45 protein-coding genes and 2 pseudogenes are annotated in these 49,937 nt (G+C 67.0%); 21 read left to right on the top strand and 26 right to left on the bottom strand.

Features of this window, described 5'->3' with window-relative positions; all coding sequences use genetic code 11:
* From ABY44_RS29435 to ABY44_RS29445, 3 genes are all read right to left on the bottom strand, one after another.
* Positions 1-965 (bottom strand): glycosyltransferase (locus ABY44_RS29435; protein WP_431642918.1); only part of this gene is annotated, 965 nt, incomplete at its 3' end.
* Positions 966-982: 17 nt separating this feature from the next.
* A complete protein-coding gene (locus tag ABY44_RS29440; protein WP_027789745.1) occupies positions 983-1,552 on the bottom strand; it encodes a methyltransferase family protein in 570 nt (189 codons plus the stop codon).
* Between the two features lie 67 nt (positions 1,553-1,619).
* Positions 1,620-2,522 carry an alpha/beta fold hydrolase gene (locus ABY44_RS29445; RefSeq protein ID WP_027789746.1) on the bottom strand — a complete coding sequence of 301 codons (903 nt, stop codon included), beginning with the start codon at positions 2,520-2,522 and terminating at the stop codon, positions 1,620-1,622.
* Between the two features lie 719 nt (positions 2,523-3,241).
* On the opposite strand from ABY44_RS29445, the gene betI reads away from it, so the two are divergent.
* From betI to betA, 3 genes are read left to right on the top strand one after another with little or no spacing between them, the layout of a single operon-like run.
* Positions 3,242-3,826, top strand: a complete 585-nt coding sequence (gene betI / locus ABY44_RS29450) for a transcriptional regulator BetI (RefSeq protein WP_027789747.1) — start codon at positions 3,242-3,244, stop codon at positions 3,824-3,826.
* Between the two features lie 32 nt (positions 3,827-3,858).
* Positions 3,859-5,328 (top strand): betaine-aldehyde dehydrogenase, encoded by a 1,470-nt coding sequence (gene betB, locus ABY44_RS29455; RefSeq protein WP_431642920.1) that lies wholly within the window; start codon positions 3,859-3,861, stop codon positions 5,326-5,328.
* A gap of 25 nt (positions 5,329-5,353) precedes the next feature.
* Complete coding sequence (betA, locus tag ABY44_RS29460) at positions 5,354-7,054, top strand: choline dehydrogenase (protein ID WP_060173710.1); 1,701 nt, start codon at positions 5,354-5,356, stop codon at positions 7,052-7,054.
* 79 nt (positions 7,055-7,133) lie between these two features.
* Here betA and ABY44_RS29465 read toward each other — a convergent pair whose 3' ends face one another.
* The 10 genes and pseudogenes from ABY44_RS29465 to ABY44_RS29510 form a co-directional block, all read right to left on the bottom strand.
* The gene (locus tag ABY44_RS29465) at positions 7,134-7,724 is read right to left on the bottom strand and encodes a dual specificity protein phosphatase family protein (RefSeq protein WP_060173711.1); all 591 of its coding nucleotides are present in this window, start codon (positions 7,722-7,724) and stop codon (positions 7,134-7,136) included.
* Between the two features lie 13 nt (positions 7,725-7,737).
* Positions 7,738-8,232, bottom strand: coding sequence for a hypothetical protein (locus tag ABY44_RS29470; RefSeq protein WP_059525169.1), 495 nt, complete (start codon positions 8,230-8,232; stop codon positions 7,738-7,740).
* Positions 8,229-9,371: an MGDG synthase family glycosyltransferase gene (locus ABY44_RS29475; protein ID WP_060173712.1), complete on the bottom strand. Its 1,143-nt coding sequence runs from the start codon at positions 9,369-9,371 to the stop codon at positions 8,229-8,231. The genes ABY44_RS29470 and ABY44_RS29475 overlap by 4 nt, the downstream gene beginning before the upstream one ends.
* 426 nt (positions 9,372-9,797) lie before the next feature.
* Positions 9,798-10,889, bottom strand: coding sequence for a hypothetical protein (locus ABY44_RS29480; protein WP_060173713.1), 1,092 nt, complete (start codon positions 10,887-10,889; stop codon positions 9,798-9,800).
* Between the two features lie 234 nt (positions 10,890-11,123).
* Positions 11,124-11,631 (bottom strand): annotated as a pseudogene (locus ABY44_RS29485) (activator protein).
* A gap of 180 nt (positions 11,632-11,811) precedes the next feature.
* Positions 11,812-12,315 (bottom strand): hypothetical protein, encoded by a 504-nt coding sequence (locus ABY44_RS29490; RefSeq protein ID WP_021160324.1) that lies wholly within the window; start codon positions 12,313-12,315, stop codon positions 11,812-11,814.
* Positions 12,316-12,436: 121 nt separating this feature from the next.
* Positions 12,437-13,261, bottom strand: a complete 825-nt coding sequence (locus tag ABY44_RS29495; protein ID WP_027789759.1) for an OmpW/AlkL family protein — start codon at positions 13,259-13,261, stop codon at positions 12,437-12,439.
* A 74-nt stretch (positions 13,262-13,335) separates the two neighbouring features.
* On the bottom strand, positions 13,336-14,589 hold the full coding sequence (locus tag ABY44_RS29500; RefSeq protein ID WP_060173714.1) for a DUF2957 domain-containing protein: 1,254 nt from the start codon (positions 14,587-14,589) through the stop codon (positions 13,336-13,338).
* A gap of 71 nt (positions 14,590-14,660) precedes the next feature.
* The gene (locus ABY44_RS29505; RefSeq protein WP_059589851.1) at positions 14,661-16,256 is read right to left on the bottom strand and encodes a DUF2957 domain-containing protein; all 1,596 of its coding nucleotides are present in this window, start codon (positions 16,254-16,256) and stop codon (positions 14,661-14,663) included.
* Positions 16,257-16,873: 617 nt separating this feature from the next.
* Positions 16,874-17,170, bottom strand: coding sequence for a cupin domain-containing protein (locus tag ABY44_RS29510; protein ID WP_059698475.1), 297 nt, complete (start codon positions 17,168-17,170; stop codon positions 16,874-16,876).
* A gap of 442 nt (positions 17,171-17,612) precedes the next feature.
* Here ABY44_RS29510 and ABY44_RS29515 point away from each other — a divergent pair, with 442 nt between their 5' ends.
* The 4 genes from ABY44_RS29515 to ABY44_RS29530 all read left to right on the top strand — a co-directional run bounded on the left by ABY44_RS29515 (position 17,613) and on the right by ABY44_RS29530 (position 21,810).
* A complete protein-coding gene (locus tag ABY44_RS29515) occupies positions 17,613-18,560 on the top strand; it encodes an ABC transporter ATP-binding protein (protein WP_027789763.1) in 948 nt (315 codons plus the stop codon).
* Between the two features lie 3 nt (positions 18,561-18,563).
* Positions 18,564-19,325: an ABC transporter permease gene (locus ABY44_RS29520; protein WP_021160316.1), complete on the top strand. Its 762-nt coding sequence runs from the start codon at positions 18,564-18,566 to the stop codon at positions 19,323-19,325.
* A 160-nt stretch (positions 19,326-19,485) separates the two neighbouring features.
* Complete coding sequence (locus ABY44_RS29525; RefSeq protein ID WP_059698476.1) at positions 19,486-20,907, top strand: MFS transporter; 1,422 nt, start codon at positions 19,486-19,488, stop codon at positions 20,905-20,907.
* A 201-nt stretch (positions 20,908-21,108) separates the two neighbouring features.
* Positions 21,109-21,810, top strand: a complete 702-nt coding sequence (locus ABY44_RS29530) for an MBL fold metallo-hydrolase (RefSeq protein WP_059698478.1) — start codon at positions 21,109-21,111, stop codon at positions 21,808-21,810.
* A gap of 46 nt (positions 21,811-21,856) precedes the next feature.
* Here ABY44_RS29530 and ABY44_RS29535 read toward each other — a convergent pair whose 3' ends face one another.
* Positions 21,857-22,087 (bottom strand): hypothetical protein, encoded by a 231-nt coding sequence (locus ABY44_RS29535; protein WP_027790668.1) that lies wholly within the window; start codon positions 22,085-22,087, stop codon positions 21,857-21,859.
* A 209-nt stretch (positions 22,088-22,296) separates the two neighbouring features.
* On the opposite strand from ABY44_RS29535, the gene ABY44_RS29540 reads away from it, so the two are divergent.
* From ABY44_RS29540 to ABY44_RS29560, 5 genes and pseudogenes are all read left to right on the top strand, one after another.
* A complete protein-coding gene (locus ABY44_RS29540; protein ID WP_060173715.1) occupies positions 22,297-22,728 on the top strand; it encodes a YciI family protein in 432 nt (143 codons plus the stop codon).
* 140 nt (positions 22,729-22,868) lie between these two features.
* On the top strand, positions 22,869-23,675 hold the full coding sequence (locus ABY44_RS29545) for a DinB family protein (RefSeq protein ID WP_059698482.1): 807 nt from the start codon (positions 22,869-22,871) through the stop codon (positions 23,673-23,675).
* Positions 23,672-24,466: an alpha/beta fold hydrolase gene (locus ABY44_RS29550; RefSeq protein ID WP_081072860.1), complete on the top strand. Its 795-nt coding sequence runs from the start codon at positions 23,672-23,674 to the stop codon at positions 24,464-24,466. Before ABY44_RS29545 ends, ABY44_RS29550 begins: the two co-directional genes overlap by 4 nt.
* Before the next feature lie 79 nt (positions 24,467-24,545).
* The gene (locus ABY44_RS29555; RefSeq protein WP_059552768.1) at positions 24,546-25,424 is read left to right on the top strand and encodes an alpha/beta hydrolase; all 879 of its coding nucleotides are present in this window, start codon (positions 24,546-24,548) and stop codon (positions 25,422-25,424) included.
* Positions 25,425-25,434: 10 nt separating this feature from the next.
* Positions 25,435-25,683: pseudogene (locus ABY44_RS29560) on the top strand (aldo/keto reductase); the annotation flags it as partial.
* Between the two features lie 94 nt (positions 25,684-25,777).
* On the opposite strand, the gene ABY44_RS29565 reads toward ABY44_RS29560, so the two are convergent.
* Positions 25,778-26,011, bottom strand: a complete 234-nt coding sequence (locus tag ABY44_RS29565; protein WP_021160304.1) for a hypothetical protein — start codon at positions 26,009-26,011, stop codon at positions 25,778-25,780.
* Between the two features lie 207 nt (positions 26,012-26,218).
* Positions 26,219-27,118, bottom strand: coding sequence for a hypothetical protein (locus ABY44_RS29570; RefSeq protein WP_060173716.1), 900 nt, complete (start codon positions 27,116-27,118; stop codon positions 26,219-26,221).
* Between the two features lie 78 nt (positions 27,119-27,196).
* Here ABY44_RS29570 and ABY44_RS29575 point away from each other — a divergent pair, with 78 nt between their 5' ends.
* From ABY44_RS29575 to ABY44_RS29585, 3 genes are all read left to right on the top strand, one after another.
* Positions 27,197-27,535, top strand: a complete 339-nt coding sequence (locus ABY44_RS29575; RefSeq protein WP_021160302.1) for a helix-turn-helix domain-containing protein — start codon at positions 27,197-27,199, stop codon at positions 27,533-27,535.
* 24 nt (positions 27,536-27,559) lie between these two features.
* The gene (locus ABY44_RS29580; protein ID WP_155637964.1) at positions 27,560-28,051 is read left to right on the top strand and encodes a hypothetical protein; all 492 of its coding nucleotides are present in this window, start codon (positions 27,560-27,562) and stop codon (positions 28,049-28,051) included.
* Between the two features lie 521 nt (positions 28,052-28,572).
* A complete protein-coding gene (locus ABY44_RS29585) occupies positions 28,573-30,501 on the top strand; it encodes a S53 family peptidase (RefSeq protein WP_431642927.1) in 1,929 nt (642 codons plus the stop codon).
* Positions 30,502-30,570: 69 nt separating this feature from the next.
* On the opposite strand, the gene ABY44_RS29590 is transcribed toward ABY44_RS29585, so the two are convergent.
* From ABY44_RS29590 to ABY44_RS29630, 9 genes are all read right to left on the bottom strand, one after another.
* Positions 30,571-30,993, bottom strand: a complete 423-nt coding sequence (locus ABY44_RS29590) for an ExbD/TolR family protein (protein ID WP_060173717.1) — start codon at positions 30,991-30,993, stop codon at positions 30,571-30,573.
* Positions 30,990-31,733, bottom strand: a complete 744-nt coding sequence (locus tag ABY44_RS29595; protein ID WP_060173718.1) for a MotA/TolQ/ExbB proton channel family protein — start codon at positions 31,731-31,733, stop codon at positions 30,990-30,992. The genes ABY44_RS29590 and ABY44_RS29595 overlap by 4 nt, the downstream gene beginning before the upstream one ends.
* Before the next feature lie 14 nt (positions 31,734-31,747).
* Positions 31,748-32,701: an energy transducer TonB gene (locus ABY44_RS29600; protein WP_081072861.1), complete on the bottom strand. Its 954-nt coding sequence runs from the start codon at positions 32,699-32,701 to the stop codon at positions 31,748-31,750.
* A complete protein-coding gene (gene pqqE / locus ABY44_RS29605) occupies positions 32,677-33,816 on the bottom strand; it encodes a pyrroloquinoline quinone biosynthesis protein PqqE (RefSeq protein ID WP_059698500.1) in 1,140 nt (379 codons plus the stop codon). The genes ABY44_RS29600 and pqqE overlap by 25 nt, the downstream gene beginning before the upstream one ends.
* Position 33,817: 1 nt before the next feature.
* Complete coding sequence (pqqD, locus tag ABY44_RS29610; protein ID WP_021160296.1) at positions 33,818-34,099, bottom strand: pyrroloquinoline quinone biosynthesis peptide chaperone PqqD; 282 nt, start codon at positions 34,097-34,099, stop codon at positions 33,818-33,820.
* Complete coding sequence (gene pqqC / locus ABY44_RS29615) at positions 34,096-34,815, bottom strand: pyrroloquinoline-quinone synthase PqqC (RefSeq protein ID WP_060173720.1); 720 nt, start codon at positions 34,813-34,815, stop codon at positions 34,096-34,098. The genes pqqD and pqqC overlap by 4 nt, the downstream gene beginning before the upstream one ends.
* A gap of 2 nt (positions 34,816-34,817) precedes the next feature.
* A complete protein-coding gene (gene pqqB, locus ABY44_RS29620) occupies positions 34,818-35,741 on the bottom strand; it encodes a pyrroloquinoline quinone biosynthesis protein PqqB (RefSeq protein WP_060173721.1) in 924 nt (307 codons plus the stop codon).
* Positions 35,742-35,802: 61 nt separating this feature from the next.
* Positions 35,803-35,877 (bottom strand): pyrroloquinoline quinone precursor peptide PqqA, encoded by a 75-nt coding sequence (pqqA, locus tag ABY44_RS29625; RefSeq protein WP_006485436.1) that lies wholly within the window; start codon positions 35,875-35,877, stop codon positions 35,803-35,805.
* A 320-nt stretch (positions 35,878-36,197) separates the two neighbouring features.
* Positions 36,198-38,216 (bottom strand): sigma-54-dependent Fis family transcriptional regulator, encoded by a 2,019-nt coding sequence (locus ABY44_RS29630; RefSeq protein ID WP_027790657.1) that lies wholly within the window; start codon positions 38,214-38,216, stop codon positions 36,198-36,200.
* A gap of 315 nt (positions 38,217-38,531) precedes the next feature.
* On the opposite strand from ABY44_RS29630, the gene ABY44_RS29635 reads away from it, so the two are divergent.
* Positions 38,532-39,572 (top strand): alpha/beta fold hydrolase, encoded by a 1,041-nt coding sequence (locus tag ABY44_RS29635; protein ID WP_060173722.1) that lies wholly within the window; start codon positions 38,532-38,534, stop codon positions 39,570-39,572.
* A gap of 46 nt (positions 39,573-39,618) precedes the next feature.
* Here ABY44_RS29635 and ABY44_RS29640 read toward each other — a convergent pair whose 3' ends face one another.
* Positions 39,619-42,027 carry a TonB-dependent receptor gene (locus ABY44_RS29640; protein WP_060173723.1) on the bottom strand — a complete coding sequence of 803 codons (2,409 nt, stop codon included), beginning with the start codon at positions 42,025-42,027 and terminating at the stop codon, positions 39,619-39,621.
* A gap of 347 nt (positions 42,028-42,374) precedes the next feature.
* On the opposite strand from ABY44_RS29640, the gene ABY44_RS29645 reads away from it, so the two are divergent.
* The 5 genes from ABY44_RS29645 to acs all read left to right on the top strand — a co-directional run.
* On the top strand, positions 42,375-44,096 hold the full coding sequence (locus tag ABY44_RS29645) for a methanol/ethanol family PQQ-dependent dehydrogenase (RefSeq protein ID WP_027790654.1): 1,722 nt from the start codon (positions 42,375-42,377) through the stop codon (positions 44,094-44,096).
* 71 nt (positions 44,097-44,167) lie between these two features.
* On the top strand, positions 44,168-45,409 hold the full coding sequence (locus ABY44_RS29650) for a c-type cytochrome (protein ID WP_060173724.1): 1,242 nt from the start codon (positions 44,168-44,170) through the stop codon (positions 45,407-45,409).
* Positions 45,410-45,495: 86 nt separating this feature from the next.
* On the top strand, positions 45,496-45,810 hold the full coding sequence (locus ABY44_RS29655) for a high-potential iron-sulfur protein (RefSeq protein ID WP_027790652.1): 315 nt from the start codon (positions 45,496-45,498) through the stop codon (positions 45,808-45,810).
* Positions 45,794-47,701, top strand: a complete 1,908-nt coding sequence (locus tag ABY44_RS29660) for a sigma-70 family RNA polymerase sigma factor (RefSeq protein WP_060173725.1) — start codon at positions 45,794-45,796, stop codon at positions 47,699-47,701. Before ABY44_RS29655 ends, ABY44_RS29660 begins: the two co-directional genes overlap by 17 nt.
* 275 nt (positions 47,702-47,976) lie before the next feature.
* A partial coding sequence (gene acs, locus ABY44_RS29665) for an acetate--CoA ligase (protein WP_431642936.1) occupies positions 47,977-49,937 on the top strand: 1,961 nt, incomplete at its 3' end.

Here is a 49,937-nt window from a genome sequence, read left to right on the forward strand (position 1 = left end):
CCGATCCCGCCGTGATGCACGAGCGCGCGGCAGCGCGGCAGCAGCGTGCGCATCGGCACGAAGCGGCGCACGAGCAAACGGTCGCCGTCCGGCGCCGCATCGTGCGGCGTCAGCAGGATCCCGCGCGCGCCGGTCGCGCGCAGCGCGTCCGCCACCGCGCGCGCGTAGGCCGCGTGATCGACGCGTGTCGAACCGGCCGTGAACACGACCGGGGGCTCGCCGGCCGCGAGAAACGCATCGAGTGCCACATCGTCGTCGGGAGTCGCAATATCGTTGAACAACGGAAAACCGCTTTGCAGATGATTCGACGGCCAGTCCGGCTGCGGCAGAGCGAACCAGCCGGGAAACAGGCACAGCACGCCGTCGGTGGAATGCAGCCAGCGGCCCAGCACGCGCCGCGCGGGCGCGAGCCCGAGATCGCGGCGCACCGCGTTGAGCGCGGGGCCGCATGTGCGATCGAGCACCTGACGCTCGATCAGCGTCATCAGCGCCGCCTTCACGGGCAGCGGCCAACGCGCGGGAATCGTCAGGCGCGGGTGGGTCGGCGGCGCATGCGCGGACAGCAGCGTCGACGGCGACACCTGCACCGACACGTACGGCGTGCCGTGCAGCTCCTGCATGAAGCGCGCGGAGAACGCCCACAGCGTGCCGACGAGCACCGTGTCGCCGTCGGCCAGCGCACGCAGCGCGTCGTAGTGCGGGCGCAGCGTCGGTGCGATCACCTGCCACAGCGTGCGAAACGACGTGCGCGAATCCCACAGCGCGGGGTTCGCCATCGCGGCCTCATATTCGGCCGCGGTGCCGATCGGCACGAATTCGAACCCGCAATGGCGCACGGCCGCCTCGAACGGCGCGTGCGTGCAGAACACGACGTCGTGACCGCGCGCCGCGAGCGTGCGCGCGACGCCGAGCAGCGGATGCACGTCGCCCGCCGAGCCGATCGCGGTCACGATCATCTTCGCCATCGCGCGCCTCGCGGGGATCAGTAGAAGCCGGGAATCAGCGCCGCGACCTCGCGGCGGTACTGCGTGTATGCCGGCCCGAAATACCCGGTCAGCCAGCTTTCCTCGACGCGCACCTTGTACGCGAGCGACGCGAACACGAGCAGCACGCCGATCGCGCCGCGCCATTCGCCGCCGATCAGCGCGGCGCCGACGAGCGCGATCAGGCAGCCCGTATAGATCGGGTGACGCACGAGCGCGTACGGCCCGGTGCGCACGAGTTCATGGTCTTCCTTCAGCGTGACCGACACGCTCCAGTTCGTGCCGAGATGCAGCCGCGCCCACACCGAGAACAGCAGGCCCGCGACCAGCACCGCGAGCCCGCACTGCGCCTGCAGGCCGAAACGCTGCCAGTCGGGCACGAGTGCCTGCCACGACGGATCGGGCAGGATGATCAGCGCGCCGCCGACGATCAGCGGAATCGACTGCAGCGTGCGCGAGCGCGACGCTTCCTTGCGCACGGTCGCCTTCACGCCTTGCGAAGTGGCGATCCAGTAGGCGAGCCACGCGGCCCACGGAACGACGATGGCGATGGTCTGAACGATATTCACGGCTGGCCTGCCTCGTTGGGATGGGAATTCGGATGCGCGCTGCGTACCGGACGCACGGCGCGCGGCGTCACGACGACAGCGCGTGCATCGGCGCGGGCACGCACGCCTGCGCGGCGGCGAGCGCGATGCCGGCGGCGAGCGACGACTCGCCGCAGAAAAAGTCGAGCAGCGCCGCACGCGTGTATTCGCGCTGCGCGCGGCCTTCGATATCGAGGAAGTGGCCGGCGTCCGGCACCGTCGCGAACCGCGCGCGCGGCACGTGCGCGCCGAGCTGGCGCACGTCGGCGGGCGTCGTGTATTCGTCACGCTCGCCGTTCAGGAACAGCAGCTCGCAGCCGATGTTCGAGAACTCGCTGAGGTAGCGCTCGGGCTGCAGCGACAGGATCTGGTCGACGTGGAACGCGACCTGGTCCTGCTCGTCGCGCGGCAGGCGCGTGAGATAGCGGTAGTTGTACAGCTTCATGATGCGCGGCAGGTAGCGGCCGACGGTGTCGTTCAGCAACTGCGCGGCCTTCAGGTTCTCGCCGGCCGCGATGTGGTCGCGGGCGCGCGTCACGTAGTCGACCATCGCGTCGTTCAGGAACGGCGAGAACGAGCAGATCGCCGCGCGCCGCACGCTCGGGCAGCCGCGTGCGAGCGCGAACAGCGACGCCACGCCGCCCCACGACACCGACACGAGGTAGGCCGGCGCAAAACGCTCGACCAGGTACTGCAGGATCGCGGCTTCGTCGTCTTTCGTCAGGATGAAGCAGCCCGGGTTGTGCTGGCGCGACTGCCCCGCGTACGGCAGGTCGAAGCAGATCGTGTTCATCCGCTCGCCGAGATACTGGACGGTCTGCCCGAACGACGCGGTCGTCGCGAGCGCGCCGTTGACGAGCATCGCCGTGTCGAACGCCGGGTCGAACACGTTCCGTTCGACGTAGACCTTCAGACCATTCGGTAGCGGGACCACGTGTTTTTCGGTCAGCATCGTCGTTCTCCGGTGGATGCGGCGTCTCGACGTCGCGGCATGCTGCAGGTGCGCAATGGCTGCGCCGGTTTTCGCGCGCAATCCGAATCGCGCGATTGGCCAATGCACCGCGGCAATACCGGCGGCATCGATTCATTCCTCGTAGTGCGGCGCCATACTAATACGGACAATATTACTGACTCAAGTCATTCCAACGATACCCTCTACTCTGTCAGGAAATACAGCCGCTTCAAATTATTCCGCCATTTTTTATGCTAGGCGGAATCCTTTCGAGGGTGATCGCAATCGTTTGCGGAGCGCCGGTCGAATCCCGCCTTACCATGCGATATTCATTTAAATTCAATAACTTGAACTGTTTAATTCGCCTATTTAAAACGAATTTTCATGAATGAAACGTGACGTCGCTTCTTCAACCGGCTTCCATATTTCACCGAATATCACACAGCTCAATATTCTTTCATTCCGTAATCGCTTCGACACCCGCAACGATTAACCGGATTGATCGCCGACTTCAGAAAGCGTTTTAAACAAACTTCTGTTTTCTTAACCATCTTTCGATTATTTTTCCGCACCTGCACAACGCACGGCCGACTGCCCTTTCGTCTGCCCGGCACCCGCCGTCACCGTCAGACCCCGATTTTTTGTTGATTGAACGATCAATAAAAAACCGCTAAGCTCTCGACTTCCATGGACGGCCCGTCCGGGCGAAGGGAGTCGCGATGCCGAAAGTCGGAATGCGGGAGATTCGCCGCGCACAGTTGATCGACGCCACGCTGCGTTCGATCGACGAAGCGGGCCTGCCCGGCACGACGCTCGCGTCCGTCGCGCAGCGCGCGAACATCTCGACGGGTATCGTCAGCCACTACTTCGGCGACAAGGACGGCCTGCTCGAAGCGACGATGCGGCACGTGCTGCGCGACCTGTGGTCGGCCACCACGCGCCGCCGCGTGGCGGCACGCAAGGACCCGCGCTCGCGGCTGCGCGCGATCGTCGCCGCGAACTTCGACGACACACAGGTGAGCGCGCCCGTCATGAAGACGTGGCTCGCGTTCTGGTCGCAGAGCATGCACGACCCGATGCTCAAGCGCCTGCAGCACGTCAACACGCGGCGCCTCCATTCGAACCTGTGCGCGGAATTCGCGAAGGCGTTGCCCCGCACGCAAGCGCGCGAAGCCGCCGGCGGCCTCGCCGCGCTGATCGACGGCCTGTGGCTGCGCGGCGCACTCGCCGGCGGCCCGATCGACACCCGGGCTGCATTGAAGCTCGCCCACGATTACATCGACCTGCTGCTCGCGTCCGACTGACGCGCGACGCAGTCGCCCTCAAGGAGATCCTCATGTCCGTATTCGGTTTGCAGCGCCTCTACATCGGTGGCGGTTACGTCGACGCCACGAGCGGCAAGACTTTCGACACCTTCGATCCCGCCACCGGCGAACTGCTCGCGCAGGTGCAGCAGGCCAGCGCGGCCGACGTCGATCGCGCGGTTGCATCCGCGCAGGAAGGCCAGCGTGAATGGGCCGCGATGACCGCGATGCAGCGCTCGCGCATCCTGCGCCGCGCGGTCAACCTGCTGCGCGAGCGCAACGACGAACTCGCGGCGCTGGAAACGCGCGACACGGGCAAGCCGATCGCCGAGACGCTCGCGGTCGACATCGTCACCGGCGCGGACGTGATCGAGTACTACGCGGGCCTCGCCACCGCGATCGAAGGGCTACAGGTGCCGCTGCGCGCCGAATCGTTCGTCTACACGCGGCGCGAGCCGCTCGGCGTGTGCGCGGGCATCGGCGCATGGAACTACCCGATCCAGATCGCGTGCTGGAAGACGGCGCCCGCGCTCGCGGCCGGCAACGCGATGGTGTTCAAGCCGAGCGAAGTCACGCCGCTCACCGCGCTGAAGCTCGCGGAAATCTACACGGAAGCCGGCGTGCCGGCCGGCGTGTTCAACGTCGTGCAGGGCGACGGCTCGGTCGGCGCGCTGCTGACGGGCCATCCGGACATCGCGAAGGTGTCGTTCACCGGCGGCGTCGAGACGGGCAAGAAGGTGATGTCGCTCGCCGGCGCATCGTCGCTGAAGGAAGTGACGATGGAGCTCGGCGGCAAGTCGCCGCTGATCGTGTTCGACGATGCGGATCTCGACCGCGCGGCCGACATCGCGGTCACCGCCAACTTCTTCAGCTCGGGCCAGGTCTGCACGAACGGCACGCGCGTGTTCGTGCACCGTTCGGTCAAGGACGCGTTCACGCAGAAGGTGCTCGAACGCGTGAAGCGCATCCGCGTGGGCAAGCCGACCGACGCCGACACCAACTTCGGCCCGCTCGTCTCGGCCGCGCAGCTCGACAAGGTGCTCGGCTTCATCGAAAGCGGCAAGGCCGAAGGCGCGAAGCTGCTCGCCGGCGGCACGCGCCTGACAGACGGCCACTTCGGCGGCGGCCAGTACGTCGCGCCGACCGTGTTCGGCGATTGCCGCGACGACATGAAGATCGTCCGCGAGGAAATCTTCGGGCCGGTGATGAGCATCCTCGATTTCGAATCGGAAGACGAAGTGATCGCCCGCGCGAACGACACGCACTACGGGCTCGCAGCCGGCGTCGTGACGGAGAACCTGTCGCGCGCGCACCGCACGATCCATCGCCTCGAGGCCGGCATCTGCTGGATCAACACGTGGGGCGAATCGCCGGCCGAGATGCCGGTTGGCGGATACAAGCAATCCGGTGTCGGACGCGAGAACGGCATCACGACGCTCGAGCACTACACTCGAATCAAGTCGGTGCAGGTCGAGCTCGGCCGCTACAACCCGGTGTTTTAAGGATCACGAAAGGAGATTGACCGTCATGACGACACGCGAATACGACTACATCATCTGCGGCGCGGGTTCCGCGGGCAACGTGCTCGCAACGCGCCTGACGGAAGATCCGGACGTGACGGTGCTGCTGCTCGAAGCGGGCGGCCCCGACTACCGCTTCGACTTCCGCACGCAGATGCCGGCGGCACTCGCCTATCCGCTGCAGGGCCGCCGCTACAACTGGGCGTACGAAACCGACCCCGAGCCGCACATGGACAACCGCCGGATGGAATGCGGGCGCGGCAAGGGGCTCGGCGGCTCGTCGCTGATCAACGGGATGTGCTACATCCGCGGCAACGCGCTCGACTACGACAACTGGTCGACGCACAAGGGCCTCGATAACTGGACGTATCTCGACTGCCTGCCGTACTTCAAGAAAGCCGAGACGCGCGACGTCGGCCCGAACGACTATCACGGCGGCAGCGGCCCCGTTTCGGTCACGACCAGCAAGCCGGGTGTGAACCCGCTGTTCGAGGCGATGGTCGACGCGGGTGTGCAGGCCGGCTATCCGCGCACCGACGACCTGAACGGCTATCAGCAGGAAGGCTTCGGCCCGATGGACCGCACCGTCACGCCGAAGGGCCGCCGGGCGAGCACCGCGCGCGGTTACCTCGACCAGGCGCGTGCACGGCCGAACCTCGAGATCGTCACGCATGCGCTCGCCGATCGCATCCTGTTCGACGGCAAGCGCGCATCGGGCGTCACGTACCTGCGCGGCAACGAACGTGCGACCGCGCACGCGCGCCGCGAAGTGCTCGTGTGCAGCGGCGCGATCGCGTCCCCGCAACTGCTGCAGCGCTCGGGCGTCGGCCCAGGCGCTTGGCTGAAAGAGCTCGACATTCCCGTCGTGCTCGACCTGCCCGGCGTCGGCCAGAACCTGCAGGATCACCTGGAGATGTACATCCAGTACGAGTGCAAGGAACCCGTCTCCCTGTACCCGGCGCTGAAGTGGTGGAACCAGCCGAAGATCGGCCTCGAATGGATGCTGAACGGCACGGGCCTCGGCGCGAGCAACCACTTCGAAGCCGGTGGCTTCATCCGCACGCGCGACGACGACCTGTGGCCGAACATCCAGTACCACTTCCTGCCGGTGGCGATCAACTACAACGGCTCGAACGCGATCGAGATGCACGGCTTCCAGGCGCACGTGGGCTCGATGCGCTCGCCGAGCCGCGGCCGCGTGAAGCTGCGCTCGCGCGATCCGAACCAGCATCCGAGCATCCTGTTCAACTACATGGCCGAAGCGCTCGACTGGCGCGAGTTCCGCGATGCGATCCGCGCGACGCGTGAAATCATGCGGCAACCCGCGCTCGACCGCTATCGCGGCCGCGAGCTGAACCCGGGCGCGGACTGCAAGACCGACAAGGAACTCGACGCGTTCGTGCGGGCCCGCGCGGAAACCGCGTTCCATCCGTCGTGCTCGTGCAAGATGGGTTACGACGATATGGCGGTGGTCGATGAAGAAGGCCGCGTGCACGGGCTGGAAGGGCTGCGTGTGGTCGATGCGTCGATCATGCCGATCATCACGACCGGCAACCTCAATGCGCCGACGATCATGATCGCGGAGAAAATCGCGGACAAGATTCGTGGCAAGCAGCCGCTCGCGCGTGTCGACGTGCCTTATTTCGTCGCGAACGGGGCGATGGCGCGGAATGTCGCGAAGGCCGTGCGGCAGCCGGAGACGGTTTGACGACGGCGGCCGTGTTGCCCGGCCGCCCAAAAAGAAACGCCGCCGACGGTCCCCGTCGGCGGCGTTTTTCCTTTCCGGCTCAGCCGCTATTGACCTCCTGCCGTAACCGCTCGACATCCACGCGCTTCAGATAGTTCGTGATGTTCTGCCAGATCGGATGGAACCCGTAGCCGCCATGCTGCAGCTCGTCGAGCGCCTGCTCGCGCGTCCAGCCCTGGTACACCATCCGGTACAACGCCGACACGAGGCCGGTACGATCGGCGCCGTGCTGGCAGTGGATCAGCACCGGGCCGTCCTGGTCGGCCGTACGCAGCGCCTTCAGCGCCGCGACCATGTCTTCGTCGCGGATGTCCCAGGTGTTGATCCGGATGCGCTGCATCTTGATCTGCGTGCCGGCCAGGATGCTGTCGTCCGCGTGAAACGAACGGAAGCTGATGACCTTGCGAATGCCGAGCTTCTGCAGTTCCGGCACATCCGCGCGCGACAGCTGCGCACTGCGGTACAGCGTCGGCGTGATCCGATGCAGGTTGTTCACATGCGCATCGGTCACACCCTGCGCCCATTTGATCGGCCTCGGCCGGGCGGACACCTCGGAGGCCGGGTCCGCATGGGCCGGCTGCACGAGCCCGGCGAGCGTGACGGAAAGCACGGCAATGAAGGCGAGTTTCATGTCGGGTCGGGGATCAGTAGAACGCGCGCTTGCGCTCGCGGGAAAGAATGAACAGCACGATCGCGGCGGCGCTCATCGTCCAGTAGTCGGTCGGTGCCACGCCGAACCAATGGATATGCCACGGCACGTTGGCCGGATTGAAACGGGCGAGACCGTAGGCCGGATTCAGCACGAACCACAGGAAATCCTCGGTCAGCCAGAACACCATGATGCACGCGACGATCCGCGCTTCGATGCGCCACGACCACCGCCCGTTGAACACGGCCGGCCAGTGAAAGAACAGCGCGACGAACGGGAACACCCACGCGTGGTAGCCGGTCATCGGCCGCCCGCCCCAGAAGATGTCGAGCAGCCAGTGATGCTCGATGCGCCACGTCGGCAGGTTGGCCGCCCAGCCCGCGCTGCCTTCGATCTGGATCTCCACGTTCGCGAAGAAATACGCGAGCAACACGACCCATGCAACGACAAACAGCGTATGGCGCGTCGGCACGAAGCGCGCGCCGCTCATGCGGCAGGCTCCAGGCCCAGCACGCGATCGAGCACGAAGCGGCCGGCGAGCGGCCGGCCGAGCGGCGCGAGGCGGCGGCGCATGTCGGCGAGGCGCTCCGGCGCCTGCAGCAGCGCGCGGATCCGGTAGACGAGCGCGTCGTCGTCGATCGCCTTCAGCGCGACACCCTGTTCGAGCAGGAAATCCGCATTGCGCTCTTCCTGGCCCGGAATCGGCGAGTTGACGATCATCGGCAACTGCATCGCGAGACATTCGGACGTCGTCAGGCCGCCCGGCTTCGTGATGACGAGGTCGGCGCAGGCCATCAGGCGCTCGACCTGCTGCGTGAAGCCCTGCGGAAACAACCGGCCCGGATGTTGCGCGGCCAGTTCCTGCAACGATGCCAGCATCGCCTGGTTCTTGCCGGCCAGCGCGATCAGCTGGAAGTCGGCATCCATCCCGAGCAGGCGCGCCGCCAGCACGTCGAGCCCGCCGAGGCCCGCGCCGCCGGACATCATCAGGAAGGTCGGGCGCGCGGGATCGAGGCCGTACTCGGCCGCGCAGGCCGCGCGATCGAGAGGCTGACCGAACGCCGGCATGATCGGGATGCCGCTGACGTGCACCGTTTCAGGCGCCATGCCGCGGGCATGCATGCGCCACGCGATCTCGTCGTTGGCCGCGAAATAACCGCGCATGTTCGGCACGACCCACATGCTGTGCAGGTCGAAATCGGTGACCTGCACCCACACCGGCGTGTCGATGCGCTCCTTGCGGATCTCGCGCGACAGCAGTTCGGCCGGCAGGAAGTGCGTGCAGATGATCGCGTCGGGGCGCTGGCGTTCGATCTCCGCGAGCAGCGCCCGGCAATTGAGCCGCTCGATCGCGCGCCGGATCTTCTGCGACGGGGCGGCGGGATCGACTTCGTCCGTCTTCTGGTACAGGTAGCCCCACAGCGCCGGCTGGCTGCTGACGAGCTTGATGTAGAGATCGGTGTACAGCTTGCGGAAGCCGGTGGACACGAAATCCATCACGTCCAGGTGGGTAGCTTCGATGCCGGCGGGATGGTGGTCGGCGAATGCACGGATCGCTTCGGCCGCTCGGGTATGGCCGGCGCCGGCGCTGACGCTCAGGAGGAGGATTTTCTTGTTTTGCTTTGACATCTGACTGACCGTTTCGATGAAGGTGGTCGGAACGCGGGTTCGCGGCGGCGCTCTCACGCGGCGGCTGTTTGCGTCCGGCTTACAGCAAGCTTGGCAGATCTTCGGCGACGCGGGCGGGCAGTGACGTCGAAGCGGTCGCCGGCATCGTTTGCGGAATCATACTGCGTTCGGGCGATGGCGCCGGAATCGGGGGGCGCAGGCGGGATGGATGGTGCGGTGTGCGGTGTGCGGCCAGTGTGGACTGATGACGGCATGACGGCTCGGCGCGCTGCCGCCCGATGCCCGTTCGCGTGAGCGAACGGGGTCCGGCATGGCGCGCGAATCAGGATGCGCGTACGCAAATCGTTTGGCATCCTTGTGGATTACTTCGGAAGAGGCTTCGGAAAAGCTGGCGCGTCAGCCGGCCTTGCCCCCTTGCTCGTGGAATCAGGGCGCTACACCGGCCCGCTTCCGCATCCGCTTCCCGCGGACGATCGGATTCCATCGCGACGTCAAGCTCATTGCGCCACGCAGGCGGTCGAATGCGATGTCCTCCTTCGGCCCGAAGCGATTGACCGCCGGCCACGCGAGCACGTGATCGAGGCACGCCTGCCACTCGTCGCCATGAAAACGGCGGCCGATTTCCCGCACGGCGTCAGGCGCTGCGATCGCGATACCCGCCAGCAGGTAATAAGCCCAAAAGCTGCCCGCGCCGACGAGTCGATCCAGCCTGCATACGGATAACGCCGCGAGCACCCCGTCCACCGACGCCAGATCGGCGCGATGCGTGCGGATCGCCCGCGCAACGAGGTTGTGCTGACCGCCATACGCGGCGATGGAGGTCCCGTTGCCGGCAGCGAGCACGGCCGAGAACGTCACGAGCGCAGCCATCTCGTCGATACGCGATGCATCGTCACGTGGCCCGCACACACGCAGCACGATCGCGTCGATGACGGCGCCCGGCAAGGTCGACGTCTCTCCGCTCGCCGCCGCGATGACGGCGAGCCTGTCTCTCGGATTCTTCGCAGGCAGCGTGTCGCCCTGCGCGCCCGTCTCATGTGCGGTGCATGTGCCGGCATCCCCCCCGCTGCATTCGAGACCGCCGGCAATCCGCTCGAGTGCGGCCCAGCCGACATCGGGATCGTCGAATGCGCACGCATCGATCACGCCGTGCGCGGTGTCGAACGCGGCACGCGACCCGGGGCAGCAGCGTTCGGCTTCGGCGAGTTGCCGTATCGAAGGCACATGCGAGCATGCGCCGCGCGGGTCGGTCAGGTCGCATGCACAGGCGCTGCCGTCCGATGCGATCCACGGTACGAGCCCGTGAAGCGCGGCCGTTGCGTCACGAGACAGATTCGCGCCTGTCCGCATGCGTATCGCCTGCGACGCGGCGACGGTCGTGTCGCCGGCGTCGGCCGCCATCGCTACGCAAGCGGCAGCGTCGAGATGTTCGATCAGGTACTGCAGCCACGCGGCCGTGCGCAGCCGGTCAGGCGTCGCGCCGCGCGCATCTCCATACTTTGCTGGATCGGTAAGCATGGGTCTTCCGGGATAGTTCTGGCCAATTTGGAATAGTGGTAATTCAGTCGAATCGGATGGCGCGGTACGCCGTACCGACCCTGCAACGCCACACGCATCGGATCGCGATACGTGCGGCCAGCCTGTCGTCACGCTGATACGGAAGACGGCTCGAGCGCATCGACGAAGCGGCAACCCGCGCACATCCCGCACGGCCTTCGTGCAAGGCGAGTTCCCCGCATCGATGCCCGACGCTTACTGCACGTGGAACTTCGGCGACGTCGCGAGCCAGCACGTTCACCGTGCAATCCGGCGTCAGCACGGCGTTGTTGAGCGTCACGCGCGAGTCCGGATCACTCCACGCCGTCGTGACCTTGCTCGGTCCACAAGTACCGAGTACCCGCATGTCCAGCTTCACGTTGTTGATCGACACTTGCGTCGTGCTGTCCACGTTTCCCGTCCATGGCGCCGCACTGCTCGCGCTACCGGTGAACAACACGCACAATGTGCCGCCGGTGAACTGGGTCGACGTGATGTTGACGATGCCGGTCGGCGTGACGGTGCCGTTGACCGTCGTCGTACAGTTGATCGGACTGAACGCGCCCTTCTGGAGCGATGTGAGCCCCGACGCGGAAAACGGTTCGCCATTGGGATTCATCGGCAGGCCGTCCACGCGCGAAACGGTCACTGCAAAAGCAGGCGCGGCCGAACCCGCGGTGAATGCCACTGCAGCAACAAGCGATGCAATTTGACGAATGTTCATCTGTACGGCCTCTCTCTTGATATATGGCGGCCTTACACGAGAATCGCGACCGCTCTGTCGAATGAATCCGGCCGTCGCGCCGATGCGCACGACGGCACGAACCCTTCGAATCCGCAAATACCCGCCGCACCTGTCGCACGACCCTCGCGCGCGGCGGGTACCCGCTTCGATCCGCGACGCTTACTGCACGTGGAACTTCGGCGACGTCAGCACCGTACCGCCCACCGTGCAATCCGGCGTCAGCGTGGCGTTATTGAACGTCAGCGAAGAGTTCGTATCGCTCCACGTCGTGACAACCTTGCTCGGCCCGCAGGTGCCGAGCAGCGTGACGTTCACCTTCACGTTGTTGATCGACAATTGCGTCGTGCTGTCGGCCTGCCCCGTCCACGGCGACGTGCTGCTCGCGCTGCCGTTGATCAGCGAGCATGTCGCGCCGCCCGAGAACGTCGTCGACGTGATGTTGACGATGCCGGTCGACGTGATCGTGCCGTTGAACGTCGCGGTACAGCCTGCGCTGATCGCGCCCTTGCTGAGGTTCGTGAGCCCGGTCGCCGAGAACGGCTCGCCATTCGGGTTCATCGGCTGACCATCAGCCCGCGAAACGGTGACTGCGAAAGCAGGCGCGGCGGAAACCGCGGTGAAAGCCACTGCAGCAACAAGCGATACGATTTTGCGAATGCTCATTTGAACTGCCCCCTCTTTTCACAAATGGCGGCACGCCGCCAGGAACTCGACCGCCCGGCCGGATCGTTCCGGCCCGACGGTCGCAGGAAGCCGCCGGTGCGCGTCATGCGCGCCGGACGGCTCAGAACTTGTAGGAAATCCCGACGAACGTGATCAGCGGATCCGCCTTCAACCGTGTGCGCGTGGTGGCGAGCGTCGAACCGTCGGCCGCCTTGATCACGAGCGACGAGTAGGTCTTCAGCGGCATGTACGTCAGCGTCGCCGTCAGCCCCCAGTGCTTGTCGATCGCGTAGCTCGCGCCCACGTTGTAGACCGGCGTGAACGACGACGACGCCTTGCCCTCGACCGACGTCGGCCCCGGCTTGCCGGCGCCCGCCGCGAGCACGCTGCCGAGGTTTTCGTTGATGTCCTTCGCAAAGTTGCCGTTCAGTTCGATGTTGCTGAACCAGCTGTAGGCCACGCCGATCCCGACGAACGGGCGGAACTTCGCCGTCGGCGAATTGAAGTAGTACTGCAGAATGATCGTCGGGCTCCACTGCCTTGCGTTCTTCACGGCCGGCTGGTTGGCCGGGTTGTCCATGTTGACGCTGCCCAGCGCGCCGGACGGGCCCGGCGGCTTGATCGTGCCGTGCCCGGTCAGCGTGAACTCGGGCGGCACGCCGAGCACCGACGTCACCGCGATGTGGTCGGTAAAGAAGTGCGTGAGCGTCAGGCCGACCGTATCGGCGTTGTTGACGGTCAGGCTCGTGCCGGGCGACGTGAACGACCCGGGCAGGCGCAGCGGCCCGTTGATCGGCATGCCGGCGAGATTCGTCGTGAGCCCGTTGGTCGAATCCTGCGGCATGATGTGCAACCAGCCCAGCGTCGCGACGTTGTCGCCCGCCTGCTGGGCCGATGCGAGCGTCGATATGCCTGCGACGACACCCGCGACAATCAGCTTCTTCATGAAGTCTCCTTCTCGTTCTGTCCGGGCGCCGCGCCCCTTCGCGCGGCGCCGCCGTGTCTCCATCCGGGCTTGCGTCACTGCACGAAGGCGCCGACCGTGAAGTACGGATTGCTCGTATCGTTCATGTCGAGGAACCCGAACACGCCGCCGGTGAACACGAACTTGCCGGTCGCCGGCCCCGATGCCGCATCCGCATGCACGGTCGTGACGACACCCGGCACCTTCTGCGTGAAATCGAGGTTCAGTGCACGCGTGAGCGCGGCCTGCGACGCGTTGAACGGATCGAGCAGCGTGGCCTGCGCGCCGACGAGCGCGGTCGCGCGGTAGTTGAACGCGCTGTCGACACCCGTGTACTCGCCGTTCTGCGAGCCTTGCGTGATCGCCGTCTGCGGGCTCAGGAACGAGATGCCCGATTCGTCGTCCGCGCTCGGCGAGCCCTGCGTCAGGTCCGCATTCGCCGCGCCGGTGCGGATGAAGATCGGCACGAGCTGGTTGCGCAGCTTGCCGACGATCAGGATCCCCTTGCCGGCCTTCGCGGGATCGACCGCCGTGAGCGTCGGCGGAATCTGCGGCAGGTAGTTGAGCGACTGGAACGCCGGCGCATCCGGACGCAGCGTGAACGGCTGGTTCACGGTCGCGCTCGACGCGAGCGGCTGCCCGCCGTTCTTCTTGCCGAAGTTGTCGGTCTCGACGTAGCTGCCGTCCGCGTTGATCGTCACCTGCTGGTCGAGCGCCACCGGCTGGAAGCTTTGCGACGGCACCTGGTGGTAGCCGAGCTGGTTGTACTTGCCGGCGATCTTCGTCAGGTCGGTTTCCAGCGACGAGAAGCTGATGAACGGGTAGTACGGGAACGTCGTCTTCGGGATCTTGCCGACGCCGATCACGCCGTCGAACTGGATCGTCGCGCCGGGGATCGCGCCGCCCAGCACGCCTTCGCCGAGGAACAGCCGCGCGGGCCGGCTCGGGTCGAGGCTCGCGTTCTGCATCCGGAACGTGCACTGGTTCAGCTTCACCGTCGGCAGCCCCGTCTCGTCGGCCAGCGTGCCGTCGACCACATTGGCGGGCGCAGTATCGCGCGTCGGCTGCACGGTGCCCGTCGTGGTCGGCACCGGCGACGCGAGATAGGTCATCCGGTACGTCATCTTCGTCGTGTCGAGCTGCACCTTCACGAGTTCGCCCGATCCCGAGCCGCCGATGAACACCGTGTTGTAGTCGATCGTCTGCGGGCACAGCCGGACCACCGGCGCGGGCGGCGGGTCGCCGTCTCCGCCGCACGCAGCCAGCACGGGCGCGAGCGATGCCGCGGCCATCCATTGCTTCAAATTCATAGGAATCCTCTTGAAATTCGATTCGCCGGCGGCGACGCATGCGCCGCCGGTGTTACGTGTTCAATACAGGGTTACTGGACGAACGCGCCGACCGTGAAGAACGGGTTGACCTGGCTGTTGTTGACGACCATCGCGTAGACATTGCCGGCCGTCACGAGCCAGCCCGTGTCGCCCTTCTTGAAGATCGCCACGTTGCCGCTCGCGCCCTTCGCGTTGAAGTCCTGCGTGGCCGTGACCTTGATCTTGCCGGGCGTCGCCTGCGTGTAGTCGAGCCCGAACTGCGAGGTCACCCCCGACGTCTGCGGATCGATGAACGCCGCGGTACTGCCCTGGAACAGCGTGGACGTATAGTTCGCGGCCATCGTCGAGACGGCCGTGCCGTCATCGCAACTGCCTGCTACCGAATAGAAGGTGTTATTGGTGAAGACGCCGGGCAGGTCTGGGTGCGGCATGTTCGGGTTGAAGCTCGGCCCCGGCGACGTCACCTTGTTCGCCTGACCGCTGGATGTCACAACGCCGCATGCGGATGCGCTGGTCGCACCGATATATCCCCCCTTCAGGGAGTTCGCGGCAATCGCTTTCGTCGACGCCAACATCGAGATGCCGACTTCGGCATCGGCGACCGATGCGAACAGATTGACCGTATCGACGTGCGTATAGCCGACACGAATCACGATCGGCACAAGTACGCCGTTCAGCCTGCCGACGATCATGATGCCTTTCGCCTGACTCGGTGCAATGATCAGCGTCGAGCCCTGCCCCGCGATCGGATACCCCTGCCCCACCGGATTGCTCACGAATACATTGTCTGCCGATCCGTCCGCGTTCTTGCGCTGCGCCCACGGCGTCCCGGTCGTCTGACACGAGTAGTCGCTGCCCTGCGTGATAGAACACGAACCGTCCGCATTGAACGTCTGATTCCAGTTGACGACGTCGGGCTCCCAGCCGACCGGCCCGGTCGGGCTCTGACCATCACCGCCGATCGGCGACAGATGGATGCCGACCTCGTTGTAGTTGCCCGCCACTTTCGTGAAGTCGGTTTCGGTGTCGGTGAAGCCGATGAACGGATAGAAATCGAAGGTGCGCGACGGTACGACGCCGAGCGTGATGCCCGGGAGCAGCGGGATACCGGCGAACGCAATCGTCGCCCCCGGAATCCCGCCGCCCACCACGCCATTGCCGACGAACAGCATCGGCGGATCCGCACGGTTGATCGTCACCGAATACGCGCCGTCGCTCGTCGCGCCGCTGTCGAGCACGAACGCACAGCGGTTCTGCTCGGCGGTCGGGAGCGTGGTCGGATGATGGAACGCGCCGCTGATCGTCAGGCCTGCGCGCGTATTGTTGACCTGCCCCGCCGATGTCGGCACCGACGATTCGATGAACTGCATCTGGTAGGTCATCTTCGTCGTGTCGAACTTCACCTTCACGTACTCGCCGCTGCCTGCGCCACCCGTGTACGTCGTCGTGTAGTCGAGCGCGTCCGGGCACAGCTTCGTGACGACGGGCGGCGTCGTGACGGAACCGCTCGGCCCGCACGCGCTCCCCGAGCACTGCGGCACGTTGATCGGCCCCGGATCGTCACCGCCGCCGCAACCGGCGACGAACGGCAAAGCGATGACCGCGCACGACAGGATCGCTTTCCGCCATTCAGGAATGCAAATCATCAACCCCTCCTTTTCAGGTACGACAAGTCTCGTCCGGACAAGCTGCATGGCCCGCCGGTTGGTATCGCGCCGCCGCACGAACGCGCGGCGCATGACGGTGTGCGCAAGGCTGCCGCGATGCCGGTCAGGCAAATGCGGCACGCGCCGCGGCGGCAGACAAGCGCTCTCCCGCAGCGCCGTCATGCGGCACGGCGCCGTGAGAACAATCGAAACGGGATGTGGTTCGCCGCTACACGGCGATATGACAACGCAGGTACGCGACCTGCATCGCGCCTGCGTTCAGCGAAAAAACGGGAAACGGCAGTCCGACTGGCCCCGCGGATAGGCGTCTCATCAATTGGTCTCCATCCGTACGCTTGATTCGTTATCGTGATGCGTCGTTTGACGAGACTATGATCGGACGATTCCTACAAGTAAATGGATGCAGAGTTCCAAACGGCCGAAACCGCGCAATCGCAGTGCGTGCCGGGGATTTGACAGATTTTCAAACAGCCTTCAATTTATTTGCTCAGACAAATACATGGCCCGTATAACACGCGTTTGAATAACCACGGCCGATCCGCGCTCTGCCTTGCCTGCAGGCCCTCGACGATCCGCCTGCATGCTGCAGCGCAACCTCACACATCGACGATCGCGAGCGTGCCGTGGCTGCCCGGCAGCACCGCGTGAGGCGTGCCGGCAAGCGCCAGGTACATTTGCCCGGCCTCGACGACGACCGTCTCGCCCCCGACCTCGAGCATCATCCGGCCGTCGAGCACCAACAGCCCCTCGTTGTAGTCGTGCACTTCCGCTTCGTAAGCCTGCGCATCCATGCGCAGCACCTTGATCCTGGCCGGCCCGACCTCGCCGACGATCGTGGATTTCCACGCGACGGCCTGCGCGGCCGCCACGGATTTGAAATCGACCAAAGACATGCGCTCTGCTCCGTAAACGGTGAAAGGAACGCATTATCGCGAGCGCGGCGCACGCCGTCCCGGTACGGCGCGTCGGCCTTCGGGCGGCACAGTCGGCCGTCCGGCCGCGCCGCCGCCGGACGGACACGCGATCGCATCCTCGTTCGCATAAAACGGCACGCATTGTTCAAACACCGCAAATAAAACACCGCGTTATTGGCCGATGCGCCGTCAATTCGCGCCAATCCAGCACCGGCAATGCTCGCCCTTTCCACGAGAATGCATTTCCATCTGTCGATTGCTAATATGGCGATCCCGCGATCCTGCGATCCCGCACCACAACGCCGTTCGACATGACGCCCGTTCGCCATGCCGTCCCCGGTCCCGGCCGCTTCGCAGCGGCGGCGGCACCGGGCACGCGCGGCGCACACCGTTGCGCCGGCCGGCCGTGCCATCCGTGAGCATGCAACCGATCCTTTCCGTCTCCGACCTCTCCAAGACTTACGCGTCCGGCTTCCAGGCGCTGAAGCACGTGACCCTCGACATCCGCCCCGGCGAGATCTTCGCGTTGCTCGGGCCGAACGGCGCCGGCAAGACGACGCTGATCGGCTCGATCTGCGGCATCGTCACGCCGACCTCAGGCCGCGTGACGGTCGGCGGCCACGACATCCGCGATCACTACCGCGCGGCCCGCGAAATGATCGGCCTCGTGCCGCAGGAGCTGACGACCGACGCGTTCGAAACCGTCTGGGCGACCGTGTCGTTCAGCCGCGGCCTGTTCGGCAAGGCGCCCGATCCCGCGCATATCGAGAAGACGCTGAGGGCGCTGTCGCTGTGGGACAAGCGCGACAACAAGCTGATGACGCTGTCGGGCGGCATGAAGCGCCGCGTGATGATCGCGAAGGCGCTGTCGCACGAGCCGCGCATCCTGTTCCTCGACGAGCCGACGGCCGGCGTCGACGTCGAGCTGCGCCGCGACATGTGGAAGCTCGTCGATTCGCTACGCGAAAGCGGCGTGACGATCCTGCTGACCACGCACTACATCGAGGAAGCCGAGGAAATGGCCGACCGGATCGGCATCATCCTCGGCGGCGAGCTCGTGCTCGTCGAGGAGAAGCGCGAGCTGATGCGCAAGCTCGGCAAGAAGCAGCTCACCGTGCAGCTCGAGCACCCGCTCGCGGACGTGCCGCCCGCGCTCGCGCCGTTCGGCCTCGAACGCGCGGACGACGGCGCAGCGCTCGTCTACACGTACGACTCGCAGCGCGACGATGCGAGCATCGCGACGCTGATCAACGCGCTCGGTTCGGCCGGCATCGGCTTTCGCGACCTGCATACGACGCAGAGCTCGCTCGAGGACATTTTCGTCAGCCTGATCGACAACCGCCGCAACGGCGTGCAGCAAGGAGCCTGACGCATGAACCTGCATGGAATCCGCGCGATCTACCGCGCCGAAATGGCCCGCACGCGCCGCACGCTGATGCAGAGCATCATCGCGCCGGTGATCTCGACGTCGCTGTATTTCGTCGTGTTCGGCTCCGCGATCGGCTCGCGCATCAGCGACGTGAACGGCATCGGCTACGGCTCGTTCATCGTGCCGGGGCTCGTGATGCTGTCGCTGCTGTCGCAGAGCATCTCGAACGCATCGTTCGGCATCTACTTCCCGCGCTTCACGGGCACGATCTACGAGATCCTCTCCGCGCCCGTGTCGTACTGGGAGATCGTGATCGCGTACGTGGGCGCGGCCGCGTCGAAGTCGATCCTGCTCGGCGTGATCATCCTCGCCACGGCCGGCCTGTTCGTGCCGCTGCACATCCTGCATCCGTTCTGGATGGTGCTGTTCCTCGTGCTGACGGCGGTCACGTTCAGCCTGTTCGGCTTCGTGATCGGCATCTGGGCCGACAGCTTCGAGAAGCTGCAGCTCGTGCCGCTCCTGATCATCACGCCGCTCACGTTCCTCGGCGGCAGCTTCTACTCGGTCGACATGCTGCCGCCCGCGTGGCGCGTCATCACGCTGTTCAACCCGATCGTCTACCTGGTCAGCGGCTTCCGCTGGTCGTTCTACGGGCTCGCCGACGTGCACGTGTGGATCAGCCTCGCCGCGACCGGGCTGTTCCTCGTGATCCTGCTGGCGATCGTCGCGTGGATGTTCCGCACCGGCTACAAGCTGAAGAACTGATGCAAAGCGGCCGCACCCCGCGCTGCCGCCGATGACGCATTTGGGCAAGCAGGCGGCGTTTTTCCTCTGATGCGGCATTTTGTGGTCGCGTCTACTGAAGACGAAGCATCGGGGCCGCGAAGCACGCGCTTCGCGGCCCCTTTTCATTTCAGAGGACGCCATGCCCGCCGCCACCGCTCCCGCCTCCGCCGCCGCCCGGCTCGAACGCCTGCCGTTCTCCGGCTATCACAAGCGGATCTTCTTCATCATCGCGATCGCGTTCTTCTTCGACTCGGTCGACCTCGGCACGATGACGTTCGTGCTCGGCTCGATCCGCAAGGAGTTCGGCCTGTCTACCGCGGCCGCCGGCCTCGTCGCGAGCGCGAGCTTCTTCGGGATGGTGCTCGGCGCGGCCGTCGCCGGCCTGCTCGCCGACCGCTTCGGCCGCCGGCCGGTATTCCAGTGGAGCATGGTGCTGTGGGGCGCGGCCTCCTACCTGTGCTCGACCGCGCAGAGCGTCGACGCGCTGATCGTCTACCGCGTGCTGCTCGGGATCGGGATGGGGATGGAATTCCCGGTCGCGCAAACATTGCTGTCCGAATTCGTGCCGACCGAGAAGCGCGGCCGCCTGATCGCGCTGATGGACGGCTTCTGGCCGCTCGGCTTCATCACGGCCGGCATCGTCGCGTATTTCGTGCTGCCGCAGTTCGGCTGGCGCACGGTGTTCGCGCTGCTCGCGATTCCCGCCGTGTTCGTGCTCGTCGTGCGCCGGATCGTGCCCGAATCGCCGCGCTGGCTCGAGCATGCGGGCCGGCACGCGGAAGCCGACACGGTGATGCACACGATCGAGGCGAAGGTGATGCGCTCGGCCGGCGTCACGACGCTGCCGCCGCCGTCGCGGCTTGCGGAACCGGTCGTGGCACGCGGCCACGGCGCGCTGCGCGAGATCTGGAGCGGCGTGTATCGTCGCCGCACGGTGATGGTGTGGCTGCTGTGGTTCTTCGCGCTGCTCGGCTTCTACGGCCTCACGTCGTGGCTCGGCGCGCTGCTGCAGCAGGCCGGCTTCGAGGTCACGAAATCGGTGTTCTACACGGTGCTGATCTCGCTCGGCGGCGTGCCGGGCTTCCTGTGCGCCGCGTGGCTCGTCGAACGCTGGGGGCGCAAGCCGACCTGCATCGCGTCGCTGATCGGCGGCGGTGCGATGGCATACGCATACGGCCAGAGCGCGCTGTACGGCGGCAGCACGACGCTGCTGATCGTCACCGGCCTCGCGATGCAGTTCTTCCTGTTCGGGATGTGGGCCGCGCTGTACACGTACACGCCCGAACTGTACGGCACCGGTGCGCGTGCAACGGGGTCGGGCTTCGCATCGGCGATCGGGCGCGTCGGCTCGCTGATCGGGCCTTACGTGGTCGGCGTCGTGCTGCCGGTGTTCGGCCAGGGCGGCGTGTTCACGCTCGGCGCGCTGTCGTTCGTCGCGGCGGCCATTGCGGTGTGGACGCTCGGCATCGAGACGAAGGGGCTCGCGCTGGAACAGCTCGCGGCAGGCGACGAAGCGGGCGGCGGCGGCCGGTATGCGGCAGCGGCAGACAAGATGTCCTGAGCGCCGAATCGACGACCCGGGCGTGCTTTCCGGCCGGCATGGCGTTCAGCGCCGTGCCGGCCGCTGCGTGAACTGACAGGATTCGCGCCTGGCGCGGCGCTGCTAGACTGCGTCGAGGCACCGTGTCGCGCGCCCCTGGCACATCGCGGCGCGCGCGATCGGGGTGCCCCGCCCCCCACTGCCCGCGCAAGGACCGCCTCGATGGACACCGCCCGTATCGAAGAAATCCGCAGCGGCCTGTTTCGCGCAACGACCTACATCGACAAGCTGAAGCTCGGCTTCAGCCAGTTCTTCGTCCGGTCGCCCGATGGCGACGTCGTCTGCATCGAAACGGGCACGCGTTCCAACTTTCCGCAACTGAGCGCGAGCCTCGCGACCGTCGGCATCGCGCCGTCGATGGTGAGCAGCGTGGTCGTCCCGCATTTCGAAGTCGACGAGATGGGCGCACTGCCCGACTTCCTCGCGGCCAATCCGGCGCTCGTCGCGTACGCGCATCCGATCTGCACGCACGGGCTGGCCGATATCTTCGGCGTGCGCGCGAAGCCGCTGAAGGACGGCGAGCCGACGACGATCTCCGGCGTCGACGTCGTGCCGATCTTCACGAAGCATGTCCATCAATGGGATGCGCTCGTCGTGTATCTGCCGGCGTACAAGGCGCTGCTGTCGTCGGACATCCTGATGCGCTTCGGCGACGAAGCCGCCGACGACCCGCTGCCGGCCATCCTCGATTCGATCCGGCGCTCGGACTACCTGCCGTCGCTCGCACACTTGGCGAGCGCGCTGCGCCGGATCCAGGCGCTCGATCTCGACGTCATCCTGCCGATGCACGGCCCGGCCATCACACACGACATCCCGCGCGTGCTCGCCGGCGCAATCGCGCATTGCGAGGCCGCCGCCGCGTAAGCCGCGGTGGCGGCAACCCGGACGACGGTCCGGCAGGTTGTTCCGGTCAGGCGCCGGCGACGACGAACTCTTCGGCCGCCTTGCGCTGAACCGCGGCCATCACCGCCAGTTCGCGCTTGCTGCGCGCATCGCCGGACACGACACCCGTCGCGTTCTTCGCCTTCGCGCCCAGCGGGAAAAAGACAAACGACGCGCCGGCCGGGGCCGCCGGTTCCGCACGCAGGCGTTTGTTCAGGATTTTCAGGTACTTCTTCTTCGACACTTCCTTAGCAGCCATGGCACCCTCCGCGTGAACGTGGTGAGGACCAGCATAACAGTTTTGGCAAAGGGCTCCGCCGCATCGCCCGCCGGTGCGTGCGTCCCCGAATATTCGTCGGGCCAGATGTCGATTCGCGTCGCCGTCGCGCGTCGTGTTGTCGTAACCGATCGTTTTTGCCGTCGGCGCGGCCGGCGGCGCCCCCTGATTCCTTTCAAGGAGATACGACCATGCGCGTCCTGGTAATCGTCAAGGCCACCGCCGATTCCGAATCCGGCCGGATGCCCGACCCCGAAATGATCGCCGCGATGGGCCGGTTCAACGAAGAACTGGCGAAAGCCGGCATCCTGCTCGCCGCCGACGGGCTGCACCCGAGCATGCGCGGCAAGCGTGTGCACTTTGCCGGCAGGAACCGCACCGTCATCGACGGCCCGTTCGCGGAAACGAAGGAACTCGTCGCCGGCTTCTGGCTGTGGCAGGTGAAATCGATGGAAGAAGCGGTCGAATGGGTGAAGCGCTGCCCGAACCCGATGCCCGGCGACTCCGACATTGAGATCCGCCCGCTGTTCGAGGCCGAGGATTTCAGCCCGGCATTCACGGCCGAGTTGCAGGAACTGAAAGCGCAGCAGCGTGCGCAAGCCGAGGCGGGGAAACACGCGTAAGCCGGGCGGCGTCAGGCGGTCTTGCATGACCGCCGGGCGCCGGCAACGCTTGCTGCAGCGCATCGCGCTCATCCCGCCGTTGACGCTACCGGCCGAGTAACGTATCGTTTTGATACGTTACTCGGCCGTTTCTTTCCATCATGCATTCCCGTTTCGACCGCTTCCGCACCACCGCGCTCGGCGCCCAGCTCGAAGCACTGATCGCTCAACCCGAGCGCTACGTCGAATTCGCGGCACTGTCACGCGTGGGCGTCGCCGCGATCGGTGCGATCCAGCACGAGATCGCGCTGAAATTCCCCGAAATCGAAACCGACACGACGGCCCGCCAGTTCTGCGGCGCGATGGTCGCGGACGTCATGCGCCGCCACGGCCACGACGTCGTGCAGGCGCGCGGGCGGCTCGGCGGCACGCTGTTCAGTTACGGCGCGGTGTTCAGCGCGCATCCGCAGTTGCTGCCGTTCGCCGGTGTCGTCGCCGCGCTGGCGCAACTGCCCGATCGGCTCGCCGCGTATGCGGCGCACGTGCCGGCCGCACTGCGGACGCGCCGCCCCGACGGCACGGGTTTCTCGCTCGTCGAGCATGCGTGCCATCTGCGGGATCTCGACGCAGTGTTCGCCGAACGCATCGACGCCGTACGCACGCTCGACCTGCCGGTGATCGCCTCCGTCGACGGCACCGCACTCGCCGCGCAACGCGACTATCTCGCGCAGCCGCTCGACGCGGCGGTCGCGGCATTCCGCACGGGTCGCGCGGCGCTGTGCACCGTCGCCGCCGCGCTCGATCCCGCGCAGCTCGCACGCTGCGGGCTGCGCGACGGCATCCGCCGCATGTCGCTCGACGAACTCGTGCGCGAACTGCTCGACCACGACCGCACGCACGTGCTCGAACTCGACGAACTGCTCGCCGAACTCGCATTGCCGCCCCTTCCTTGCCCGCCCGCGCCATGACCCAGCCCACGCCCGTCGTCTTCATTCACGGTTTCATCGGCACGCTCGACGTGCGCGGATGGAACGGCCCGCATCTCGCGCCCGACCTGCTCGGCTACGGCGCATATCGCGCGGTGCCGTTCGACGCGATTTCGCTCACCGCTCAGGTCGAGCATGTGCGCCAAACCGTCGATGCTCATTTCGGCGCGCAGCCGGTCGATGTCGTCGGCCACTCGGTCGGTGGCGCGATCGCGATGCTGTTCGCGCATGCGCACCCGGAACGCGTACGGCGGATCGTCAACGTCGAAGGCAACTTCACGCTCGACGATGCGTTCTGGTCGGCGTCGGTCGGCCGCATGACGCCCGGCGAGGCCGACGCGATGCTCGACGGGCTGCGCGCCGATCCGCTCGGCTGGCTGCGCGGCGCGATCGACGCGCCGTCGCCGGGCCAGCTCGACGACGCCTGCCGCTGGCTCGCGCATCAACCTGCATCGACGCTGCGCGCGATGGGCCGCTCCGTCGTCGCGACGACAGGCGAACCCGGCTACCTGCAGGCGCTCGCGCAGGTGTTCGAGCGTCATCCCGTCCGGCTCGTCGCCGGCGAACGCTCGCGCGCGGACTGGCACGTACCCGACTGGGCGCTCGCGCGCTGCGCCGGCTTCGACACGATCGCAGGCTGCGGGCACTTGATTCCGGCCGAGCGGCCGGATGCGTTTCGCGATGCAATCGGGCGCATCCTGGGCGCAGCAGGCATCTCCGGTCGTCAGGCGGGGAAAATGTCGAAACCGTATGATTCGCCGAAATTTGGTTGAAAGGCGCGGTTGCTAGAGTCACCGGAACAGGGTTTTCCCGGCGTCCGGCGCCGGACTGGGTCGACACATGCAACGATCGATGCACCTGGCACGTACCTTCTGGCTGCTTCTGCTGCTGGCCGTCACGAGCCCTGCCTTCGCGTTTCATGCGCGGGTCGTCGCGATCCCGAGCGCCGCGATGAGCGAGACGCTGAAGGCGACGATCGTGCTGCCCGACGATTACGCGCGCGACAACCGCGGCAACGAGCGCTATCCGGTCGTCTATCTGCTGCACGGCTCGGGCGGCGACCATACCGACTGGACGTCGAACACGCACATCGCCGCGCTCGCCGACCGCTATCACGTGATCCTCGTGATGCCCGACGGCGGGCACGAAAGCTGGTACATCGACAGCCCGTTCGATTCGGGCAGCCGTTACGAAACCTTCATCGGCGATGAAGTCGTGTCCTACGTCGACCTGCATTTCCGTACGATCGCGACGCAGCACGCGCGCGCGATCACCGGGCTCAGCATGGGCGGCTTCGGCGCACTGCGCATCGCACTCGACCGGCCCGACACGTTCGGCGCGGTCGGCAGCATCAGCGGCGCGGTCGATCCGCGCTGCTGCGCGGACGAGCCGGGCATCGACCACGTGTTCGGCGATCCCGAACGCCATTCGTCATTCTGGAACCGCAACGTGATCGTCGAAAGCGCGCGCGCGTTCGTGCGCGCCCATCTCGACCTGGCGATCGATTGCGGCCGCGACGATTCCTTCGTCGGCTCGAACCGCACGCTGCACGAACGCCTTCTCGCGCTCGGCGTGCCGCACGACTACACGGAGCGGCCCGGCGGTCATACGTGGGATTACTGGGCGAATGCGATCCGCTACCAGATGCGGTTCTTCGCGACCTCGTTCCAGCATCGCGGTTACGCATACCATCCTGCACCGGCTGTGCCGGAGATGACACGCGCGGGCTGACACGTATGCCGCGCCGCCGCGCGGCACGACATCGGTGGCGTTCGCGCTCGCGCGGATCATGAAGAACCGCATCGTCGGCTCGACGATCGCGCGGCCGCGCACCGAAGCGCATCGGGACAGGGACAGCGACATCGATACGCTGACGCTCGGACTCGGCCCGGACGACGAACGGTTCGCCGATTCGCTCGTGCCGCCCGGGCACGCATCGAGGCACGGGCATACCGATCCCGGCTATCCGGTCGAAGGCCGCAAGGTCTGAAGTCTGAACGGGACGAATGAGATGCCGGGCTGCCCTGCCCGGCATGAAGAGGCATGCGCGTCACTCGACGCGCGGACACGTGGAAGCGGCGGAATCAGCTGTCGTGCGCAGTGGTATCGGCGCCGACCACGCGATCGAAGAACTCCTGCGCACGCGCCAGCTCGGCGAGCGCGCGATCGAGGCGCGACATCGCGCGCGCGTATTCGGCCGACGAACCGTCGTCGTCGCTTTCGCCGCGCACGGCGCGAAAGGCCTGATCGACGTTGCGCGTTGCTTCGACGAAGCGTTGCGCGGCCCGGGCTTCCCGCGAACAGATGTGGGTCGACATCGACACTTCTCCCTCAGGGTTGCAGTGTGAAGCACGCCGACGCCCCGTGTGCGTGGTGCGTATGTCGGCAGCGTGAACCACGAACCGTCGATCGTCGACGCATCGGCCGCCGCGCAGCGCGCTTCGAGCCGATTGTCCCTCTGCACTCGCCGCTCCGCTATGGCGAGATTGCAACAAATTCTTGCGCGACGTGCCGCGCGCGATTCGTCACGCGCGCCCGATGCGCGGATGTGCAAGGCCCGCGAACGCGGCCGCTTCGCCCGGCGACAGGTCGAACAGGTCGCCCGTGAGATCGCGCGGATGCTCGGCCGCCGGCCGGTTGCGCAAGCGCGCCACGTGCGTGGGCGCCACATACGCGGCCGCCGTTTCGATCGGCGGCACGTCGAACAGATCGCGCGTGACGCCGCGCACGGCGTCCGTCGGCGAACGGCCGCGCAAGCGCGCGACGAGTTCGACGAAGCGATCGAAATCACCGGCGCGCGCCGCCTTGTTCACTTCCGCGAGATCGCGCGCCTTCAGCACGCACGGCTGGGCGAGCCGCACGAAATACGGTGCCTCGAGTTCGACCGATAGCGCGAGCGGATAGCTCTTGCCCGTCTGCTCCTTCGCTCGCCCGACGCAATCGACCACGGCCGCGCCCTGCGCGGCGCCGAGCGCCTTGCCGGTGCTCACGCTGCGCAGGTGATCGGGAAACACGCGCAATTGCGTGCCGACCGTCAGCGCGGTGGAGGACGCGCAGACGAGCGCGTAATGCTGTTCGCGGCGCCGGCCGGACGGCAAGGTCGAGCGGCTCGCGATGAAGGTATGCGGCGGCAACGGCCGCACCTGCCCGCTCGCGTCGATCCAGGCATTCCACAACAGCGCGTCCTTGCGCTCGCCCGCGCGCGGGCGCGACGCGACCGGCGAGAACAGCGCGAGCAGCGAGCCCGTGCGATGCGCGGCGATTTGCGCGCTGTTGCCGAGCGGCTGGTTGATGCCCCACAGAAAACGCCCGCCCCCGAGCCGGCGCTCCCATTCCTTGCGGAGCACGACGGTCGGCAGTTCCTCGCCGGACTCGGTACCGATCTTGGTCCAGCAGAACGTGGGTGGGAGGTGTTTCAGTGTCATCAACTTTCTCGGGATACAGCCTCGCTGGTGACAGCAAGCCCATTCAACAGCCGTAACTGTATAGGTATAATGCATCGCATGGAAGCCCCGGACCAAGATTTTCCCGTACAAGACCTGTTGCGCCGCCTGCTGGCAGATACACGCTCGTCCAGTGAAATAGCGCGACTCTCCGGGGTCAGCCAGCCGACCGTATCGCGCCTGAGGCTGTCGAACGGGCATCGGCTGCGCCGCAGCGCGCCATTCAATAAGCTATGCAATTTCTACGGCGTCGATACCGAGCCATCGCGCCGCCAATACAACGACCTGTTGCGCGACGCGATCGTCGACGCGTGGGACGGATCGGACGAGCACGGCCGCGCGCTGCTGGTCGTGATCCAGGGGTTGAAGGGATTGCAGGCCAAGGCGGACGACGGATGATCGCCGGGCCGTGATGCACGGCACATGGCGCGCGACCTGCGCGCCGCCGCTGCGGGAATCGGGAAAGCCGGCAAGAAGGAAAAGAAGATGCCGTGCAACACCAGGCGTGCGATCCGCCCGGCTTCAATCGAAGGGAATCGAGCGCTGTGCCGCACGCGTGCTCTCCCGCCACACACCGACAAGGAAACCTCGAGAGCCGGTTTCAGAACGCCGCCGCGAAATGACAGCGGCCGCGCCGGTTCTCGGCAACGCCTGCGCTGCGCCTGCATTGCGTCAATACCTCACTCGTCAATGATGACGAATGACTTACATAATCTTTTTCCGTTTATAAAAAACACCCTGAGAAGCGATTATCTAAACTTTTTAAACCTAATCAAAAAAAGTTTGACTCGCCGTTTTCTTTCTTGCTATCTTTCCCCGCAAGCAATATCGCCGGGAAATCGAATCCGCATCAGGAAATCAATGGCCCGACAATCAACTTCCGTTTTTATTACGTTTAAAACGAGAAGTAGCTGATTCGTAAGCCGCGGCACCCGCTCGCAACACACAGCTCCCGCTTCACCGGTCATCCCGTTCCGCTTCTGGCGGAAGAGGACGATGTCGACATCTCTCCCGGTTGACCGGGACATTCGATCTCGCCCGCAGCACCTCACACGAAACACGCACACCACGTCGTCGCTCGACCATGCATTGCCCGCTTATACGGATTTCATTCATTGGATTCCTAATTAAGTGATAACGCAGCGAAGCATCCGCAACAGCAGATTGAAGGGAAACAGATGGCCGGCACGCGCGCCGTTGCTGCGACGCGAGCCGGCACGACAGCAGGCCGTGCGCGGGATCGACGTTCGCGATACGCGAATCCGGCACCCGGGCCGGCCTCCGATCTTGATGGTGGGAGGGGGAGGAAAACTTATGTCGCCGTGAATCACGCCGGTCGGTCCGGTCTTGCGTCAGGTTGCATGCGCCGCCCTGCCGCTACCCGCGATCCGGGTCGCGCGCTGCACCGGTTCTTCGTCGAAATCTCGGAGCTCACAATGCAGAGAACTCAGCACGTCAATCGCACACTCTCGCAACGCTTTGCCCTCGCCGCACTGCCGCTCGCGGTAGCCGCCACGCTGGCGCCGCTGCCCGCCCAGGCCGCAACCAGCTGGGTGCCGACCCGCACTGCCGCTTTCCTGCTGTCGAATGCGCCCGCCGCGGCTGCTTCGGCCGCCTCGCAGGCCCAGCCTGCGTACTCGCTCAACAGCATCGGCACGCCGGCGCTCACCGACACGCACGTCACCCCGCTCGAACTAAGCCAGCCGCTGCATGTCACCGTGGTGCTGAAGAACCGCAACACCGACCAGCTCGACGCGTTCCTGCGCGACGTCAACCAGCCGGGCAGCGCGAACTACCGCAAGTACCTGACGCCCGCGCAGTTCAAGGCGCGCTTCGCGCCGACCGACGACCAGGTCGCGGCCGTCGTGGCCCACCTGAAGGCAAACGGCTTCAGCAACGTCACGGTGTCGGAGAACAACACGCTGGTCTCCGCCGACGGCAACGCGACCAACGCACAAAACGGCTTCCACGCGAGCATCAAGCGCTTCAACTATCGCGGCAAGCCGGTCTTCGCGAACGATTCGGCCGCGTTGATCCCGGCGTCGCTCGGCCCGGTCGTCGATGCGGTGCTCGGCCTGCAGAACGCCGCGGTGCCGCACCGCCTGCTCCACCGCTTCGCGCCGGCCGCCGCCATCGAGCCGAACAAGATCGCGAAGAACGCGGCCGCCGCGTCGCAACAGGTCGGCCACCAGCCGACCGATTTCGCAAAGATCTACGATGCGAGCGGCCTGCCCGCCGCGACCAACACCACGGTGGGCATCATCACCTGGGGCGACATGACCCAGACCATCGCCGACCTGAACACCTTCACGCGGAATGCCGGCCTGCCGACCGTCAACACGGCCGTGGTCGCGGGCGGATCGGGCACGCTGGCCGACGACGGCGATCCGGGCGAATGGGATCTCGACAGCCAGGACATCATCGGCACGTCCGGCGGCGTCAAGCAGCTGATCTTCTACTCGGCGGTGAACGGCGACAGCAACGACAGCGGCCTCACCGACGCGACGCTGACCGCGGCGTACAACAAGGCCGTGACCGACAACAAGGCGACCGTCATCAACGTGTCGCTCGGCCTCGACGAAACCGCCGCGAACTCGGACGGCTCGCTCGCCGCCGACGACGCGGTGTTCAAGCAGGCCGTCGCGCAGGGCCAGGTCTTCTCGGTCTCGGCCGGCGACGCGGGCGTCTATCAATGGTCGACGTCGCCGCAAGGCGCGCCCGGCTACATCGGCACGTACAACGGCACGTCGGTCAGGACGACGATCAACCTGTCCAAGTACAGCGTGTCGTCGCCCGCGAGTTCGCCGTATGTCGTCGCGGTCGGCGGCACGACGCTCTCGACCACCGGCACCACGACGTGGGCAGGCGAAACCGTGTGGAACGAAGGCGTCGCGTACGCGGATCTCGACAGCAACGGCAACCCGGTCGACAACGCCGTGCGGATCTGGGCCACAGGCGGCGGCGTGAGCGCGTTCGACACCGCGCCGAGCTGGCAGACGGCCGCGCTCGGCAGCACGGTGACGAAACGCGTGGTGCCCGACGTGGCGTTCGACGCCGCGCAATCGACGGGCGCGTACATCGTCATCAACGGGCAGGCCAACCAGCTCGTCGGCGGCACGAGCCTCGCTTCGCCGATCTTCGTCGGCGGCTGGGCGCGGGTCGAATCGGCGAACAACAACAGCCTCGGCCTGCCGACGTCGGCGTTCTACCAGAACTTCCCGACCAATACGTCGCTGCTCCACGACGTGACCTCGGGCAACAACGGTTATAGCAGCCACGGCTATACCGCGAAGGCCGGCTGGGACGACGATACGGGCTTCGGCAGCCTGGACTTCGCGAAGGTCAGCGCGAGTTCGGCGAAGTAAGCCCCCGGCGCGATGCGGTGCGGCGAAGGTGCAGCACCGCATCGCCCATGCAACGCGACACCGCGCGAGCTATCGGCCGCGAGCGGGCGCGGTAACGAAGCCGACTTTCGTGAGACCGGCCGCCTGTGCGGCCGCAAGCAGTTTTGCGACGCTGTCGTAGCGGGCCGCGCGATCGGCGGACAGGCGCACTTCCGGCTGAGGCGCGGTGCGGGCCGCCGCGGCAAGACGCGCCGCCAGCCCGGTATCGGACATCGGCTGCGCGTTCCAGCTCACGCCGCCGCCCGCATCGATCGAGACATCGACATGCGGCACGCTTGTATCCTCGCGCGGGCTCGCCGCCTGCGGCAATGCAACGCGCGCGGCGTGATGCAGCACCGGCAGCGTCACCATGAACACCACCAGCAGCACGAGCATCACGTCGATCAGCGGTGTCATGTTGATCTCGGCTGCAAGCGCATTTCCTTCGGGCGCGTCGTCCGGGCCGGCGTTCATGCTCGCGCTCCGTCGGCGGCAGGGTGCAGGTCGGCCGGCTTCCTGGTCGCCGGTTCAGGGCGCCCGGCGGGCTCGGGCACGCTGCCGGTCAGCAGCAACAGATGCAGCCCGTGCGCGAAGCGGTTGAGCCGCGCAACGATATCGCGCGACAGCCGCACCAGCGTGTTGTAGCCGAGCACGGCGGGGATGGCGACGCACAGTCCGAATGCCGTCATCACCAGCGCCTCGCCGACCGGCCCCGCTACCCGGTCGAGGCTCGCCTCGCCGGTTGCGCCGAGCGACAGCAGCGCGTGATAGATCCCCCAGACGGTGCCCAGCAGTCCGACGAACGGTGCGGTGCTGCCGATCGATGCGAGCACGCCGAGCCCGCGCTGCATCCGCGCCGCGGATTCGTCCACCGACGCCTTCAGGCTGCGCGACAGCCAGTCGCTCGCGTCGATCCGGTCGTGCAGCCGGTGCCTGCTCGCTTCGTGATGCGCGATCGCCGCCTGGCCCGCGCGAACGAGATCGACGAACGGCCTGTCCTGCCCCCCGAGCGTGTGCATCGCGCCGGCCGCGCCGCCGTCGTCCCGAAAGCGCGCTTCCGCGCGCGCCGCGCGGCGCCGGATGCCGACGAGTTCGATCGCCTTGATCACGATCACCGTCCACGATGCGATCGACATCGCGACGAGCAACAGCGCGACCGCGCGCGTCATCGGGTCGCCCTGCGTCCATACGTGCTCGATTCCGTAGATTGTCATGATGAAGTGTCCTGTCAGTCGTCGAGATTGAACGCGATCGGCGCGCGTGCCCGCGTCGGCACCGGCGCGCCGTCGAACACATGCGGCGCACAGCGGCTAGCCAGTACGGCTTCACGCGCCGCCGCGTCGAGACGCGGATAACCGCTGCCGGTCACGACACGTGCGGCGACGATCTGCCCTGCCGCATCGGTCTCCAGTTCGACGAGCACGGTGCCGTGCTCGCCCAGGCGCAGCGACTGCGGCGGGTAGTCGGGTTTGACCAGCGCGCAGTCGGGATGCGCGACGAAGCGCGGCGGCACCGACACGGAAGACGATCGGGATTCGGGTTGCGTCTGCGCCTGCGTCGGCATTCGTGCGGCCGCATCGTCGTGCGGCGTATCGCGTTGCGCCGCGGCCGGCAAGGACGGACCTGACTGTGCCGGAGCCGGCACAGGCGCGTCATGCGCCGGCGGGCGGGGACGGCCGGACGCGACCTGCCGGTTCGTCCTCAACCCACTGCCCGCAGATGATCGGGGCGCGGACGTAGCCTCCTGCACCGCGTGCGACGCGGCAACCGGTTTCGCCTTCGCGGCCGCCGTCGTCGACACCTCCGGCGCCGCCGCGATCAGCGTCGCCACGATCACCTGCCGTTGCAGTGGTTCGCGTCGTACGATCTGCTCATGTGCGAGCAGAACGAACAGGGCGGCATGCAGAACGCATACGGCAGCGAAGACCGACGCGACGCAAGTTCCGCGACGGCGTACCCGATCGCCAGCGGCACCACGCACGCCGGTCGCCTGCCGCGTTCCGAAGGCAGCGGTGCTCATCGCACCCGCCTTCGCGCGCTCACCCATCCTCGTACACGCGCGCCACATCGCCGACATGAAGAGGAATGCATATCTATCGATCCGGCTTCCATCGCGTTGCCTTGCCCTGTTCACCCCGCCGCCGTCGCCGTGCCTTGTCAGCAGTCGCAGGCCGCTCCACATTGCGCAAGCGAATTCTCCTTGCTGCGGAACACCAGCGGCTGTTCGTCGCGCGGCGCGGGTCGCCGCGCGAATTGCACGGCCTGCTCGACCCGGCCGTGATGCGCGGACTTCTCGCACACCGGATCGGGCTGCGCCGGGTCGCCGGCCAACTGGTACGCCTGGCACCGGCAGCCGCCGTGATCGACATGCCGCTCGTCGCACGTGCGGCACGGCTCGCGCATCCAGTCCTCGCCGCGATACGCGTTGAATGCGTCGCTGTCGTACCAGATTTCCTTCAGCGACCGGTCGCGCACGTTCGGCAGCGCGAGCCCCGGCAGCGACCGCGCGGCATGGCACGGCAGCGCGGTGCCGTCCGGCGCGACGCCGAGAAACACCGAACCCCAGCCGTTCATGCACGCTTTCGGGCGCCGCTCGAAATAGTCGGGCACGACGAACAGGATCTTGCAGCGTTCGCCGACCAGCTTGCGATAGCGGTTGACCGTTTCCTCCGCCTCGCGCACCTGCTCGACGGTCGGCATCAGCTGGTCGCGGTTCACCATCGCCCAGCCGTAGTACTGCGTGTTCGCGAGCTCGAGGTAATCGGCGCCGAGGTCGAGCGCCATCTCGATGATCTGTCCGACGTGCGGCAGGTTGTAGCGATGCAGCACGCAGTTGAGCACCATCGGGTAGCCGTGCGCCTTGATCAGCCGCGCGACGCCGCGCTTCAGCTCGAACGTGCGCGTGCTCGTCAGGAAATCGTTCAGCTCGCGCGTCGAATCCTGCAGCGACAACTGGATATGGTCGAGCCCGGCCGCCTTGAGCCGCTCGATGCGCGTGACGTTCAGCCCGACGCCCGACGTGATCAGGTTCGTATAGAAGCCGAGCCCGCGCGCGTGCGCGACGAGCGTCTCGAGGTCGTCGCGCTGCAGCGGCTCGCCGCCCGAGAAACCGATCTGCGCGGCGCCGAGCGCGCGCGCATCGCTGATGACCGTGCGCCACGCATCGGTGTCGAGCTCCGCGCCGTGGGTCGCGAAATCGACCGGGTTGTAGCAGAACGCGCAGTGCAGCGGGCAACGGTACGTCAGTTCCGCGAGCAGCCACAGCGGCGCGGACGGACGGGAAGTGTCGGGGGCCATGTCAGTCGAGCCAGCCGCGCAGTCGCGCATGATCGAGGAATCGGTACACGTCGGTCGCGAGGTCCGACTGGCTGAACAGGCGCTCGAGCTCGCCGATGATGTCGTCCAGCTCGCGCGTGCCGTCGCAACGCGCGAGGATCTCGCCGGCACTCGGGTTCAGTTTGACCATTCCTTCCGGATAGAGGAGCACGTATGCATCCTGGGCCGCCTCCCATTGCAGGCGGTACATGCCCCTGAGGCAGGGGCGCAGCGGCACGCCGCTGGCAGCTTCGATCGCGTTCATAGCGGGTAGGCCTTTTCGACGGCGTCGAGCATCGACCACAGGATGTCGAGCTTGAATTGCAGGATGCCGAGCGCACGCTGCTGCGCATCCGGCGTCGTGAAGTGCTGCAGCGTCACCGCAAGCCCGTGCTCGACGTCGCGCTGCGCAAGCGGCACGCGGCTGCGGAAGTAGTGCAGCCCGTCCGGCTCGATCCACGGGTAATGCGACGGCCAGCCCGCGAGCCGGTCGAGATGGATCTGCGGCGCGAACATCTCGGTCAGCGACGAGCACACGGCTTCCTGCCATGGCGCGCGCCGCGCGAAATTCACGTACGCGTCCACCGCGAAACGCACGCCGGGCAGCACGTGCTCGAGCGACCACAGTTCGGCACGCGAGAGACCGCACGCCTCGCCGAGCCGCACCCATGCCTCGATGCCGCCTTCGTTGTCGCCCTGCCCGTCGTGGTCGATCAGCCGCTGGATCCAGCGGCGCCGCGTGTCGCGGTCGGGGCAGTTCGACAGGATCGCCGCATCCTTGAGCGGGATGTTGATCTGGTAGTAGAAGCGGTTCGCGACCCAGCCGCGGATCTGCGCGGGCGAACAGGCACCGCTGTTGAGCCGGCGGTTGAACGGGTGATGGATGTGATAGCGCGATTCGAGCGCGCGCAGGCGCGCCTCGAATTCGGTCGCGCTCCAGGGCGTCGGATGCAATGCCGTAGCGGGAATCGGTGCGTTCATGGTCAGACCTGGAATTGCATGCCGTCGTACGCGACGTCGATGCCATGCGCGCGCAGGTGCGCGTGCTCGACGGAATGCGGATCGAGAATCGGATTCGTGTTGTTGATGTGCGTGAGCACCTTGCGCGTGCGCGCGGGCAGCGTGTCGAGCCAGTCGATCATGCCGGGCCGCCCGTGCTCCGCGCATTGCGCGAGATGCCCCATGTCTGCCGCGTGCTTGCCCGACAGGCCGAGGTCGATCATCTCGGTGCCGCTCCAGAACGTGCCGTCCACCAGCACGAGATCGGCGCCGTCCATCGCCGCGCGCACGTCGTCGGTGACGGCCGCGAGCCCCGGCGCATAGAACGCGCGCCGGCCGCTCGCGACATCTTCGATCGACAGCGCGATGTTGTCGCCGGGCGCGGCCGACGCACGCCGCGGCGAATAAGGCGGCGCCTTGCTGTCGACGGGAATCGCGGTGAAGCGGACCCCGCTTGCCGCCGGCACCGTGAACGGCTCGCCGAGCACGATCGTATGCGCGGCGACGCCGCAGTAATGGCAGAGCAGCGGCACGAGCGGCAAGCCGGTAGACAGGTCGTCGAGCACCGGCGCGCTCGCGTAGAGCGGCAGCGGCGTCGAGCGCTCGCGCAGCATCAGCAGGCCCGTCACGTGATCGATCTGCGCGTCGCACAGCACGACGGCGGCGATGCCGCTGTCGCGAATCGCGCGTGCCGGCTGCAGCTCCGGATCCGCGCGCAACTGGGAAAGGATGTCGGGCGACGCGTTGACGAGGATCCAGTCGATGCCGTCGTCGCTGACCGCGATCGACGACTGTGTGCGAGGCAGCACGTGGCCGCTTCCGCTGCGTGCGCGGCGACAGTTCGCGCAATTGCAGTTCCATTGCGGCAGGCCGCCGCCGGCTCCCGAGCCGAGTATCTTGATCTTCATGGGCGTCAGCTCCCGACGCCGCCCGCGCCGATCACGGCAAAGCGGGCGGCACGCTCGGCGATCAGCGGTTGGCGATGTACATCGTGATTTCGAAGCCGAAACGCAGGTCGGTGTAAGACGGGGTGGTCCACTGCATGATGTGTCTCCTGATTGAGTAGATGAGTTGCGTCGGTGAGTCGGTGAGTCGTACAACCGCAGCAATCGAGCGGTCGGTTCCTATTCAGCAAGGAGCGTGCCGAGGCCGCACTTCGACGGCCCGACAGCGATGCGCGGCGCTCGCCCGGGCATCGGGACGCAATCCTTACGATTTGCCTACGCGATTGGCGCGAATGCGGTTCGACGCCGCGGCCGCACGATGCGCATGGGCGGTGACAGGTGTTGAATCGTTGAACACCGGTGTTGCAACTTGACACACCGGCTGTGACAGGCCGCGCGGCCGCGAACCCGTGGCGCGCGTCAGCTTTCGTCGGACGGCTGGCGCTGCGGGTCGGCGGCCGGCATCTTCCGGTAGATCGTGTTGCGCGACACGCCGAGCGCGCGCGCCGCCGCGGACACGTTGCCGCCGTGGCGCGCGAGCGCAGCGGCAATCGCGGACGCGGCGACATCCTGCAACCGCGCGTCGCCTGCCGGGAGCGCGTCCGCGGGCCATGCCGCGGCGGACGGATCGTGCGCGGCCGGCTCGGCCCGGGTATCGTCGCGGCGCAGGTCGTCGAAGAAATCGTCCGGCAGGTGCTCGCGCCGGATCTCGCCGTCGTCGTCGACCATCGCCGCCGCCGTGCGCAGCAGGTTGCCGAGCTGGCGGAAGTTGCCGGGCCACGCGCAGCGCACGAACAGCGCCATCACGTCCGGCGCGACGGACAGCGGCGGCCGGCCCGGGCCCGCGTAGGCCTCCCGTTGCAGCATCTTCTGCACGACCACCGCGAGATCCGTGCGGTCGCGCAGCGGCGGCAGGCGCACCACGAGGCCGTTCAGCCGGTAGTACAGATCCTCGCGAAAGCGGTTCTGCGCAATCATGTCGCGCAAATCGCGGTGCGTCGCGCAGATGATCGCGATGTCCACGGCGATCGTCTTCGTCGATCCGAGCGGGTTGACGAGGCGCTCCTGCAGCACGCGAAGCAGCCGCACCTGCAGCGGATACGGCATGTCGCCGATCTCGTCGAGAAACAGCGTGCCGCCGTTCGCCTGCAGCAGCTTGCCGATCGAGCCCTTGCGGCGCGCGCCGGTGAATGCGCCCTCTTCGTAGCCGAACAGCTCGGACTCGATCAGCGTCTCCGGAATCGACGCGCAGTTGACCGCGACGAACGGCGCATCGCGCCGCGGCGAGTCGTTGTGGATCGCCTGCGCGAGCAGCTCCTTGCCGGTACCGGTCTCGCCGGTGATCAGGATCGGGATGTCCTTGCCGATCACCTTGCGCACCTTCGCGATCACGCATCCAACCTGCGGATCGCCGGTATCGAGGTAGTTGAGCCGCGACAGGCCGGCCGACGTGCCGGCCGCCGGCGCGGGCACCGCGTTCGCGCGCGCGGCCGGCGCACCCGCGTCGTGAACGTCCGTCGGCCGGCTGCCTTCGGCGAGCGTCGCGCGCCGGAAATGCACGCGCGCGCAGACCACCGCGCCGGTGCCGAGGTTCAGCATCAGGTGCCGGTCGGTGCTCGCGCGCATGCGGTCGATCAACTGTGCGCTCGTGACGTCGAACAGCGACGACAGCGTATGCGCACGTAGCGCGGCGAGCGGCATGCCGAGCTGGAACTGCGCACTGCGATTGGCCGACAGGAAACGGCCGTCGGCGGTGAAGGCGACGATCCCCTCCATCAGCGTGCCGAGGAACTCGGGGCGGCCATGGAACGACACCTGCAACGTCTCCTGAAAGGTCGTCGTAAACAGGTGATTCTCGATCATCTGCACCGACATCTTCGCGAGCGCCATCGTGTGCTGGTGGTAGCTGCGGTGGTCGCCGGTCACGTCGAGCACACCGATCGCGTCGCCGTACGGATCGAGGATCGGCACGCTCGAACAGGTGAGGAAGCGGTTCGCAGCGAGGAAGTGCTGGTCGCCGTGAACGACCATCGGGCACAGCTCGGCGAGCGCCGTACCGATCGCGTTGGTGCCCTGCCGGTCCTCCGCCCAGTTCGCGCCCGGGCGCAGCGCGACCTTCTCCGCGCGGCGCAGGAAATCGTCGTCGCCGATCGAATGCAGGATCAACCCCTGCGCATCGGTCAGCACGATCATGCTCTGCGTGTTGACGATCTGCTCGTGCAGCGTCTCCATCACCGGCATCGCATGCGCGCACAGCACGCGGCTCTGCTCGCGCTTGAGCACCAGCGCCGCGCTCGACAGCACGTCGTAGTCGGGGCGTGCCGAGACCTGCAGGCCGAACGTCTCGGACCGCTCATGGGCTTTCTGGATCGACGGCGCGGGCCAGCCGGCGGAATGCGCGGCCCGCGATCCGGCCGCCTGCTCTACGTCATCGCGCATTGTCTCCTCCGGGGATCTTCCGGTCAGTTGCCGGACTCTTTGCCGTCATTGCAAGCAAGCATCGGGCCACGCGAGGGGCACGGCCCCAATCGAAAGCAGATTGCAAGACACGATCCGGCTCCGCCGGGCAGGTCGGGTCACCGGACGGGCCGGTCTTCGTGATACCGCGTCTGCCCGATGCGTGACTACCCGTGCGAATCCCGATCTTTGCGGCTGGCGCGTTTCTGGCTTTGTCGTGGATCAAATACAGTGGTCGTCCGGACACCCGTGCAGCCGCGTGACGATTGCACCGATTCCCCGAACCGATTCGACACGATGCCTGCCCCGATTCGCCACCTATCCCGATCCCGATCCCGACCCGCGTCGCCGGCGTCACCGTCCACGCTCGCCGCGCCCGTTCGCGGACGCTTGCACCGCGACGCGCAATCGATCGCGTTCTCCGTCGCCGGCGCGGCGCACGGCCATCCGGTCGTCGTGCTGCACGGCGGGCCGGGCAGCGGCAGCCAGGCCGGCATCCTGCGGCTGTTCGACCTGACGCGGATGCGCGTCGTGCTCGTCGACCAGCGCGGCGCGGGCGCGTCGGCACCACGCGGCGGCACACGCCACAACGACACCGCGCGGTTGATCGACGATCTCGAAGCGGTGCGCGCGCAGCTCGGCATCGCGCGCTGGGGCGTCGTCGGCGGCTCGTGGGGCGCGGCGCTCGCACTTGCATACGCGGGCACACATCCCGCACGAGTCACCGGCGTCGTGCTGCGCGGGCTGTTCCTGACGTCGCGACGCGAAGTCCGCCGGTTGTTCACGACGTCGCGAACGCGCGCGCCCCGCGAATGGCGACGCCTGTACGCGGCGGCCGGCTGCAGCCAGCCGGATCGCCTGCTGTCGTGCTGCGCGCGGCGGCTGCAACCCGGCGCGAGCGCGGCCCGGCAGCGAGCGGTGGCGCTTGCGTGGCACGCGTACGAGAACGCCATCCTCGCATCGCCGAACCCGCGCCGCTCACCCGCGGATGCGATCCGCTCGCACAAGACCGTCGCCCGGCTGATCGACAAGTACCGGATCCAGGCGCATTACCTGCGACACGACTGCTGGCTCGGCGAGCGCCGCGTGCTCGCGCTCGCGCGCCGGGCGGCGCAGGCCGGCGTGCCGCTGTTCGCCGCGCACGGGATGCACGATCCCGTCTGCCCGGCCGCCAACGTCACCCGCCTCGCGCGTGCCGTGCCCGCGGCCGCGATCGAACACGTGAGCGCCGGGCACCTCGCAAGCGACCCGGCATTGGCACGCAGCATCGCCCGCGCCGTGGCCGCGATGTTCGCGGCGGCACCGCTCGCCCGACCGGGCCCGTCGCGCACATCTTGAGCGCCGCTCGGGCTGCGACGCGGCAATGCACGCAGCCGGGCAAAGCTCAATCCCACGCGTAGCGCACGCCGACCCACGCACCGCGCGGCGCGCCCGGCCCGACGAACTGTTCGTTGACCGGATTCGCACCGTCGAACGTGTGATTCGGCCCGTTGAAGAAGTTCTGTCCCAGCACGCCGAAGCTCGCATAGCGCTTGTCGAACAGGTTCGTCACGCTCGCGAAGACTTCGAAGCGCTTCGTGATCCGGTATCGCATGTCGAGATCGACGAGCACGTAGCCTGAAATCCTGCCGTTCACGTCCTGGTTGTTCTCGTCGCCGCGCGCATACACGCCGCTGCGCCACGTGACGTTCGCGCCGATATCCCACCTGGGCGTCGCCGCGTAGTCGAGCCGGAGCTTCACCGTGTGCGCGGGAATGCCCGGGATATGGTCCCCCGGCTTGACGGCCACGTTGCCGTTCGCGTCGGCCGCCGAATTCGCCGGGCTGTGCTCGGTCCACGACGACCGGTAGGTCGCATCGACATAGCTGTACGAAAGCCCGACACCGAGCGGGCCGAACCGCGTGCGGCCCGCGAGTTCGATGCCTTGCCGCCGCGTATCGCCGACGTTGCGGAAATAACCCTGCGCGCTTGCCGGACTGCTGATGAACTGGATATCGTCGGTCAGCGTCGTGCGGTAGGCGGCGGCACTCCAGGTCGTCGCGGCGCCGATGCGGCCGCGCATGCCGGCTTCGAACGTCTTCGAGATCACCGGCTTGAGCGCCGGGTCCGCGATGAAGTCGTTCGGCAGCGAGCACGGCGCGGCCGGGTCCGCGCATGCGAGTTCGATCGCGGTCGGCGAGCGCATCCCTTCGTTGTACGTCGCATAGGCGGTGAAGCCCGCGACCGGGTTCCAGTTGAGCCCGAGCGCCGGGTTGAACCGGGAGAACGTATGGTTGCCGTCGAGCAGCGGCTGCACGCCGCTCTCGTCGCCGATCTGCGCCTTCGACCAGTCGTAGCGCCCCGACACCGTCAGCGTCCAGTGCGGCGTCAGCGACAGCGTATCGCTCAGGTACACGCCGAGGTTCGCGTTGCGCGTCTTCGCGCGGGTCTGCGGCTCGAAGTCACCGACGCCGATCGCCGCGCGCGTGTCGGTGAAATACGCGTCCTGCGACGACGCGACGTAGCTCGAGTTCGCGACATCCGCCGCCACGCCCGCGATCAGCTGGTTCGCCATCCCGCCGAGCTTGCCGAGCAGCGTGAGCTGCAGGCTGCCGCCGTAGCTGTCGGTCACGATCGTCGACTGCGCGTTGGTGCCCTGCACCGTGTCGACCGTGCCGTCGTCGCCGACCGATCCGTAATCGGTATTGTTGTTGCTGCTGATGTTGGTGTTGCGCAGGTGCCGATAATACGCATTGCCGCTCAGCTCGACGTGCTCGCCGAAGAAACGATCGCCCGACAGCGTCAGGTAGCCGGCGCTGTTGCGGTTCAGGTCGGGATAGGTGTACGCCTGCTTCCGGTTGTCGAGGAACGAACGCGGGATCGTCTGGGTGCCGTACAGCGCGTTGTCGGCGCCGCCGGCGGAAATCGACAGCGTCGTGTCCGAATCCGTGTAGCGCAGCTTGCCGAACGCCTGCCGCACGCGGCTCGCATTGTGGTCGGCCCAGCCGCCGTCGTTCGCGACGTTCGCCGTCGCGTAGTAGTCGAGGTTCGAGCCGATCGTGCCGCCCTGCTCGATGGCGGCCGTCTTGCGGCCCCACGAGCCGCCCGACACCTCCGCTTCGCCGCCCGGGTTCGACTTGCCGTTCTTCGTCGTGATCGCCAGTGCGCCGCCGAGCGTATTGCGTCCGTACACCGGGTTGGAGCCCGGTATCAATTGCATCCGGTCGATTGCCTGCGTCGGCAGGATGTCCCAGTTCACGACGTCGCCGAACGGTTCGTTCACGCGCACGCCGTCGACGAACACCGACAGCCCCTGCGGCGTACCGAGCAGCGGCGATGCGGTGAAGCCGCGATAGTTGACGTCCGTCTGGTACGGATTGCCCTGCGCCTCCGAGATCGTCACGCTCTGCAGGTTCGCGGCGAAGAAGTCGGCAAGCGTCGCGCGGTGCTGCGCATCGAGTTCCGCCGCGCGTACCGTCTGCACGTTTGCCGGCACCTTCTGCAGCGGCGTACCGATCCCGAGCAGCGGCGTCGTGCCGACGACCACCACCGTCGGCAATGTGACGGCCGGCGCTTGCGACGCTTGCGGCACTTCCGGCGCGACCGCGACGGCGGCCGGCGGCACGGCGCCGCCTGTCGCGGCCGTGCCGTCCGCAGGCTGCTGCGCACGCGCGCTGGCCGTCGACAGGCCGAACAGCGCGATGGCGCCGAGGGCCGGCCCGAGAAGCGCGCCACGCATCGCGCCACCGTGCCGCGCGCGACGCGCGCGTCGCATCGCGCCGCCCTTTCCGGCTGCCTTTGGCCTCCTGATCATTTCATTCGTCTCCATGCTTGTATTTCGCCGTGGTGTGCCCCGCACCGCGCGGCGTGCTGTTGTCGCGAAGCAGCGTGCGAGAACCGTGCCAGCCGCGCCACCTGTCATGTTTGGCAACACTGCGCGCACGGGGGTGTACCTGAATGCAACACCTTCGTTGACACATGCGCGCGACGCGCGCCGACGCCGCACGACGCACGATGCGCCCGTGTGCCGCGTCACACCGGCTTCGCGCCGCGATGGCATGCGACTTGCGTGAACGGCAGCGCACTCGGCCCGGAATCCCCACCGTGCCGGCGCGACGAACCGTTCGCGGCGGTGCGACCACAATGACTCAGGAGACAACCATGAAGAAACTCTCGGCTTCAGCGAGCCGGCTGGCGACGATCGGCATCGCGGCGGCAGCGGCCGTCGCGCTGAACCCCGGCCTCGTCGAAGCGGCCGCGGACTACCCGGCCGTGACCTACCAGCGGCTGACCGATGCGCATACCGATCCGGGCTGGCTGACCTACTACCGCACCTACGACGGCCAGTCGCATTCGCCGCTCAAGCAGATCGACGCGTCGAACGCGAAGGAACTCAAGCAGGTGTGGGCCTACAAGTTCCCCGCCGAGCTGAAGCAGGGCTTCGAAGCCACGCCGATCATCAACGGCAACTACCTGTTCGTGACCACGCCGAAGGACAACGTCTACGCATTCGATGCGAAGAGCGGCAAGCAGCTGTGGAAATACGAACCGAAGCTTGGCGCGGCATCGTTCAAGACCGCATGCTGCGACGTCGTCAACCGTGGCGTCGCGCTGTACGGCAAGAACGTCTACGTCGCGATGCTGAGCGGCGAGGTCGTGGCGCTCGACGCGCAGACGGGCAATCTCGTCTGGAAGAAGCAGATGTTCGAGCCGGGCCTCGGTTATGCGTTCTCGCTCGCGCCGCTCGCGCTGGACGGCTCGATCATCGTCGGCACCTCCGGCGGCGAATACGGGATTCGCGGGTACATCGCCGCGCTGAACCCCGAAGACGGCTCGCTGGTCTGGAAGCGCTACACGATCCCGAGCCCCGGCGAAAAAGGCGCGGACACCTGGCCCGACGGGATGCAGGCGCACGGCGGCGGCGCCGCCTGGCTGACGGGCACGTACGACGCGGCAAGCCGCACGCTGTACTGGGGCGTCGGCAACCCCGGCCCGTGGCTCGCGGCGCTGCGTCCCGGCGACAACCTGTATTCCGACTCGCTGCTCGCGCTCGATCCGAAGAACGGCAACCTGAAGTGGCACTACCAGTACACGAGCAACGACACGTGGGACTACGACGGCGTCAACACGCCGATCCTCGCGGACATCAAGTACAAAGGCAAGGACTACGACGCGATCATTCACGCCGACCGCAACGGCTTCTTCCATGCGATCGATCGCACGACCGGCAAGCTGATCTACGCGGAGCCGTTCGTCACGGCAACGTCGGTCACCGGCTACACGGCCGACGGCAAGCCCATCGCGGACCCGTCGAAGTTCCCGAAGGCCGGCACGACGATCGACACGTGCCCGAGCTTCCTCGGCGGCAAGAACTGGTGGTCGGTGTCGTACGACCCCGCGCGCCACATCGCGGTCGTACCTTCCCTTCACGCGTGCATGAGCCTGTCCGGCAAGTCGGTCAGCTACATGGAAGGCCTGCCGTATCTCGGGGAAGGCTTCGAGATCAAGCCTGAACCGGGCAGCCAGGGTTATGGCGAGCTGCAGGCCATCGACGTGAACACCGGCAAGAAACTGTGGGGCCACTGGTCGAAGAAGCCGTGGAACGGCGGCGTCGCGACCACCGCGAGCGGTCTTGCGTTCAGCGGCTCGCTCGACGGCCACCTGTATGCCTTCGACACGGCGACCGGCAAGGTGCTGTGGGAGAGCCCGCAGCTCGCGAGCGGCATCATCGCGCAGCCGTCGGTGTTCGAGGTCGACGGCAAGGAATATGTCGCGGTGCTCGCCGGATACGGCGGCGCGAACCCGATCTGGGGCGGCCCGATGGCCGACGTCGCGAAAGACGTTCCGCGCGGCGGCACGCTCTACGTATTCGCGCTCGACTGAACGCGCGTCGCGCCCGGCATGCGCCCGATCCGGGCGCGACGCCCCCACTGTTTCAACCGGAATGCACGACCATGAAAACTCGACTCGCTCCCCTGACCCTCGCCAGTCTGCTCGCCGCGGGCGTGGCGCTGACCCCGATGTCCGCCGCGGCCGGCGGCGTGCGCGTCTGCACGCTGCCGGGCAGCCCGACCGCCGCCCTCGACATGTCGGTCGCACGTGAAGTGCTGCGAACCGCCGGCATCGCCGCCTCGTTCAACCGGCGCGGCGTGGACGACGACGGCGGCGACGACGGCATCTCCGCCGCCGAACTGAAGCAATCGCTCGAACGCGACTGCGACATGATCGCCGGCTTCCCGCGCTCGGCGATCGCCGATGCATCGAATGCCCGGATGGGTTTCTCGCAGGGGTATCTGCGCTCCAGCTACGTCAGCGTGACGCTGCGCGACGCGCATGCACCGTCCACCGGCAAGGAAACGATCGCGGCCACGTACTCGAGCCCGTCGCAACTGATCGCGGCACAGGCGACGAACGCCCGCTTCGATCTCGAGAACACATCCGAGCAGACCATCGACGCGCTCGCGACCGGTCGCGCACAACGCGCGATCGTCTGGTATCCGAGCGTCGTGGCGTACCGGCGTGCGCATCCCGGCCAGCCGTTCCGGATCGCGGCCACGGCGTCGCCGTACTCGGACTGGCAGCTCGCGTTCGCGTTCGGCCCCGATCGGGACGCGCTGCGGCAGCGCATCGACGCGGCGTTGTCGCGGCTGAATGCCAACGGCCGGATCGCCGCGCTCACACGCGGCTGGAACCTGCCGGAAAACATCGCTCAAGCGGCCAATACGCCGTCGCGCGGCCGCTTCCTCGACGGCGCGGTCGCGTCGGCCCGGCACTCGCGCACCGGCGTGCTGCTCGCCGGCGGAACACCCGCGACGGGCGGCTTCATCAAGGTCTCGGCGAGTGACGAAAACGGCGTGCCGTCGTTCGACAATGCGCAGGCACAGCACGGCAAGAAGCTCTATACCGATGCCTGCGCGAAATGCCACGGCGACCAGCTCGAAGGCAATACCGCCCCTGCGCTGAGCGGGGAATCCTTCGCGCCCGAGGGCAAGTCGCACATCACGGTCGGCGGCATCTTCCAGTACATGTCGAACAACATGCCGGCCGATCGCCCCGGCAAGATGACGGCACAGGAATACGAGGACCTGATGGCGTTCCTGCTCTATTCGAACGGTTATGACGCGTCGAAGAGCAAGCTGACCGCCGATGTCGCCACCTCGTCGAAGGCACCGCTCGTCGCCGGTCCGCGCAAATAACGCTTTTCTCCCTTCGCTTCGATCGACCGCCGCGCCGGGAAGCCATCCCGGCGCGCGGGGCCGGTTTTTTTATTCAGGAAAACGACATGATCTCCCGCACTCGCAGAACCTTCATCGTTCAGACCGCCGGCCTGTGTGCCGCACTCGCAGCCGGAACCGGCGCATTCGCGGCAGCGCCGCTCGTCGACGAAAACGACGCGGCCGCTAAGACGCTCGGCTACCGCGCGAAGGCGACGACCGTCGATGCAGGCAAGTTCCCGAAGTACCAGGCCGGCCAGACGTGCTCGAACTGCCGCTTCTACAAGGCCGTCGCCGGCGAATCCTCCGGCACGTGTCCGATGTTCGGCGGCAAGGCGGTTGCCGCCGAAGGCTGGTGCAACGTCTATGCAAAGCTTGCTTGATCCCGGGCGCGGGCGCGAACACGACGGCGTGCCGCGCGGCGGCACGAACGCGGAGCGCACGGACCGTTTGAATGCGCTGGTCGCGCTGGGCATCGGGCGCGGCTACGTGACGCGCGGTGAAATCGTCGACGCGCTGCCCGACGATGCCGCGGACGGCGCGGATTTCGACGCCGCCGCGTCGATGCTCGGCGAATGGGGAATCGAGGTACGCGAGCACGTCGACTCGCGAAGCGCATGGACGCTCGATCGTCATTTCGCGCGAGCGACGGACACGACGTCGCCGCTCGCCGACGCGTCGGCCCCGCTCGCGACCGCCGATCTGCTCGCGGCCCGCACGAGCGATCCCGTCCGCATCTATCTGCGCGAAATGAGCGCGACACCGCTGCTCGACCGCGAAGAAGAGATCGCGCTCGCGCTTCATCTGGAAAACGGGCGCGCGGCGTGCATCGACGCATTGAGCCGCGACCCGGCTGCGCTCGACGCCGTCGCGTCGATCGCCGGCGACATCCGCGCCGGCAAGGTGGCGGCATCGGTCTACGTGACGGGGTTCGTCGGCGACGCCGAATCGCCTGATGAAGCGCCCGCGACTTTGCCCGGGGAATCGCCCGGCAATGCAACGGCGCCTGATTCGGCCATGGAATCACCGGAGGGGGAGGACGACACGGACTGCGCGCCGGACAGCCCGGCATGGCGCGACAGCGTCGTCGCGTCGCTCGACCGCGCCGGCGCGCTGGCCGCCGGGATGCAGCACGCATTGCGTACCGGCGGTTTCGCGTCGGCCGGTTACCGGGCGCTGCTTCGCGAGGCCGTCGCGTCGACCGGCAGGATCCGCTTCACCGCGCGTGCGATCGAGCGCATCGGCCGCGCGATTCGCGACCGTGCAACGCAAGCACGCAAGTTCGAGCAGCGCATCGTCGACATCCTGGTCGAATCGGGCATACGCACCGATTCGCCGCGCCGCGACCTCTTCATGCCGTGCGACGACGTGCGCGCATGGATGACCGACTGCATCGCCGCGCATGCCGACCGTGCCGCTGCCCTCACCCGCCGCGCGCCGGCGCTGATCGAAGCACGCGCCGCGCTCGCCGGCCTCGCCGGCGAGTCGAGCCTGCCGCTCGACATCGCGATCGCGATCGACGCGCGACTGTCGCGTATCGAGCGCGCGATGCAGCCCGCGAGAACGAAGCTGTTCCAGAGCAATCTGCGGCTCGTCGTGTCGATCGCCAAGCGCTATCCCGATCGCGGCCTGCAGTTTCTCGACCTGATCCAGGAGGGCAATCTCGGCCTGATGAAGGCCGTCGATCGCTACGATCACCGGCGCGGCTTCAAATTCGCGACGTACGCGACCTGGTGGGTCCGGCAGGCCATCACGCATGCGATCGCCGATCAGGGCCGCACGATCCGCGTGCCCGCGCATACGGTCGACGCGATCAACAAGCTGGCCCGCCTTGCGCGAACGCATGCGCAACGAACCGGCGAGGTTGCCGGCGCCCCGACGCTCTCGGCGCAGATGCGGATCCCGGTCGACAAGGTGCGGGATCTGATGGATATCGTGCGCGAGCCCATCTCCGCGGACCTGCCCGTTTCGCCCGATCACGACCTCACGTTGTGCGACGTCGCGATCGACCACGCCGCGCCGACCCCGGAAGAATCCGCGAGCGCCCGCCAGCTTCGCGCGGCGGTTGCGGCGCTGATCGACCGCCTGCCGGCACGTGAAGCGTGGATTCTCCGCTTGAGGTACGGCATCGACGTCGAAAGCGAGTATTCGCTGCGCGAGATCGGCCGGCAACTGAACCTGTCCGCCGAACGCGTTCGCCAGATCGAAGTGTCGGCGCTCGAACGGATCAGACAGTTCGGGCACGCACCGGCGCTTCGGTCGCTGATCGCCTGACGCCGCCAGGTCACCCCACCGCGCTCCGGATCGAGCGGCCGACCACCTTCCCCGGCGCGCCACCTGTTGAGGACTGCAACACGATGTGCTGCATTTATGAACGGCCGGCTTCGGCTTGACGGTATCCACCCCGTCGCCCGTTCGACCGGATCGCCCGAAACGCGCGCGGTGCGCCGCGACTTCCGCCGAATGCGCGCATCGATCGTTGATGCTGGCACGCATGTTGCGTTTTCCCGAACAGCAGCCCTGCATCCCAAGAACGCATGGAGACACGCTTGTCCACGATTGAATCGGTTCTTCACGAAACCCGCCAGTTTGCGCCGCCCGCGGCGCTCGAGCAGGCGGCGACCATTTCCGGCATGCCGGCCTATCGGGCGCTCGTCGCCGAGGCCGAGCGCGATTACGAAGGCTTCTGGGCGCGCCTCGCGCGCGAGGGCCTTGCGTGGCACAAGCCGTTCACCAAAGTGCTCGACGAGTCCAACGCGCCGTTCTACAAGTGGTTCGACGACGGCGAGCTCAACGCGTCGTACAACTGCCTCGACCGTCACGTCGAAGCCGGCAACGGCGAGCGCGTCGCGGTGATCTTCGAAGCCGACGACGGCACCGTCACGCGCGTCACCTATGCGGATCTCCTCGCCCGCGTGTCGCGTTTCGCGAATGCGCTGAAGAAGCGCGGCATCGGCAAGGGCGACCGCGTCGTCATCTATATCCCGATGTCGATCGAAGGCATCGTCGCGATGCAGGCCTGCGCGCGCATCGGCGCGACCCACTCGGTCGTGTTCGGCGGCTTCTCCGCGAAGTCGCTGAACGAGCGGCTCGTCGACGTCGGCGCGACGGCGCTGATCACGGCCGACGAGCAGGCACGCGGCGGCAAGACGCTGCCGCTCAAGAGCATCGCCGACGAGGCGCTCGCGCTGGGCGGCTGCGAAGCGGTGAAGAGCGTGATCGTCTATCGCCGCACCGGCGGCAAGATCGACTGGCATGCCGACCGCGACCTGTGGATGCACGAACTGACGGCCGCCGAATCCGACACCTGCGAGCCGGAATGGGTGAGCGCCGAGCATCCGCTGTTCATCCTGTATACGTCGGGCTCGACCGGCAAGCCGAAGGGCGTGCAGCACAGCACCGGCGGCTACCTGCTGTGGGCCGCGCAGACGATGAAGTGGACCTTCGACTGGAAGCCCACCGACGTGTTCTGGTGCACGGCCGACATCGGCTGGGTCACCGGCCACACGTACATCACGTACGGCCCGCTCGCCTGCGGCGGCACGCAGGTCGTGTTCGAGGGCGTGCCGACCTGGCCGGACGCCGGCCGCTTCTGGAAGATGATCGGCGACCACAAGGTCAGCGTGTTCTACACCGCGCCGACCGCGATCCGTTCGCTGATCAAGGCCGCCGAGGCCGACGACAAGGTGCATCCGAAGAGCTACGACCTGTCGAGCCTGCGCATCATCGGCACGGTCGGCGAGCCGATCAATCCGGAAGCGTGGATGTGGTATCACAAGCACGTCGGCCAGGAGCGTTGCCCGATCGTCGATACGTGGTGGCAGACCGAGACGGGCGGCCACATGATCACGCCGCTGCCGGGCGCGACGCCGACCGTGCCCGGTTCGTGCACGCTGCCGCTGCCGGGCATCATGGCCGCGGTGGTCGACGAAACCGGCCAGGACGTGCCGAACGGGCAAGGCGGCATTCTCGTCGTCAAGCGCCCGTGGCCGGCGATGATCCGCACGATCTGGGGCGATCCGGAGCGCTTCAAGAAGAGCTACTACCCGGAAGAACTCGGCGGCACGCTCTATCTCGCCGGCGACGGCACCGTGCGCGACAAGGACACCGGCTACTTCACGATCATGGGCCGGATCGACGACGTGCTGAACGTGTCGGGCCACCGGCTCGGCACGATGGAGATCGAATCGGCGCTGGTCTCGCACGAGCTGGTGGCCGAGGCGGCCGTGGTCGGCCGTCCTGACGACACGACGGGCGAGGCGGTGGTCGCGTTCGTGGTGCTCAAGCGTGCGCGTCCGGAAGGCGAGGAGGCCGCGGCGCTCGCGAAGACGCTGCGCGACTGGGTCGGCAAGCAGATCGGGCCGATCGCGAAGCCGAAGGACATCCGCTTCGGCGACAACCTGCCGAAGACGCGCTCGGGCAAGATCATGCGGCGCCTGCTGCGTTCGCTCGCCAAGGGCGAAGCGATCACGCAGGACACGTCCACGCTCGAGAACCCGGCCATCCTCGA

This window comes from Burkholderia sp. ZZQ-2 (genome assembly GCF_050768715.1).
In the GTDB taxonomy this organism is placed as follows: domain Bacteria; phylum Pseudomonadota; class Gammaproteobacteria; order Burkholderiales; family Burkholderiaceae; genus Burkholderia; species Burkholderia cepacia.

What these genes read in the sequence shown, in the direction of transcription:
- ABY44_RS29445 (WP_027789746.1), bottom strand. Translation starts at nt 2,522, where the DNA reads ATGCTGACCGAAAAACACGTGGTCCCGCTACCGAATGGTCTGAAGGTC.
- betI (WP_027789747.1), top strand. Translation starts at nt 3,242, where the DNA reads ATGCCGAAAGTCGGAATGCGGGAGATTCGCCGCGCACAGTTGATCGAC.
- betB (WP_431642920.1), top strand. Translation starts at nt 3,859, where the DNA reads ATGTCCGTATTCGGTTTGCAGCGCCTCTACATCGGTGGCGGTTACGTC.
- betA (WP_060173710.1), top strand. Translation starts at nt 5,354, where the DNA reads ATGACGACACGCGAATACGACTACATCATCTGCGGCGCGGGTTCCGCG.
- ABY44_RS29465 (WP_060173711.1), bottom strand. Translation starts at nt 7,724, where the DNA reads ATGAAACTCGCCTTCATTGCCGTGCTTTCCGTCACGCTCGCCGGGCTC.
- ABY44_RS29470 (WP_059525169.1), bottom strand. Translation starts at nt 8,232, where the DNA reads ATGAGCGGCGCGCGCTTCGTGCCGACGCGCCATACGCTGTTTGTCGTT.
- ABY44_RS29475 (WP_060173712.1), bottom strand. Translation starts at nt 9,371, where the DNA reads ATGTCAAAGCAAAACAAGAAAATCCTCCTCCTGAGCGTCAGCGCCGGC.
- ABY44_RS29480 (WP_060173713.1), bottom strand. Translation starts at nt 10,889, where the DNA reads ATGCTTACCGATCCAGCAAAGTATGGAGATGCGCGCGGCGCGACGCCT.
- ABY44_RS29490 (WP_021160324.1), bottom strand. Translation starts at nt 12,315, where the DNA reads ATGAGCATTCGCAAAATCGTATCGCTTGTTGCTGCAGTGGCTTTCACC.
- ABY44_RS29495 (WP_027789759.1), bottom strand. Translation starts at nt 13,261, where the DNA reads ATGAAGAAGCTGATTGTCGCGGGTGTCGTCGCAGGCATATCGACGCTC.
- ABY44_RS29500 (WP_060173714.1), bottom strand. Translation starts at nt 14,589, where the DNA reads ATGAATTTGAAGCAATGGATGGCCGCGGCATCGCTCGCGCCCGTGCTG.
- ABY44_RS29505 (WP_059589851.1), bottom strand. Translation starts at nt 16,256, where the DNA reads ATGATTTGCATTCCTGAATGGCGGAAAGCGATCCTGTCGTGCGCGGTC.
- ABY44_RS29510 (WP_059698475.1), bottom strand. Translation starts at nt 17,170, where the DNA reads ATGTCTTTGGTCGATTTCAAATCCGTGGCGGCCGCGCAGGCCGTCGCG.
- ABY44_RS29515 (WP_027789763.1), top strand. Translation starts at nt 17,613, where the DNA reads ATGCAACCGATCCTTTCCGTCTCCGACCTCTCCAAGACTTACGCGTCC.
- ABY44_RS29520 (WP_021160316.1), top strand. Translation starts at nt 18,564, where the DNA reads ATGAACCTGCATGGAATCCGCGCGATCTACCGCGCCGAAATGGCCCGC.
- ABY44_RS29525 (WP_059698476.1), top strand. Translation starts at nt 19,486, where the DNA reads ATGCCCGCCGCCACCGCTCCCGCCTCCGCCGCCGCCCGGCTCGAACGC.
- ABY44_RS29530 (WP_059698478.1), top strand. Translation starts at nt 21,109, where the DNA reads ATGGACACCGCCCGTATCGAAGAAATCCGCAGCGGCCTGTTTCGCGCA.
- ABY44_RS29535 (WP_027790668.1), bottom strand. Translation starts at nt 22,087, where the DNA reads ATGGCTGCTAAGGAAGTGTCGAAGAAGAAGTACCTGAAAATCCTGAAC.
- ABY44_RS29540 (WP_060173715.1), top strand. Translation starts at nt 22,297, where the DNA reads ATGCGCGTCCTGGTAATCGTCAAGGCCACCGCCGATTCCGAATCCGGC.
- ABY44_RS29545 (WP_059698482.1), top strand. Translation starts at nt 22,869, where the DNA reads ATGCATTCCCGTTTCGACCGCTTCCGCACCACCGCGCTCGGCGCCCAG.
- ABY44_RS29550 (WP_081072860.1), top strand. Translation starts at nt 23,672, where the DNA reads ATGACCCAGCCCACGCCCGTCGTCTTCATTCACGGTTTCATCGGCACG.
- ABY44_RS29555 (WP_059552768.1), top strand. Translation starts at nt 24,546, where the DNA reads ATGCACCTGGCACGTACCTTCTGGCTGCTTCTGCTGCTGGCCGTCACG.
- ABY44_RS29565 (WP_021160304.1), bottom strand. Translation starts at nt 26,011, where the DNA reads ATGTCGACCCACATCTGTTCGCGGGAAGCCCGGGCCGCGCAACGCTTC.
- ABY44_RS29570 (WP_060173716.1), bottom strand. Translation starts at nt 27,118, where the DNA reads ATGACACTGAAACACCTCCCACCCACGTTCTGCTGGACCAAGATCGGT.
- ABY44_RS29575 (WP_021160302.1), top strand. Translation starts at nt 27,197, where the DNA reads ATGGAAGCCCCGGACCAAGATTTTCCCGTACAAGACCTGTTGCGCCGC.
- ABY44_RS29580 (WP_155637964.1), top strand. Translation starts at nt 27,560, where the DNA reads ATGGCGCGCGACCTGCGCGCCGCCGCTGCGGGAATCGGGAAAGCCGGC.
- ABY44_RS29585 (WP_431642927.1), top strand. Translation starts at nt 28,573, where the DNA reads ATGCAGAGAACTCAGCACGTCAATCGCACACTCTCGCAACGCTTTGCC.
- ABY44_RS29590 (WP_060173717.1), bottom strand. Translation starts at nt 30,993, where the DNA reads ATGAACGCCGGCCCGGACGACGCGCCCGAAGGAAATGCGCTTGCAGCC.
- ABY44_RS29595 (WP_060173718.1), bottom strand. Translation starts at nt 31,733, where the DNA reads ATGACAATCTACGGAATCGAGCACGTATGGACGCAGGGCGACCCGATG.
- ABY44_RS29600 (WP_081072861.1), bottom strand. Translation starts at nt 32,701, where the DNA reads ATGTGGAGCGGCCTGCGACTGCTGACAAGGCACGGCGACGGCGGCGGG.
- pqqE (WP_059698500.1), bottom strand. Translation starts at nt 33,816, where the DNA reads ATGGCCCCCGACACTTCCCGTCCGTCCGCGCCGCTGTGGCTGCTCGCG.
- pqqD (WP_021160296.1), bottom strand. Translation starts at nt 34,099, where the DNA reads ATGAACGCGATCGAAGCTGCCAGCGGCGTGCCGCTGCGCCCCTGCCTC.
- pqqC (WP_060173720.1), bottom strand. Translation starts at nt 34,815, where the DNA reads ATGAACGCACCGATTCCCGCTACGGCATTGCATCCGACGCCCTGGAGC.
- pqqB (WP_060173721.1), bottom strand. Translation starts at nt 35,741, where the DNA reads ATGAAGATCAAGATACTCGGCTCGGGAGCCGGCGGCGGCCTGCCGCAA.
- ABY44_RS29630 (WP_027790657.1), bottom strand. Translation starts at nt 38,216, where the DNA reads ATGCGCGATGACGTAGAGCAGGCGGCCGGATCGCGGGCCGCGCATTCC.
- ABY44_RS29635 (WP_060173722.1), top strand. Translation starts at nt 38,532, where the DNA reads ATGCCTGCCCCGATTCGCCACCTATCCCGATCCCGATCCCGACCCGCG.
- ABY44_RS29640 (WP_060173723.1), bottom strand. Translation starts at nt 42,027, where the DNA reads ATGATCAGGAGGCCAAAGGCAGCCGGAAAGGGCGGCGCGATGCGACGC.
- ABY44_RS29645 (WP_027790654.1), top strand. Translation starts at nt 42,375, where the DNA reads ATGAAGAAACTCTCGGCTTCAGCGAGCCGGCTGGCGACGATCGGCATC.
- ABY44_RS29650 (WP_060173724.1), top strand. Translation starts at nt 44,168, where the DNA reads ATGAAAACTCGACTCGCTCCCCTGACCCTCGCCAGTCTGCTCGCCGCG.
- ABY44_RS29655 (WP_027790652.1), top strand. Translation starts at nt 45,496, where the DNA reads ATGATCTCCCGCACTCGCAGAACCTTCATCGTTCAGACCGCCGGCCTG.
- ABY44_RS29660 (WP_060173725.1), top strand. Translation starts at nt 45,794, where the DNA reads ATGCAAAGCTTGCTTGATCCCGGGCGCGGGCGCGAACACGACGGCGTG.